At 70.7% G+C, this 56,556-nt stretch carries 53 protein-coding genes and 7 tRNA genes (2 of these 60 running past the window's edge); 42 read left to right on the top strand and 18 right to left on the bottom strand.

All coding sequences use genetic code 11. The features are described from left to right. Positions 1–135, top strand: the final stretch of a protein-coding gene (locus tag ACGFNN_RS31540; RefSeq protein WP_365091826.1) for an OFA family MFS transporter. 1,215 nt of this gene lie to the left of the window's left edge; the window shows 135 of its 1,350 coding nt (coding positions 1,216–1,350); its start codon lies off the left edge, out of view; its stop codon occupies positions 133–135. 150 nt (positions 136–285) lie between these two features. Here ACGFNN_RS31540 and ACGFNN_RS31535 read toward each other — a convergent pair. The 5 genes from ACGFNN_RS31535 to ACGFNN_RS31515 form a co-directional block, all read right to left on the bottom strand. Beyond that, positions 286–360, bottom strand: a tRNA-Val gene (locus ACGFNN_RS31535). A 23-nt stretch (positions 361–383) separates the two neighbouring features. Continuing rightward, positions 384–455: transfer RNA gene (locus tag ACGFNN_RS31530), tRNA-Val, on the bottom strand. Positions 456–474: 19 nt separating this feature from the next. After that, positions 475–546: transfer RNA gene (locus tag ACGFNN_RS31525), tRNA-Val, on the bottom strand. A 1-nt stretch (position 547) separates the two neighbouring features. After that, a tRNA-Cys gene (locus ACGFNN_RS31520) sits at positions 548–621 on the bottom strand. 37 nt (positions 622–658) lie between these two features. After that, positions 659–731: transfer RNA gene (locus ACGFNN_RS31515), tRNA-Gly, on the bottom strand. A gap of 144 nt (positions 732–875) precedes the next feature. Here ACGFNN_RS31515 and ACGFNN_RS31510 point away from each other — a divergent pair. The 3 genes from ACGFNN_RS31510 to ACGFNN_RS31500 all read left to right on the top strand — a co-directional run bounded on the left by ACGFNN_RS31510 (position 876) and on the right by ACGFNN_RS31500 (position 3,658). Next, on the top strand, positions 876–1,931 hold the full coding sequence (locus ACGFNN_RS31510) for a chorismate-binding protein (RefSeq protein WP_393561052.1): 1,056 nt from the start codon (positions 876–878) through the stop codon (positions 1,929–1,931). Beyond that, a complete protein-coding gene (locus ACGFNN_RS31505) occupies positions 1,928–2,749 on the top strand; it encodes an aminotransferase class IV (RefSeq protein WP_393561050.1) in 822 nt (273 codons plus the stop codon). The genes ACGFNN_RS31510 and ACGFNN_RS31505 overlap by 4 nt, the downstream gene beginning before the upstream one ends. A 72-nt stretch (positions 2,750–2,821) precedes the next feature. Next, positions 2,822–3,658 (top strand): GNAT family N-acetyltransferase, encoded by an 837-nt coding sequence (locus tag ACGFNN_RS31500; protein ID WP_393561048.1) that lies wholly within the window; start codon positions 2,822–2,824, stop codon positions 3,656–3,658. Between the two features lie 47 nt (positions 3,659–3,705). Here ACGFNN_RS31500 and ACGFNN_RS31495 read toward each other — a convergent pair whose 3' ends face one another. Next, positions 3,706–4,221 (bottom strand): DsbA family protein, encoded by a 516-nt coding sequence (locus tag ACGFNN_RS31495; protein ID WP_393561046.1) that lies wholly within the window; start codon positions 4,219–4,221, stop codon positions 3,706–3,708. A 156-nt stretch (positions 4,222–4,377) separates the two neighbouring features. On the opposite strand from ACGFNN_RS31495, the gene ACGFNN_RS31490 reads away from it, so the two are divergent. The 3 genes from ACGFNN_RS31490 to ACGFNN_RS31480 all read left to right on the top strand — a co-directional run bounded on the left by ACGFNN_RS31490 (position 4,378) and on the right by ACGFNN_RS31480 (position 6,462). Next, positions 4,378–4,836 carry a hypothetical protein gene (locus tag ACGFNN_RS31490; RefSeq protein ID WP_393561044.1) on the top strand — a complete coding sequence of 153 codons (459 nt, stop codon included), beginning with the start codon at positions 4,378–4,380 and terminating at the stop codon, positions 4,834–4,836. A 301-nt stretch (positions 4,837–5,137) separates the two neighbouring features. Further along, positions 5,138–6,157 (top strand): LacI family DNA-binding transcriptional regulator, encoded by a 1,020-nt coding sequence (locus tag ACGFNN_RS31485; RefSeq protein ID WP_393561042.1) that lies wholly within the window; start codon positions 5,138–5,140, stop codon positions 6,155–6,157. Positions 6,158–6,306: 149 nt separating this feature from the next. Beyond that, positions 6,307–6,462: a hypothetical protein gene (locus ACGFNN_RS31480; protein ID WP_362554222.1), complete on the top strand. Its 156-nt coding sequence runs from the start codon at positions 6,307–6,309 to the stop codon at positions 6,460–6,462. Positions 6,463–6,532: 70 nt separating this feature from the next. Here the strand turns inward: ACGFNN_RS31480 and ACGFNN_RS31475 are convergent, their stop codons facing one another. Continuing rightward, positions 6,533–7,090, bottom strand: coding sequence for a CGNR zinc finger domain-containing protein (locus ACGFNN_RS31475; protein WP_362554219.1), 558 nt, complete (start codon positions 7,088–7,090; stop codon positions 6,533–6,535). A 317-nt stretch (positions 7,091–7,407) separates the two neighbouring features. After that, positions 7,408–7,821 carry an SsgA family sporulation/cell division regulator gene (locus ACGFNN_RS31470; protein ID WP_003959770.1) on the bottom strand — a complete coding sequence of 138 codons (414 nt, stop codon included), beginning with the start codon at positions 7,819–7,821 and terminating at the stop codon, positions 7,408–7,410. A gap of 190 nt (positions 7,822–8,011) precedes the next feature. On the opposite strand from ACGFNN_RS31470, the gene ACGFNN_RS31465 reads away from it, so the two are divergent. The 7 genes from ACGFNN_RS31465 (at position 8,012) to ACGFNN_RS31435 (ending at position 15,370) form a co-directional block, all read left to right on the top strand. Beyond that, positions 8,012–8,467, top strand: coding sequence for a TIGR02611 family protein (locus ACGFNN_RS31465; protein WP_393561039.1), 456 nt, complete (start codon positions 8,012–8,014; stop codon positions 8,465–8,467). 69 nt (positions 8,468–8,536) lie between these two features. After that, positions 8,537–8,608 (top strand) — tRNA-Val (locus ACGFNN_RS31460). 200 nt (positions 8,609–8,808) lie between these two features. Continuing rightward, entirely contained in the window at positions 8,809–10,095 is a 1,287-nt protein-coding gene (locus ACGFNN_RS31455) for an ABC transporter substrate-binding protein (protein WP_393561037.1), read from the top strand. A 10-nt stretch (positions 10,096–10,105) separates the two neighbouring features. Next, positions 10,106–11,098: a sugar ABC transporter permease gene (locus ACGFNN_RS31450; protein ID WP_362554059.1), complete on the top strand. Its 993-nt coding sequence runs from the start codon at positions 10,106–10,108 to the stop codon at positions 11,096–11,098. Then, positions 11,095–11,955 carry a carbohydrate ABC transporter permease gene (locus ACGFNN_RS31445; protein ID WP_393561035.1) on the top strand — a complete coding sequence of 287 codons (861 nt, stop codon included), beginning with the start codon at positions 11,095–11,097 and terminating at the stop codon, positions 11,953–11,955. Before ACGFNN_RS31450 ends, ACGFNN_RS31445 begins: the two co-directional genes overlap by 4 nt. Positions 11,956–11,961: 6 nt before the next feature. Then, positions 11,962–12,552, top strand: a complete 591-nt coding sequence (locus tag ACGFNN_RS31440; protein ID WP_393561034.1) for a hypothetical protein — start codon at positions 11,962–11,964, stop codon at positions 12,550–12,552. Between the two features lie 70 nt (positions 12,553–12,622). After that, positions 12,623–15,370, top strand: coding sequence for a Tat pathway signal sequence domain protein (locus ACGFNN_RS31435; RefSeq protein WP_393561032.1), 2,748 nt, complete (start codon positions 12,623–12,625; stop codon positions 15,368–15,370). A gap of 54 nt (positions 15,371–15,424) precedes the next feature. Here ACGFNN_RS31435 and ACGFNN_RS31430 read toward each other — a convergent pair whose 3' ends face one another. Beyond that, the gene (locus tag ACGFNN_RS31430) at positions 15,425–17,833 is read right to left on the bottom strand and encodes an SCO7613 C-terminal domain-containing membrane protein (RefSeq protein ID WP_393561030.1); all 2,409 of its coding nucleotides are present in this window, start codon (positions 17,831–17,833) and stop codon (positions 15,425–15,427) included. 114 nt (positions 17,834–17,947) lie between these two features. On the opposite strand from ACGFNN_RS31430, the gene ACGFNN_RS31425 reads away from it, so the two are divergent. Next, positions 17,948–18,019: transfer RNA gene (locus ACGFNN_RS31425), tRNA-Val, on the top strand. Positions 18,020–18,080: 61 nt separating this feature from the next. On the opposite strand, the gene ACGFNN_RS31420 is transcribed toward ACGFNN_RS31425, so the two are convergent. Further along, positions 18,081–18,806: a 3'-5' exonuclease gene (locus ACGFNN_RS31420; protein WP_362554044.1), complete on the bottom strand. Its 726-nt coding sequence runs from the start codon at positions 18,804–18,806 to the stop codon at positions 18,081–18,083. 194 nt (positions 18,807–19,000) lie between these two features. Between ACGFNN_RS31420 and ACGFNN_RS31415 the strand changes: the two genes are divergently transcribed. The 3 genes from ACGFNN_RS31415 to thrS all read left to right on the top strand — a co-directional run bounded on the left by ACGFNN_RS31415 (position 19,001) and on the right by thrS (position 22,919). Then, positions 19,001–19,600, top strand: coding sequence for a DUF4365 domain-containing protein (locus ACGFNN_RS31415; RefSeq protein WP_362554041.1), 600 nt, complete (start codon positions 19,001–19,003; stop codon positions 19,598–19,600). Beyond that, positions 19,600–20,844: a hypothetical protein gene (locus tag ACGFNN_RS31410; protein WP_393561028.1), complete on the top strand. Its 1,245-nt coding sequence runs from the start codon at positions 19,600–19,602 to the stop codon at positions 20,842–20,844. The genes ACGFNN_RS31415 and ACGFNN_RS31410 overlap by 1 nt, the downstream gene beginning before the upstream one ends. Positions 20,845–20,942: 98 nt before the next feature. After that, positions 20,943–22,919: a threonine--tRNA ligase gene (gene thrS / locus ACGFNN_RS31405; protein WP_393561026.1), complete on the top strand. Its 1,977-nt coding sequence runs from the start codon at positions 20,943–20,945 to the stop codon at positions 22,917–22,919. A gap of 31 nt (positions 22,920–22,950) precedes the next feature. Here the strand turns inward: thrS and ACGFNN_RS31400 are convergent, their stop codons facing one another. Continuing rightward, the gene (locus tag ACGFNN_RS31400; protein WP_393561024.1) at positions 22,951–23,625 is read right to left on the bottom strand and encodes a potassium channel family protein; all 675 of its coding nucleotides are present in this window, start codon (positions 23,623–23,625) and stop codon (positions 22,951–22,953) included. 66 nt (positions 23,626–23,691) lie between these two features. On the opposite strand from ACGFNN_RS31400, the gene ACGFNN_RS31395 reads away from it, so the two are divergent. Continuing rightward, entirely contained in the window at positions 23,692–24,252 is a 561-nt protein-coding gene (locus tag ACGFNN_RS31395) for an HIT family protein (protein WP_393561022.1), read from the top strand. Positions 24,253–24,312: 60 nt separating this feature from the next. Here the strand turns inward: ACGFNN_RS31395 and ACGFNN_RS31390 are convergent, their stop codons facing one another. Together ACGFNN_RS31390 and ACGFNN_RS31385 are read right to left on the bottom strand one after the other, a co-directional pair. Continuing rightward, positions 24,313–25,983 (bottom strand): hypothetical protein, encoded by a 1,671-nt coding sequence (locus tag ACGFNN_RS31390; RefSeq protein WP_393561020.1) that lies wholly within the window; start codon positions 25,981–25,983, stop codon positions 24,313–24,315. A gap of 178 nt (positions 25,984–26,161) precedes the next feature. Continuing rightward, positions 26,162–28,363: an elongation factor G-like protein EF-G2 gene (locus tag ACGFNN_RS31385; protein WP_393561018.1), complete on the bottom strand. Its 2,202-nt coding sequence runs from the start codon at positions 28,361–28,363 to the stop codon at positions 26,162–26,164. 274 nt (positions 28,364–28,637) lie between these two features. Between ACGFNN_RS31385 and pgsA the strand changes: the two genes are divergently transcribed. From pgsA to ACGFNN_RS31310, 15 genes are all read left to right on the top strand, one after another. Further along, positions 28,638–29,318, top strand: coding sequence for a phosphatidylinositol phosphate synthase (gene pgsA / locus ACGFNN_RS31380; protein ID WP_362554074.1), 681 nt, complete (start codon positions 28,638–28,640; stop codon positions 29,316–29,318). Next, positions 29,315–30,238 carry a phosphatidylinositol mannoside acyltransferase gene (locus tag ACGFNN_RS31375; protein ID WP_393561016.1) on the top strand — a complete coding sequence of 308 codons (924 nt, stop codon included), beginning with the start codon at positions 29,315–29,317 and terminating at the stop codon, positions 30,236–30,238. Before pgsA ends, ACGFNN_RS31375 begins: the two co-directional genes overlap by 4 nt. Then, positions 30,235–31,395, top strand: a complete 1,161-nt coding sequence (locus ACGFNN_RS31370; protein WP_393561015.1) for a glycosyltransferase family 4 protein — start codon at positions 30,235–30,237, stop codon at positions 31,393–31,395. Before ACGFNN_RS31375 ends, ACGFNN_RS31370 begins: the two co-directional genes overlap by 4 nt. 60 nt (positions 31,396–31,455) lie before the next feature. Continuing rightward, complete coding sequence (locus tag ACGFNN_RS31365; RefSeq protein ID WP_362554016.1) at positions 31,456–32,001, top strand: hypothetical protein; 546 nt, start codon at positions 31,456–31,458, stop codon at positions 31,999–32,001. Positions 32,002–32,127: 126 nt separating this feature from the next. Then, entirely contained in the window at positions 32,128–33,048 is a 921-nt protein-coding gene (gene pdxS, locus ACGFNN_RS31360) for a pyridoxal 5'-phosphate synthase lyase subunit PdxS (RefSeq protein WP_362554013.1), read from the top strand. 6 nt (positions 33,049–33,054) lie between these two features. After that, entirely contained in the window at positions 33,055–33,648 is a 594-nt protein-coding gene (gene pdxT / locus ACGFNN_RS31355; protein ID WP_393561013.1) for a pyridoxal 5'-phosphate synthase glutaminase subunit PdxT, read from the top strand. A gap of 61 nt (positions 33,649–33,709) precedes the next feature. Then, on the top strand, positions 33,710–34,462 hold the full coding sequence (locus ACGFNN_RS31350; protein WP_362554007.1) for a YebC/PmpR family DNA-binding transcriptional regulator: 753 nt from the start codon (positions 33,710–33,712) through the stop codon (positions 34,460–34,462). A gap of 111 nt (positions 34,463–34,573) precedes the next feature. Continuing rightward, the gene (gene ruvC / locus ACGFNN_RS31345; protein WP_393561100.1) at positions 34,574–35,107 is read left to right on the top strand and encodes a crossover junction endodeoxyribonuclease RuvC; all 534 of its coding nucleotides are present in this window, start codon (positions 34,574–34,576) and stop codon (positions 35,105–35,107) included. Then, on the top strand, positions 35,104–35,730 hold the full coding sequence (gene ruvA, locus ACGFNN_RS31340) for a Holliday junction branch migration protein RuvA (RefSeq protein ID WP_362668221.1): 627 nt from the start codon (positions 35,104–35,106) through the stop codon (positions 35,728–35,730). The genes ruvC and ruvA overlap by 4 nt, the downstream gene beginning before the upstream one ends. Before the next feature lie 54 nt (positions 35,731–35,784). Then, the gene (gene ruvB, locus ACGFNN_RS31335) at positions 35,785–36,870 is read left to right on the top strand and encodes a Holliday junction branch migration DNA helicase RuvB (protein ID WP_362554001.1); all 1,086 of its coding nucleotides are present in this window, start codon (positions 35,785–35,787) and stop codon (positions 36,868–36,870) included. Positions 36,871–37,037: 167 nt separating this feature from the next. Then, positions 37,038–37,469, top strand: a complete 432-nt coding sequence (gene yajC / locus ACGFNN_RS31330) for a preprotein translocase subunit YajC (protein WP_365091779.1) — start codon at positions 37,038–37,040, stop codon at positions 37,467–37,469. A 148-nt stretch (positions 37,470–37,617) separates the two neighbouring features. Continuing rightward, complete coding sequence (secD, locus tag ACGFNN_RS31325) at positions 37,618–39,369, top strand: protein translocase subunit SecD (RefSeq protein ID WP_393561011.1); 1,752 nt, start codon at positions 37,618–37,620, stop codon at positions 39,367–39,369. A 1-nt stretch (position 39,370) separates the two neighbouring features. Further along, on the top strand, positions 39,371–40,489 hold the full coding sequence (gene secF, locus ACGFNN_RS31320) for a protein translocase subunit SecF (protein ID WP_393561009.1): 1,119 nt from the start codon (positions 39,371–39,373) through the stop codon (positions 40,487–40,489). Beyond that, a complete protein-coding gene (locus ACGFNN_RS31315) occupies positions 40,486–41,043 on the top strand; it encodes an adenine phosphoribosyltransferase (protein WP_393561007.1) in 558 nt (185 codons plus the stop codon). Before secF ends, ACGFNN_RS31315 begins: the two co-directional genes overlap by 4 nt. Positions 41,044–41,211: 168 nt before the next feature. Then, positions 41,212–43,845 (top strand): RelA/SpoT family protein, encoded by a 2,634-nt coding sequence (locus ACGFNN_RS31310; protein WP_393561005.1) that lies wholly within the window; start codon positions 41,212–41,214, stop codon positions 43,843–43,845. Positions 43,846–43,909: 64 nt separating this feature from the next. Here the strand turns inward: ACGFNN_RS31310 and ACGFNN_RS31305 are convergent, their stop codons facing one another. The 3 genes from ACGFNN_RS31305 to ACGFNN_RS31295 form a co-directional block, all read right to left on the bottom strand. Beyond that, a complete protein-coding gene (locus ACGFNN_RS31305) occupies positions 43,910–44,515 on the bottom strand; it encodes an ALF repeat-containing protein (protein WP_393561003.1) in 606 nt (201 codons plus the stop codon). A gap of 206 nt (positions 44,516–44,721) precedes the next feature. Continuing rightward, on the bottom strand, positions 44,722–45,951 hold the full coding sequence (locus ACGFNN_RS31300) for a DUF349 domain-containing protein (protein ID WP_362553980.1): 1,230 nt from the start codon (positions 45,949–45,951) through the stop codon (positions 44,722–44,724). A 188-nt stretch (positions 45,952–46,139) separates the two neighbouring features. Continuing rightward, positions 46,140–46,928, bottom strand: coding sequence for a peptidylprolyl isomerase (locus ACGFNN_RS31295; protein ID WP_393561001.1), 789 nt, complete (start codon positions 46,926–46,928; stop codon positions 46,140–46,142). Positions 46,929–47,076: 148 nt separating this feature from the next. Between ACGFNN_RS31295 and ACGFNN_RS31290 the strand changes: the two genes are divergently transcribed. The 4 genes from ACGFNN_RS31290 (at position 47,077) to ACGFNN_RS31275 (ending at position 51,565) form a co-directional block, all read left to right on the top strand. Continuing rightward, positions 47,077–47,763 carry an MBL fold metallo-hydrolase gene (locus ACGFNN_RS31290; protein WP_393560999.1) on the top strand — a complete coding sequence of 229 codons (687 nt, stop codon included), beginning with the start codon at positions 47,077–47,079 and terminating at the stop codon, positions 47,761–47,763. A gap of 16 nt (positions 47,764–47,779) precedes the next feature. Then, positions 47,780–49,042 (top strand): histidine--tRNA ligase, encoded by a 1,263-nt coding sequence (gene hisS / locus ACGFNN_RS31285; protein WP_362553971.1) that lies wholly within the window; start codon positions 47,780–47,782, stop codon positions 49,040–49,042. 451 nt (positions 49,043–49,493) lie between these two features. Continuing rightward, entirely contained in the window at positions 49,494–50,129 is a 636-nt protein-coding gene (locus ACGFNN_RS31280; protein ID WP_362553968.1) for a vitamin K epoxide reductase family protein, read from the top strand. A 62-nt stretch (positions 50,130–50,191) separates the two neighbouring features. After that, positions 50,192–51,565, top strand: a complete 1,374-nt coding sequence (locus ACGFNN_RS31275; protein ID WP_393560997.1) for a replication-associated recombination protein A — start codon at positions 50,192–50,194, stop codon at positions 51,563–51,565. Positions 51,566–51,575: 10 nt separating this feature from the next. Here the strand turns inward: ACGFNN_RS31275 and ACGFNN_RS31270 are convergent, their stop codons facing one another. Then, entirely contained in the window at positions 51,576–52,277 is a 702-nt protein-coding gene (locus ACGFNN_RS31270; protein ID WP_393560995.1) for a DUF2470 domain-containing protein, read from the bottom strand. A 188-nt stretch (positions 52,278–52,465) separates the two neighbouring features. Here ACGFNN_RS31270 and rpsD point away from each other — a divergent pair, with 188 nt between their 5' ends. Next, on the top strand, positions 52,466–53,080 hold the full coding sequence (gene rpsD / locus ACGFNN_RS31265) for a 30S ribosomal protein S4 (RefSeq protein WP_069173264.1): 615 nt from the start codon (positions 52,466–52,468) through the stop codon (positions 53,078–53,080). A gap of 14 nt (positions 53,081–53,094) precedes the next feature. Here rpsD and ACGFNN_RS31260 read toward each other — a convergent pair whose 3' ends face one another. Beyond that, on the bottom strand, positions 53,095–55,323 hold the full coding sequence (locus ACGFNN_RS31260; RefSeq protein ID WP_393560992.1) for an ATP-binding protein: 2,229 nt from the start codon (positions 55,321–55,323) through the stop codon (positions 53,095–53,097). Between the two features lie 237 nt (positions 55,324–55,560). Here ACGFNN_RS31260 and ACGFNN_RS31255 point away from each other — a divergent pair, with 237 nt between their 5' ends. The 3 genes in view from ACGFNN_RS31255 to alaS are tightly spaced (at most 7 nt apart) and all read left to right on the top strand, a layout consistent with a single transcriptional unit that may run on beyond the window. Then, positions 55,561–56,010: a DUF948 domain-containing protein gene (locus tag ACGFNN_RS31255; protein ID WP_393561098.1), complete on the top strand. Its 450-nt coding sequence runs from the start codon at positions 55,561–55,563 to the stop codon at positions 56,008–56,010. 7 nt (positions 56,011–56,017) lie between these two features. Next, a complete protein-coding gene (locus tag ACGFNN_RS31250) occupies positions 56,018–56,314 on the top strand; it encodes a hypothetical protein (RefSeq protein WP_362553955.1) in 297 nt (98 codons plus the stop codon). Further along, positions 56,314–56,556: the beginning of an alanine--tRNA ligase gene (gene alaS, locus ACGFNN_RS31245; protein WP_393560990.1), read on the top strand. 2,427 nt of this gene lie beyond the right edge of the window; the window shows 243 of its 2,670 coding nt (coding positions 1–243); its start codon is at positions 56,314–56,316; its stop codon lies off the right edge, out of view. Before ACGFNN_RS31250 ends, alaS begins: the two co-directional genes overlap by 1 nt.

The following is a 56,556-nucleotide window of genomic DNA, read 5'->3' as shown; positions in this document are numbered from 1 at the left end:
CTCTACACGACCTCCCTGACGATCATGATCGGGCTGCTGGTCGTCGGCTTCGTCGCCAACGAATGCATCCGCCCGGTCCACGCCCGCTTCCACGAGACCCCGGAGGAGAGCCCCCGTGTCCACCAGCAGTCGTAAACCGCTCATGGTGTTCGTCTGGCTGTGGGTCGCCGTGCCCTTCGCCTACGGACTGTACGAGCTCGCCCGCAAGGCGACCCAGCTCTTCACCGGCTGAATCCGCCCCCGACGACGAAACCCCCGGTCGTGTGGACGACCGGGGGTTTCGACTGGTGCGCGATACTGGGATTGAACCAGTGACCTCTTCCGTGTCAGGGAAGCGCTCTCCCGCTGAGCTAATCGCGCAGGGTGAACCTGCGTGTACTGCGTGCGCGATACTGGGATTGAACCAGTGACCTCTTCCGTGTCAGGGAAGCGCTCTCCCGCTGAGCTAATCGCGCGGGGATCCTTGCGGATCGGTGGACGATACTGGGATTGAACCAGTGACCCCTTCCGTGTCAGGGAAGTGCTCTCCCGCTGAGCTAATCGTCCTTGGAGGTGGAGACGGGATTTGAACCCGTGTAGACGGCTTTGCAGGCCGTTGCCTCGCCTCTCGGCCACTCCACCAGGGGTGGGGGTTCGGGAAGATCCCCCACCTTCTGCGAGCGGACGACCAGGTTCGAACTGGCGACCTCAACCTTGGCAAGGTTGCGCTCTACCAACTGAGCTACGTCCGCTTGTCTTTCCCGGTCCGCTTGCGCGTCCCGGCGACGTGTTGAACTCTAGCGGATTCCCGGGCCAGCACAAAAACGCGTTTGCGCAGCGTGCTGCGTCACCGTTGCCCGCCGCAGGTCACCACGGGCCGTCCTAGACTCGGTCGCGTGCGCCACCTCACCCCCCTCGCCCGCTTCGGTGGCCTCGTCGCCACCGGTCTGCGGGACGTCACCAGCGACCCCGCAGCCCTTGAATCAGCAGGATTCTGGGCCGTCTGCGCCGATTTCGAAGGCGGCGGTCCGGTCTGCGCCCGCTTCGACTCCGTCAGGCGGGAAGAGGTCCCGCTCCCCGTGCCCGGGGCCTGGCGGGGGCCGGCCCCGGCGGACTGGACGTCCTCGCTCGACAAGGACGCCTACACGGCCGGTGTCCGGCGGATCCGTGAACACATCGCGGCCGGAGAGGTCTACCAGGCCAACCTCTGCCGCGTTCTCTCCGCGCCGCTGCCCGGCCCCGACGCGGACGTGGACGCCCTCACCGCCCTCCTCGCCCGCGGCAACCCGGCTCCGTACGCCGGCACCATCAGGCTGCCCGGCCACGGTGTGGAGATCGCCACCGCCTCGCCGGAACTCTTCCTCTCCCGCGACGGAGGCACCGTGGAGTCCGGACCGATCAAGGGCACCGGGCGCACCGAGGACGACCTCCTGGAGAAGGACCACGCGGAGAACGTCATGATCGTGGACCTCGTCCGCAACGACCTCGGCCGCGTGTGCGAGCCCGGGAGCGTGAGCGTCCCCGATCTCTGCGCCGTGGAGAAGCACCCCGGGCTCGTCCACCTCGTCTCCACCGTCCGGGGGCGGCTCGCCGCCGGCGAGGGATGGCCCGGGCTCCTCGACGCGGCCTTCCCGCCCGGTTCGGTGACCGGTGCGCCCAAGTCGAGTGCGATGACGATCATCGAAGCGCTGGAGACGGCTCCGCGCGGGCCCTACTGCGGGGCCGTCGGCTGGGTGGACGCCGATCGGGGCACCGCCGAACTGGCCGTCGGCATACGCACCTTCTGGATCGACCGCACCGGCCCCGTCCCCCTCCTGCGCTTCGGGACGGGCGCCGGGATCACCTGGGGGTCCGACCCCGAGCGTGAATGGGCGGAGACCGAGCTCAAGGCGTCACGGCTGCTCGCGGTAGCGTCGGGCGCACACGAGGAACGAGGAAGGACCGCGTCATGAGGATCTGGGTCAACGGCGCGCTGCGTGACGCGGACGACGCCCGGCTGTCGGTGCTGGACCACGGGATCACCGTGGGCGACGGCGTCTTCGAGACCGTCCGGGTCGCGGTGGGACGACCGTTCGCTCTCACCCGGCACCTCGACCGGCTGACGCGTTCGGCCAGGGGGCTCGGCCTGAGCGACCCCGACCACGACGAGGTCCGCCGCGCGGTCGCCGCCGTAGTCGAGGCCGAGCCCATGGAACTCGGCCGGCTGCGGATCACCTTCACCGCCGGCCTCTCCCCGCTCGGCTCGGACCGCGGCGACTCCGGGCCCAGCCTCGTCGTCGCTCTTGGAGAGACGACCCGTCGCCCCGACACCACCGCGGTGGTCACCGTGCCCTGGACGCGCAACGAGCGCGGCGCGGTGACCGGGCTCAAGACCACCTCCTACGCCGAGAACGTGGTCGCTCTGGCCCGCGCCCACGAGCAGGGCGCGTCCGAGGCGATCTTCCCCAACACGGTGGGCCGGCTCTGCGAAGGAACGGGCTCGAACATCTTCGTCGTGCTGGACGGCCGTATCCACACCCCTCCGGTGAGCTCGGGGTGTCTCGCGGGTATCACCCGGGCGCTGGCCGTCGAGTGGACCGGGGCCCAGGAGACGGATCTCCCGCTGGAGGTGCTGGAGCAGGCCGACGAGATCTTCCTGACGTCGACCCTGCGCGACATCCAGGCCGTGCACCGGGTCGACGGGAGGACGCTCGGAGACACTCCCGGCCCCGTAACGGCGAAGGCCATGCGGATCTTCGACGAGCGCTCGGGGGACGATCTCGACCCGTAGAAGCCGGGGCGGGCGGTCCGCGATCCCCGAAAGGGGATGACGGCCCCGCCCTCCAGGGGATACAAATCCCTGATGACCACCACGATCCGGCCGACCGGTCCGGTCCAGCAGAGCACCGACGGATCCCGCTCCCGCACGTACGACGTCTGCGACAACGGGCGGCCCGTGGGGTCGGTCGCCGTCTCCACCGACCCGGCCTTCGGCCCTTCCGCGGGAGTGCTGCGCTCACTCACCGTCGAGGAGGACCGCCGCAGGCGAGGCCGGGGCACCATCGCGGCGCTGGCGGCCGAGGAGGTCCTGCGCGGCTGGGGCTGCAACCGGGTCCGCCTGGTGGTCCCGGCGGACAACGCCGCCGCACGGTCGCTCGCCGCCGTCCTCGGCTACACCGAATACAGCCGGAACATGGTGAAGACCCTCCGCCGCACCGCGCCCGCGCTGCCGGAGGGGATCACCGGGCGCCCCATGACGGAGACGGAGTACGCCGAGTGGGCAGCCACCGCGGTCGAGTCGTACGCACGGAGCTGGGTGGAGCGCGGCGTCCCGGAGGAGCAGGCCCGGCACAAGTCGGAGACCGACCACGCCGCGAACCTCCCCGAGGGCCTGGACACCCCGGGCATGTACTTCCACGTCCTCGCCCGTGAGGGGGAGGTAGTGGGCCACGTATGGGTGGCACGGCGCCGGACACCCGACGGCGCCGACCTCGGCCATGTCTTCGACGTCGAGGTGCGCGAGGAGCACCGGGGGAGCGGTCACGGCCGCGCCCTGATGCACCTCGCGGAGGACATCACCCTCGACGCGGGCCTCGGCGTCCTCGGCCTGCACGTGTTCACCAGCAACACGCCGGCCCTCCGGCTGTACGAGTCGCTCGGCTACGAGGTCACGCAGTACAACCTCGCAAAAACGCTGTAGCCGCCGGAACCGTGCGGGACCCCCGATGGCTCCGGCGGGCGGTCCCGTCAGCCCAGCCCGGCGAGCAGGCGGTCCGCGATCTCCTCGATCCGCTCGCGAAGCCCTTCCTGGCTCTTCCCGCCGTCCAGTCGTTCCTCGCCGATCACGTACGTGGGAGTCCCGGTGACGCCGATGGCCTTGCCCTCCGCCTGGTCGGCGTCCACGATCAGCAGATGCCGGCCGTCGATGAGTGCCGTGTCGAACTCTTCGGCGTCCAGGCCCAGTTCGCCGGCCACTTCCAGCAGCACCGGCTCGCCGCCGCGAGCGAGGTCCGCGGTGCGGGCCAGCAGGGCCTCGGCGTAGGGCCACGCCCGGCCCTGTTCGGCGGCCTCCTCGGCGGCCTGTGCCGCGGCGTAGGCGTGCCGGTTCTTCTCCAGCGGGAAGTGGCGCAGCCGGATCTCCAGCCGGTCGCCGTAGCGTGCGCGCAGCGCGCGGACGTCGGTGAGGGCCTGGTGGCAGTCGGGGCACTGGAGGTCGCACCAGAGGTCGAGGACGACCGGCGCGGGGGAGGAGGAGTTGCTCATGGCGGTCAGTCTTCCAGGCGGGACCCGCTCGCCCCAATCGGGACCTGGGGAGGACCCGGGCCCTGAGATGTCCCTGATGTGCTCCCGTACCGTGGCCCCTTCCCGCGTGTCCGGTGCAGGATGGAAGGGACATCGTTCCGATCCCTGGAGGCTCCGATGCTTGCCGAGACCATCTGTTCCGCGGTGTCGGCGGCGGGGCTGGGGATCGCCGCGATCACCGCGTACCGCAAGCGGTTCCTCACGGCGACGCGGATCGCCGCCTACTCGCTCGTGCCGGTCGGCCTGGTGATGACCGGTGTCGTCGAGTGGGTCTCGGACATCGTCTTCAAGCCGAGCGTCTGGATCGGCTTCGGGCTGCTCGGGGCGGCCTGGCTGCTGTTCATGATCACGCGCACGGTCGAACGCCGCCGGGGAACCACCCGCAAGGAGCGGAAGGCCGCGACGGCGGCCGGACAGGGCGGCGCGGTCGCCCCGTCCGCCTCGTCCCCGTCGCTGACCACGGGCGCCGCGGACCCGCGGACCGGTGAGCGTACGGGGAAGAAGCCGCAGCAGGCGGCCGCGCCGGGCGACGACTTCAGTGACATCGAGGCGATCCTGAAGAAGCACGGGATCTGACGGGCTGAAGCGGCTCACGGCCGGAGAAGCACGGGGCCCGTCCGCCACTGGCATGAATCGATTCATGCAGTCAGGGGGGCGTGGTCCGCGAGTGGCTCGGTATATTCGGCGGCCTCATCACCTTCGTCTTGACGCTGCTGTGTTCGTCCGGTTAGCGTCCGACCCGATTGAATCATTTCAAAACGGATGGAACGGTGATCGATCCGGTCGTGGGGACCTCGACGCTACGGTCCCGTGTTCCGTCCGAGGGCCAGGACCCGGCGTCGACGCGCGGCGCCGCAGCATCAGTGGGGCAGGGCAAGTGGGGCGTGTGGCAGGCATCAAGGACGTGGCCCGCCGGGCCGGAGTCTCCGTGGGAACGGTCTCCAACGTGATCAACCGTCCCGAGGCGGTGCTGCCCGACACCCGGGCCCGCGTGCTGGCGGCGATCGACGAGCTCGGCTACGTACGCAGCGAGTCCGCCCGGCAGCTCAGGGCGGGCCGCAGCCGCATCATGGCGCTGCTCGTGCTCGACATGGGCAACCCCTTCTTCGTCGACATCGCCAGGGGCGCCGAGCGCGCGGCCCGGGAAGCCGGGCTGGGCGTGATGGTCTGCAACAGCGGCCAGAGCCAGGAGGAGGAGGCCGAGTACCTGGGACTCTTCGCCGAGCAGCGGGTCTGCGGCGTGCTGGTCACCCCGGCGGACGCCACCGGCGGAAACCTCGAGGCCTTCGCCCGCCACCGGATCCCCTACGTGCTGGTCGACCGGGTCGCCCCGTCCACCGACACCTGCGCGGTCTCGGTGGACGACGTACGCGGCGGGATGCTCGCGGTCGGCCATCTGGTCTCGGCCGGTCATCGCTCGGTCGCCTATGTGAGCGGCCCCGGTGATCTCCACCAGATCAGGGACCGGCGGGAGGGGGCCCACGCGGCCCTCGCCGAGGCGGGGCTCGGCCCCGAGGCGCTCGTCGAGATCCCCTCCGAACGCCTGGACGTGGCCGCGGGCCGTGACGCCGGTGCCAGGCTGCTCGGCCTGGTTCCCAGGCCGACGGCCGTCTTCTGCGCCAACGACCTGCTGGCGCTCGGTGTCCTGCAGTCCCTGTACGCGGCGGGGGTGCGCGTGCCGCAGGACGTCGCCATCGTCGGCTACGACGACATCGAGTTCGCCGCGGCTGCCGCCGTGCCGCTCACGTCGGTGCGTCAGCCCGCCGTGACCATGGGCAGGATGGCGGCCGAACTCCTGCTGGAGGAGGCGGACGACGAGAAGGGAAGCCACCGGCACCGGAGCGCGGTGCTCCAGCCGGAACTCGTCGTGCGTGCCTCCAGCGCCGCACCGCGCTGAGCCCCGGCCGCCGGGGCGGCCCGGCGGCGAACGTGTGCCGGGCGCTCGGACGCGGGAGCGATTCGGGCCCTCCGGTGTGGGTGAACCAGCCCTGCAAAAAGCTCAGTTGATCGCCCGCAGGGGCCTCGCTGCGTCATGATCGCTACGAGATGGTGGACACATCACGGGGCGAGGCCCCCGCATCCCCTGCCGAGGAGCCGCGTGGCTGCCTCTTCGCGCTGTCCCAGCCACCGCTGATGATCTTCTTGACGGTGGTCGGAAGCCTGTTGCTGATGGCGGCACTGCACGATCTCTTCCTGCTGTGACCGGCGTTCGCCGCCCGTCGGCCACCGGGCCCCCGGGCCGCCCGCCTCCACGGACCGGAGCGGTGCGCCGTCAGCGCGCGGCGTCCCGGCGCCTGGCCCGGTACGCGGCGACATGGAGCCGGTTCCCGCAGGTGCGGCTCGAGCAGTACCGGCGGGAGCGATTGCGTGACAGGTCGACGAAGGCGTCCCGGCAGTCCGGGGCCTCGCAGCGGCGAAGCCGTTCCTGTTCGCCCGCCACCACGATGAAGGCCAGCGCCATGCCGCAGTCCGCAGCCAGGTGGTCCGCGAGGGACGCGTCCGGTGCGAAGTAGTGGACGTGCCAGTCGTAACCGTCGTGGTCGGTGAGCTGGGGGGTGGTGCCGGCGTCGGCCACCAGGCTGTTGACGAGACCCGCCGCGGTACGGGCGTCCGGGGCCGCGAATATCTCGGCGAACCGGCTCCGGACGTCGTGCACGGCCCGTAGGTCCTTGTCGCCGAGGGCTCCGACACCGCTGATGTGATGGCGCTCGGCGAAGGCGTACAGCGCGGAGAGATCCGCCAGCCCGTCGCCTCCGGCGCTCTCCGGCGCGGTGTTCACCAGATCGACCACCGTTTCGAGGGCGATCCGGGTGTCGTGTGGGATCAGCACGCTTCGCTCCCTGGCCTCCGGCGGACGGGCTCCGCCGATGCGGGCAGACTCTACTGGCTCGCCGAGGGCGCTCAGGGCCGGGGCGCGGGCTCGCGAGGGGCCTCAGGGCCCTGTGGGGCGCCCGCCGCGCCCCGCGGTGGGGCTCCGACGCTCCACGGGCGCGTCAAGGGCGTCAGGGGGGTCTGCCGGGAACGGGACACCCCGGCGCCGCCGCCGCGGTGGGTTCCGCGGCGACGGCGCCGGTGCCTGCCCTATGAGGTTGTCCGCGCGACGCCGTCTCCCCGAGTCGGACGGCGTCCCGCAGCTCTCTGCCTGGCTCAGCTCTCGGCCAGGATGTGTGAGAGCTCCGTATCGAGGTCGAAGTGACGATGCTCGGTGCCGGGCGGGACCGCGGCGTCGGTCCTCTTCAGGAACGACTCCAGGGCCCGCGCCGGCGCTTCCAGCAGGGCTTCTCCCTCCGGGGAGCTCAGTGCGATGCAGACGACGCCTTGGCCGTGACTCCGGGATGGCCAGACGCGGACGTCTCCGGTGCCGGTGGGCCTGTGCAGCCCTTCGGCGAGGAGGTCACGGGCGAAAACCCATTCGACCGTCTCCTCCGCTCCGGTGTGGAAGGTGGCGTGCACGGCATAGGGATCGGCCGTGTCATACCGCAGGCCCGCGGGTACAGGCAGTGAGGACTCGCTCGACACAACGAGGCGCAGGTGCAGCTCGCAGCTGACCGTGGTGTTCATAAGCGCCAGGGCCTTTCGCTCAGTGTGCGCTCGGGGATTCGCACGTCGGCGAAATCGACATGCCACCTACGGTGGCGTTGTAAACCCCTCTGACCTATTTGTGATGCTTCAGGTCCCTCGTACAGCGGTGTGTAACTTTGGGTCATGCGTCCATTCCGGTGACGATCGCGACTCCGGTAGGTTGGGATGCATGAACGCGGAGAGTGACGAGCGGAAGGAGGTCGCCGTGACGGTGGCTTCCGGGTCCGCCGCGGGGGACGAGGGCAGGACGGAACGCGAGCTCGGTTCGCGGGCTCCGGGATTCATCCGGGGGTCGAGGGTCCTGCATCTGAGCTGGCAGGTCGGGATCTTCGTCGTCGGCCTCGCCGTGGTCGGGGCGGGCATCGTGATGCTTCCGCTCCCCGGCCCGGGGTGGCTGGTGATCTTCGGGGGCATGGCGATCTGGGCGACCGAGTTCGTCTGGGCGCAGCTCGTGCTGCGCTGGACCCGGCGCAAGGTCACCGAGGCGGCCCAGCGGGCGCTCGACCCCAAGGTCCGCCGGCGCAACATCATCCTCACCACGGTGGGCCTGGTGATCATCGCCGTGCTGGTGGGGATCTACGTCTGGAAGTTCGGCGTCGTGATGCCGTGGAAGATCGATCAGTGACCCGGCGGCGGTCCGGCGGCATGTGGTCCGGAGGCACCCCTGACATGGGGTAATGTATGCCGTGCGCCGGGGCGATTAGCTCAGTGGGAGAGCGCTTCGTTCACACCGAAGAGGTCACTGGTTCGAACCCAGTATCGCCCACCCCGGACCGATGGCCCGGAAGCTTCACAGAAGCTTCCGGGCCATCGGCGTTTCCGTCTCGTGACCGCCGCTCCGCCTGTTCGGCCCGTCGTCACACCGCCGAAATTTCGCCCTAACCGTTGACGTGCCCCGTGTGGCTCCCTACTTTGACCCAGCAAGCGCTTTCTAAAACGATTCAATGAGAACGGTGGGGGCGAGCTATGTCTCGGAACAACGGCATGGACAGGCGGCAGCTGCTGAAGCTGGCCGGGCTCTCGGCGGCCGGTCTCGGGCTGACCGCGGCGGGCTGCGGCTCCGGTGGCAGCGGCTCCGGAGGTCCGGTCACGATCCGGCACTCGTGGTGGGGCGCGGACGACCGGGCCAAGAAGGTCCAGCAGTGCGTCGACCTCTTCGAGAAGAAGCACCCGAAGATCAAGGTGAAGACGGACTTCCAGCAGTACGCCGACTTCTGGAAGAAGTTCAACACCCAGGCAGCCGGCGGCAACCCCCCGGACGTCATCCAGAACGCCGTGACCTTCCTGCGCAAGTACGAGGCGAAGAACGTCCTCCTCGACCTCAAGCCCCAGGCGGACAAGGGCAACCTCGACCTCAGCGGCTTCCGCGCCGGACTGGAGAAGTTCGCCGAGATCGACGGCAGGACCCTCGGTGTGCCGGTCGGCAGCAACTCCATGGCCCTGGTCATCGACGAGAAGGTCTGGGACAAGGCCGGTATCACCCCCGAGCTCGGCTGGACCTGGGACGACTGGTACGCCGGACTGCAGAAGATCCAGAAGGGCCAGGGCATCGCCGGCGACGCCGGGCCGCACGGGGTCATGTACCTGTACGACCTGATACTCCGGCAGAACGGCAAGGCCTTCTTCACCGAGGACGGCATGGGATTCGGCGAGGCCGAGCTGCTGCCCTACTGGACCGAGGCGCTCGCCCGGGTCAAGTCCGGCGTCTACGCCGACCAGAAGAAGGTCGAGCAGATCAAGCCGGCGTCGGCCACCGCCAAGGGCCTCTCCGCCGGCGAGTTCACCTGGGACAACTTCTCGGTCCGCTACAGCGCGGAGGGCAGGAGCAGCTACGGACTCGCCCCCATCCCCAGCACCGACGGCAAGAAGACCGGACAGTACCTGGGGTCGCTGATGCTCAGCGGCACGGCCCGTACCAAGCACCCCGCCGAGGTGGCGACCTTCATCAGCTTCATGACCCACGACCCCGAGGTCGGCCGGATCATGGGCTACGACCGCGGGGTGCCCGCCACCACCGCCCAGTTCGAGGCCTACGAGCCCACCGACGCCCCCAGCAAGGCCATCGGGGCGTACGAGACCGAGATCGCCGAGGCGGGCGTGCTGGAGACCATCACCCCGCACCCGGCGGGAGCCGATGTCATCGAGGCGGCGTTCCTGCGCATCGGTGGCGATCTGTCCCTGGGCAAGACCTCGCCGAAGGACGCCGTCAAGCAGTTCTTCTCCGAGGCGAAGACCGCCCTCGCCGCGAACTGAGAGGACCGTGGTGACTCACATCCAGACCTCCCCGGGTGCCCTCGCCACCGGGGACGACCGCTCCGTCACCAAGCGGAACGGTCCCGGAGGAAACGCGCCCCCCGCCGCCGGGAAGCGGCGGGACCGGCGGGAGAACCTCTCCGGCTATCTGTTCATGTCGCCCTGGATCGCGGGCTTCCTGTTCCTGATCGCCGGACCGATGGTCTTCTCGCTGTACCTGTCGTTCACCGAGTACAACCTGTTCGAGGCACCCCGCTGGATCGGCCTGCAGAACTTCACCGACATGTTCGCCGACCCCCGCTGGCGCCAGTCGGTCAAGGTCACCTCCTGGTACGTGCTGATCGGCACCCCGATCAAGCTCGCCGCGGCACTCGCCGTCGCCATGCTGCTCGCCCAGAAGCGGTGGGGGCAGTCCTTCTACCGGGCGGCCTTCTACGCACCCTCCCTGATCGGCGCGAGCGTCTCGGCCGCCATCGTCTGGCGCGCGCTCTTCTCGGACGACGCGCTGGTCGACCGCACCCAGAAGGTCTTCGGGATCGAGGTCGGCGGCTGGATCGGCGACCCCGGCATGATCATCTACGCGCTGATCGCCCTCACCGTCTGGCAGTTCGGCGCTCCGATGGTCATCTTCCTCGCGGGCCTGAAGCAGGTTCCGCGGGAGCTGTACGAGGCGGCCGAGGTGGACGGGGCCGGGGCCTGGCGCCGGTTCTTCCACATCACCCTGCCGATGATCTCTCCGGTGCTGTTCTTCAACGTCCTGCTGGAGACCATCCACTCGTTCCAGATCTTCGGCTCCGCCTACATCGTCTCCAACGGCAGCTGCGGCCCGGCGGACGCGACGCTCGTCTACACCTGTTACCTGTACGAACAAGGCTTCGTGAACAGCCGCATGGGCTTCGCGTCCGCCATGGGGTGGCTGCTGCTGCTCGCCGTGGGCCTGGTCACCGCCGTGCTGTTCTGGTCCCAGAAGCGCTGGGTGCACTACGAGGAGGGCGGCCGATGAGTCTCCTGACAACAGGCCTGCGGCGCCGCGGCGCCGGCGCGATCGCCTGGCACATCGGCGCGCTCGCCATCCTCGCGGTGGTCCTGTACCCGGTGGTGTGGACGATCGGGGCCTCCTTCAAGCCCAGTGCCGACATCATCGGGGCCCTGGACCTGTTCCCGGCCGATCCGATCGGGGACAACTACGCCCGGCTCACCGAGGGCATCGCCGACATCCCGATCTCGACGTTCTTCCTGAACTCGACCTACATAGCCGTGGGTTCGGTGATCGGCGTGGTGCTGTCCTGCTCGCTCACCGCCTACGCCTTCGCGAAGGTCCGCTTCGCCGGACGCAACATCATGTTCGCCATCATGATCGGCACCCTGCTGCTGCCGTACCACGTGCTCATCATTCCGCAGTACGTGCTGTTCCAGAAGCTGGAGCTGATCAACACCTTCACCCCGCTGCTCATCGGCAAGTACCTCGCCACAGACGCCTTCTTCGTCTTCCTGATGGTCCAGTTCATGCGCGGACTGCCGAAGGAACTCGACGAGGCCGCGAGGCTGGACGGCTGCGGGCACCTGCGGACCTACTGGTCCATCGTCATGCCGCTCTGCCGGCCCGCGCTCGTCACCAGCGCCATCTTCACCTTCATCAACGCCTGGAACGACTTCATGGGCCCGCTGCTCTACCTCAACGAGCCGGGCAAGTACACGGTCTCCATGGGGCTGAAGATGTTCATCGACCAGGACGCGGTGGCGGACTACGGCGGCATGATCGCCATGTCGCTGGTCGCCCTGCTCCCGGTGCTGGCCTTCTTCGTGGCCTTCCAGCGCTACCTGATCGACGGCATGGCCACCTCAGGGCTGAAGGGCTGACGCGCGATGGTGACGAAGTCCCGTACCACGGCCAGGCGTTCGCGCGTGATGGACCGCTTCGCCCTGTTCTCCGAATGCCTGCTCGTCGGCGTCTGGATCACCGCCGCCTCCCTGCCCCTGCTCACCTTCCCCGCGGCCTTCGCCGCCGGGACCCGCCACCTGCACCGCTACCTCGCCGGGGAGCGCGGAGGCCTGCGCGAGTTCGCGGCCGACGCCCGGGAGGCGGCACGCGGCGGGTGGCTGGCCGGCGCGGCCGTCTGGGCCGCGGCCGCACTGCTCGTGCTCGACCTGGCGGCCGTCCGGGCGGGGCTGCCCGGAGGCCCGCTGGTGGGCGCGGTCGGCATCGTCGCGATGATCGGCCTCCTGGTCGCCGTCGTACGCGCGGCCTCGTGCTGGGCGCCCGGTGCCCGCTGGCGTGCCCTGCTGGCCGAGTCCGGCCGCACCACGGTCCGCGACCCGGCGGGATCCCTGCTCCTCGTCTGCGGGATGGCCGTCGTCGTGATGTCCGGCGCCCTGGTACTGCCGCTGGCCGCTCCCGTTCTCGGGGCCGTCGCCGCCGCGGCCACGGCGGTGAGGCAGCGCGATATCTCGCGCTGACCCCGTCCCCCGGCGACCCCGTTCCTGTTCGTCCCCCTGTTCCGCAATCAGCACGGAGGAAGGCACACCCATGTCCAGGATGCCCCGCAGGACGCTCCTGAAGGCCGCCGCGGCGGCCGGCGCGGCAACACAGCTCAGCTGGTCCCTCGGTACCACGTCCGCCTCGGCGGCCCAGAGCGAGAAGGGCGCCGCCGAACCGTTCGCCCTCACCTGGCTCGAGTCCGGCGGCCTCGGTGCCGCGCCCGGCTCCACGGTCGGCGTGCCCTGGCCCAAGGGGCAGTATCCGAAGGACCAGACGTTCGCGCTCTCCACGGAGGACGGCAAGGACGTCCCCGTGCAGTCGTGGACGACCGCCACCTGGCCGGACGGTTCCGCCAAGTGGACCGCGCACGCGGTGGGCCCCGAGGCAGCGGGCGCCAAGAAGTTCGCCCTCACCGCCGGCACTCCCGCGGCCCCCGCCCACAAGGTCACGGTCAAGAACAGCGGCGGGACCATCAGTGTCTCCACCGGCGTCATCACCGCGAAGATAGGGAAGACCGGGTCCTCCCTGATCACCTCGATCACCCGCGGCTCCACCGAGATCGCCAAGGACGGCCGGCTGGTCCTGATCCGCCAGGGGGAGATCGAGGACGGGGACCAGGGGCGCGAGTCCTACGAGCGGTTCGAGAGCGCCGTCACCACCGCCGAGGTGGAGCAGAGCGGCCCCGTCCGGGCCGTCGTCCGGATCGAGGGCAAGCACCGCCGGGGCAACAAGGCGTGGCTGCCCTTCTCCGTGCGGCTCTACTTCTACGCCGGCGGCGAGTCGTTCCGCATGGTCCACACGATCACCTTCGATGGCAAGCAGGAGCCCGGCAAGGCGAGCGGCGACTTCATCCGCGGTCTCGGCGTCCGCTTCACCGTCCCCATGCGTGACGAGGCCTACGACCGCCACATCCGCATCGGCGGCGAGGGCACCGGCATGCTCCGGGAGGCGGTCAAGGGCATCACCGGGCTGCGCCGCGACCCCGGAGCCGCCGTCCAGGCCGCCCAGTTCGAGGGCACGAAGCTGCCGGACCCCGCCACCTGGGACCAGCGCGTCACCAGCCGTCTCCACCTCATCCCCACCTGGGGCGACTACACCCTCAGCCAGCTCTCCGCCGACGGCTTCTCCCTGCGCAAGCGCACCAAGAAGGGCCACGGCTGGATCGCGGCCGGCGGAGGCCGCAGGGCCTCGGGCTTCGGATACGTCGGAGGCGCGAGCGGCGGACTCGCCTTCGGACTCCGCGACTTCTGGGAGAAGTTCCCCGCCCAGCTCGACATCCGCGACGCCCACACCGACGCCGCCGAGGTCACCATCTGGCTCTGGTCGCCCGAGGCCGAACCGATGGACCTGCGCTTCTACCACGACGGCCTCGGACAGGACACCTTCGCCGAGCAGCTAGAAGGTCTCAACATCACCTACGAGGACTACGAGCCCGGCTTCGGCACCCCCTACGGCATCGCCCGCACCAGCGAACTCCTCTTCTGGGCCCACGACTCCACCCCCGGCGCCACCGCGCTCGCCCAGCAGACCCAGGCCGTCCGCACCCTCCCGCAGCTCGCCGCGCCGCCGTCCCAGCTGATGGCCGCGAAGGTCTTCGGCGGCCTGTTCTCCGCCGTCGACCGCTCGACCCCCGCCAAGGCGAAGATCGAGGACCACCTCGACTTCCTCTTCACGTACTACAAGGACCAGGTCGAGATGCGGCGCTGGTACGGGTTCTGGGACTACGGCGACATCATGCACTCCTACGACCCCGCCCGCCACCAGTGGCGCTACGACGTGGGCGGCTACGCCTGGGACAACTCCGAGCTCTCGCCCGACCTCTGGCTCTGGTACGCCTATCTGCGGTCCGGACGCGCCGACATCTTCAGGTTCGCCGAGGCCATGACCCGGCACACCGGCGAGGTCGACGTCTACCACCTCGGCGAGTGGGCCGGACTCGGCACCCGCCACGGCATCCAGCACTACGCCGACAGCGCCAAGCAGCAGCGCATCGCCAACACCACCTACCGGCGCTTCTACTACTTCCTCACCGCCGACGAACGCGTCGGGGACCTGATGCGCGCCAACGTCGACTCCGACGAGACGTTCCTCGCCCTCGACCCGCTCCGCAAGGTCCGGACCGACGTCTACACACCCGACAGGAACGCCCTGTCCGTCGGCTTCGGCACCGACTGGAGCGGACTGGTCTCCGCGTGGCTCACCGAATGGGAGCGCGGCGGGCCACAGGCCGCCAAGGCCAAGGCCCGGGTCATCGGCACCATGGAGACGATCGCGGCCCAGCCCAACGGCTTCGTCCAGGGAAGCGGCCTGTACGACCTGGACACCGGGAAGTTCGCCGTAGCCGCCGAACCCGTCGTCAGCGTCTCCCACCTCTCGGCCGTGTTCGGTCTCAACGAGCTGTGCGCCGAACTCATCGACCTCGTCGACGTACCGAAGTTCAAGGAGGCCTACCTCGACTACTGCCGGTACTTCAACGCGACCAAGGCCGAGCAGAAGGAGCGCTACGGCTCCGACTTCGGAAGCCTCATCCTCTTCCAGGGACACTCACGGCTCGACGCGTACGCCGCCGTCCAGACGGGCGACGAGAAGCTCGCGGCCCGCGCCTGGGAGAAGTTCTACAACAGCGACGGCTACAAGGAGTCCTCGCCCTGGAAGACCGAGGAGGTGACCGGCCCGGTGACCACCGTCCCCGGCAGCGAGGCGAACTGGGTCTACACGAACGACACGGCCCTCTACGGCCTCGCCGCCATCGAGAACCTCGCGCTCCTCGGTGACAGGATGCCGGCCGGCGCCTGAGAAGCGGGCGGGCCCCGGCTCCGTACGGAGCCGGGGCCCGCCAGGACCGCCGCGTCACCGCATGCGGCCGAAGCTCTCCCGCACCCGCCGCGCGTCGCGCAGCCGCTGCTCGTACGTCGCGCCGACGGCGAGCAGCAGCAGCCCGGCGAGCGCCGGGGGCGCCCAGCGGGGAAGAGCGTCGAAGACCTGGACCACGTGCGGGGCCAGCTCGTGCAGACCGTCGAGCGCCAGCACCGAACCGCCCAGTACCAGGGGAGCCTGGAGCCGTAGCCGGGCGCCCGCCAGCGTGATCACCAGCGTGCTCAGACCCAGGAGCAGAGGCCGCAGCCAGTGCGGGTCGCCCCACGCGACGAGGAGACTCGGCACCAGCGTCATCGACAGAGCGGGGCCGTAGGCCACCCACGAGGACACCGCCGGGTCACTGCGGCGGCGCAGGTGCCCCACCACGAACGCCGCGAGCGACACCGGCAGGGTGTACGCCTCCGGGTCCGTCACCCCGGAGGCCGCGAGCCGCACCCACGTCGCGGCGACGAACAGACCGGCGGCCGTCCACCCGGCGACCCGACGGCGCTCGGGCCGCAGTGCCGAGGCCGTGGCCAGCACGCCGGAGACGCCCAGCACCAGCGCCAGGAACGGTGCGTCCGTCAGCGACAGGCAGACCGCGACCAGAGCGGCGAACGCCCCGGCGCACTCCACCGGGACCGAGACCGCCGGCACCCGAGAGCGTGCCCCGAACAGCACCGTCGCCGCCGTGACCGCCAGTACCAGGGGAGCCGCGTGCGGGGCGCTCCACCCCAGTGACGCCCCGGTGGCACAGGCGGCGGCGACCGCCCACAGCACACAGGCGCACGCGAGCACCGACCGAACCACGGGCACCCGCGAACGGGCAGCCCCCGCACCGAACATCACCACCAGCGTCGCGCACACCACGTGCGTGGCCGGTTCGGCGGCCAGCCCGAGCAGACCCGCGCTCGCCGCTCCGGCCATGGCACTCACCAGCCAGGTCACCGCGAGGGCATCCGCCCCGCGGCGCACCGCCAACGCCAGCAGTGCCGCGACCAGCAGCAGTTCCGCGCCCAGCGCGACCGGGAAGGGCACGTCCGCGACGACGAGCAGGGCCAGGGCGGCGCACCAGCCCAGGACCGACGCGGCGGCCCCCGCGGCCGCCCGCCCGCCCTTCTCCCGCAGCGCCTGAGGCCACCGGACGTGCAGCGCGGCGGCCAGGCCCGCCGCCAGGGCCAGCACCACGGGGGAGGAGTACGACCACGGGACCGAGAGTCCCAGAGCGGCCCGGATCCCCTCCGGAGCCCCCGCCCACACATCGACCGTGAGGGACGAAGGCCCCAGCAGGACGGCGGCGGGCACCGGCGACGCCCGGAGCGTCGCGGCCGCCACGACCGCCACCGACGCGCCCATCACACCCCACACGACGGGACGCGGCACCGGGAGCCGCAGCACCGCGGCGAGAGCCGCACCGCACACCAGGTACGCCACGACCGCCCACTGCCACGGCAGCCCCGCACCCAGCACCCCGCCCACGGCGGCCACGGCCGCCGAACCCGCCACGAAGCCGCCGGGCACCGCCAGTTCGCGCGGGGCGCGCCACACCCCGAACAGAGCCACGCCCGCCCCGCCCAGCAGCAGCACCGCGGGAGCGGCGGCGGCGAGGGGGCCGCCCGCCGACACGGACAGGCCCAGGCCGAGGGCCATCGAGATCAGCCCCGTCAGCCATGCGGCCACGCACGCCGTGACCCGCACGCCGGGGCCACGGCCCCATCGGGCGGCCAGGACGTCCGCCGCCGCGGTCACCAGGAGCGCCCAGCCGAAGCCGGTCGCGGAAGCTCCCGCCGCCCAGGCGGTGAACACCAGCGGCAGCTGCCCCGCCACCACCGCCGCCGGCAACGGGGTCCGCAGCCGGCCGAGCACCAGCCCGTACAGCACCCACAGCACGGTCAGCACGGCGGACGCGACCGCCGTGAACACGAGACCGTCCGTGCCGGGAGCCGCCACCTCATGGAGGGCGATCGCGTCCAGCACCGTCAGCACCAGGGCCAGCACGGCCACCGCCTCCGCCGTGGAGGGCAGCCCGCGGGCCAGCAGCACGGCGGGCGCCGCCATCGCGCACGCCGTCACCGCCGCCAGCACCGCCGAACGCCCGGCGATGCCCATCTCCCCCCAGCTGAACAGGGTGAACGCGATGGCCGCGACGGCCAGCAGCAGACCACCCAGGACCAGCAGAACGTTCTGCGTGCCGTGTGCGGGAGCGGCCGGGCGGGCCGGAGGCCCGAATGCCTGACGGGCCGGAGCCGCGGGCACGGGGAAGGGCTGCGGGGCGGCCGGCGCGTGCAGCACGCTCAGCAGCCAGGAGCGCCGGTTCAGCAGCTGCGCCCGGCGGGCGTCCAGCTGGGCCAGTTCTCGGTCGAGGAGGGCCAATTCCTCGGCGGGCGGCGGCACATGTCTCATGAGGGCGAGTGTGGCGGCCGCCACAGCGCCCGGCATGCGCGCTGATACTCAGACCCCGGGTGAGTAGCGGTTTGAACCCGGGGCGCCGGGCCCTGTATGGTTCAACCCGTTCCCGGGCGATTAGCTCAGTGGGAGAGCGCTTCGTTCACACCGAAGAGGTCACTGGTTCGAACCCAGTATCGCCCACCCGGGAAGAGCCGGTCCGTCAGAACCATCGACGGACCGGCTCTCGCGTACCCGGGGGACGTCAGGCTGCCGCGGGCAGCGCGGGGCGGAGCGGCCACGCGGTGTCCACCGCCTCCGGTGTGCCGTTCTTCTCGAACCAGGCCTGCAGCCCACGCGCCTGAGCCGCGTGCCACACCGCCTGGAGCGAGTGCACCTCGGCGGGCGACAGCCGCTCCAGCCGTGCCGAGAACCGCCGTCCCACCGCCCGCACCAACTCCAGCGACGCCGCCGCGTCCGCCGCCGCGTCGTGCGCGCCGTCCAGGGGCACCCCGTACAGCTCGCAGAGATCCGTCAGGGTGCGGCGGCCCTTGCGGTAGCGGTCCAGGTGCTTGTCCAGTACGCGCGGATCCAGCACGCACAGCGGCTTGTTCCGCAGGTAGCCGGCCAGTGAAGACGCCCGGTGGCGCCTCAGCTCACGGTCCAGCAGGGTCAGGTCGAAGGGCGCGTTCATCACGACCAGCGGCCGCCCCGTGGCGCACTGCTCCGCCAGCGCCCGGGCTATCTCCTCGACGACCGGTGAGGGCCACCGGCCGTTGCGCTGCAGATGGTCGTCCGTCAGGCCGTGGATCTCGGTGGCGCCGGGCGGCACCGGGATGCCCGGATTGACCAGCCAGCGGGTGACGCGGAGGCGTCCGCCCGCCGCGTCCTGGACGACCAGGGCGGCCGATACGATCCGGTCCTCCTCGACGTCCACGCCTGTCGTCTCGGTGTCAAAAGCCGCCAGCGGCCCCTCGAACCAATGCATCATCCCCGAACTCCTCGCGCCTGGAGGGCAGATGACGGGATTCCTCCGCCCGGTTCGGTGATACCCGCACCCTATGCCTGATACGCCGTTTACGGACGGGCTCCTGCGGTGACAACAGAAGGGACGGGCACGGAAGTTGACCAGCCCGCCAGCGGAGACCGGGCAACCGGTCGGCACAGCCCGGAAGGCACGGAGCCATGGCGCTCGCGCAGCCGAACCCAGGGAGTCCCGCCCGCACCGAGGACCACGGGGGAACGCCGCCGCAGCAGCGGAACGCACCACCGCTGCGCGGCACACTCGCCACCACCGCCTGCATGGAGACCCTCCAGGTGGGCTACCTCCACGCGGTAGCAGCCGCGGCGGGCTGCTCGCTCTCGCAGCCCTTTCCCGACAACGGCATCGACTGGCACGTCAGCCACGGTGCCCCCGGACACGTCGTCGACGACGAGGTGACCATCAAGGTGCAGCTCAAGTGCACCTATCAGATCCCGCCGCACCCGCCCGGTCCCGCCTTCTCCTTCACCCTCGACAACGCCCACCTGGTGAAGCTCGCGCGCACCCCGGTATCGGTGCACAAGATCCTCGTCGTGATGCTCGTGCCCCGAAGCCAGGACGACTGGCTCCGGGCCGGGCACGAGGGCCTGGACCTGCGCCACTGCTGCTACTGGACGAATCTCGCCGGCCACCCCGTGACGGGCCGGTACCGGACCACCGTGAAAGTCCCGACCTCGCGGATCTTCGACGACCGCGCACTCTGCGACATCATGGCCCGGGTCGGGGCGGGAGGGAGACCCTGATGCACCGGTCGATGGATGAGCCCACCGGGGGAACGGTCCCGGCGGGCAGCCGCGCCCACCCCTGCGCCGACGGCCCGGAGGCCGGCCGGACGCCCGACCCGGCACGCGTCGACCCCGCCGTCCTCGTGGCCCTGCTGCTCCGGCACGGCTGGCACCGCAGCGGGGGAGCGCGGGGGCGGTACAGCCGCTGGACCCCACCCGGGCCCGCCCAGGCCGGTACCAGCCTGCTGGTACCGGACACCGCCGCGTTCCCGGACAGCGAGGAACTCCTCGAAGAGGCCCTCACCGCCCTCGCCCGCGGTTCCATCCCTTCCGCCCGGGACATCCTGGTGGCCCTCACCGTCCCCAGCGACGAGATCCGCTGGTGGCGCGAGGTCCCCGAGGAGGCCGCCGGCGCCGCCGAATGGACCGGCGCCGACCAGCTGCGCACCGCCGCCCGGCAGATCCTCCTCGCCGGCGCCCTCGCCGTACGCGGCCGGGCGGGCTACCACGGCTCCCGCCACCGGAGGAAGGCCAGGAGCGCGCTGGACGGCACCCTCGTCGGGCCCGCGGGGGACGGCCGCGGCCTCACCGCCTTCCTCCCCGTCACCTCGGGGCGGCCCGTCGCCGTACAGCTCTACGCGGCGCTGCACGCGACCCGGGAAGCGGTCGACTACCAGCGTGCGACCGGGGGCATGGAGGCCTTCGACGCCGCGGTCGCCGCCGGGGTGTGCCGGGAGCTCACGGAGGCGGTCGTCGACCTCGTCCGGGGTGCCGAGTCCACCAGGATCAGCCTGGCCTGGGCGCCCGCCGCGGGGACTCCCGAGGGATGCCCGGCCCGCCCCGGCCCCGTCGAGTTCTCACCGGGCGACCTGCCCGCCCTCCGTCTCGCCGGAGCGCGCTATCTGCGCGACGAGCCCGCCGTGCCCGTCCGGATCACCGGGGCCGTCGTACGGCTGCGCCGCTCCGGGCCGCGCGGCCCGGGCGTCGTACGGCTGCGGGTGCTGGCCGGGGCCGAGGTCGCGCACGTGCGGATCGAGCTGGACGAGGAGGCGTACCGGATCGCCGGGCACGCCCACCTGGTCGGCCTTCCGCTGCGGGTGGAGGGCAGGCTGGAGAGGCGGGGCGGGTTCCGGCGGCTCACCGGCGCCTCGCAGGTGGCGCCGGTCCAGGTGGACGAGGCGGAGCGCGACCGGCTCATGAAGTCGCTCCACGAGAACGTCGACTTCTTCGAGGAGGCCTGCGGCGCGGGGGAGGAACGGTAGCCGCGGGTATCCCTTTCGCGTCGAGGGCCCCCGGCTCGGTACGATTCCTCTCGCGCGCTAGAGGAAAGCGACGCACCCCCCTGAGTCAGGAGAGACCGGTGTCAGACGTCCGTGTGATCATCCAACGCGATTCCGAGCGGGAAGAGCACGTGGTGACGACGGGCACGACGGCCGCCGAGCTCTTCCCCGGGCAGCGCACCGTCGTGGCCGCGCGGATCGCCGGGGAGCTGAAGGACCTCGCGTACGAGCTGGAGGACGGGGAAGTCGTCGAACCCGTCGAGATCTCGTCCGAGGACGGCCTGAACATCCTGCGCCACTCCACCGCCCATGTGATGGCGCAGGCGGTGCAGGAACTCTTCCCCGAGGCCAAGCTGGGCATCGGCCCGCCGGTCAAGGACGGCTTCTACTACGACTTCGACGTCGAGAAGCCGTTCACGCCCGAGGACCTCAAGGCCATCGAGAAGAAGATGCAGGAGATCCAGAAGCGGGGCCAGCGCTTCTCACGCAGGGTCGTCACCGACGAGGCCGCCCGCGAGGAGCTCGCCGACGAGCCGTACAAGCTCGAGCTCATCGGCATCAAGGGCTCCGCCTCCACGGACGACGGCGCGGATGTCGAGGTGGGCGGCGGCGAGCTGACCATCTACGACAACCTCGACGCCAAGACCGGCGACCTGTGCTGGAAGGACCTCTGCCGAGGCCCGCACCTGCCCACCACCCGCTTCATCCCGGCCTTCAAGCTGATGCGGAACGCGGCGGCGTACTGGCGCGGCAGCGAGAAGAACCCGATGCTCCAGCGCATCTACGGCACCGCCTGGCCCACCAAGGACGAGCTCAAGGCGCACCTGGAGTTCCTGGAGGAGGCCGCCAAGCGCGACCACCGCCGCCTCGGCAACGAGCTGGACCTGTTCTCCTTCCCCGACGAGATCGGCCCCGGTCTCGCGGTCTTCCACCCCAAGGGCGGCGTCATCCGCCGGGCGATGGAGGACTACTCGCGGCGCCGCCACGAGGAGGAGGGCTACGAGTTCGTCTACAGCCCCCACGCCACCAAGGGCAAGCTCTTCGAGAAGTCCGGGCACCTGGACTGGTACGCCGACGGCATGTACCCCCCCATGCAGCTCGACGACGGGGTGGACTACTACCTCAAGCCGATGAACTGCCCGATGCACAACCTGATCTTCGACGCGCGCGGCCGTTCGTACCGTGAACTCCCCCTGCGCCTGTTCGAGTTCGGCACGGTCTACCGCTACGAGAAGTCCGGTGTCGTCCACGGCCTGACCCGCTCGCGCGGCTTCACCCAGGACGACGCCCACATCTACTGCACCAAGGAGCAGATGGCGGAGGAACTCGACCGGACGCTCACCTTCGTCCTCAACCTCCTGCGTGACTACGGCCTGACCGACTTCTACCTGGAGCTCTCCACCAAGGACCCGGAGAAGTACGTCGGCTCCGACGACACCTGGGAGGAGGCGACCGAGACGCTGCGCCAGGTCGCCGAGAAGCAGGGCCTCCCGCTGGTTCCGGACCCGGGCGGCGCCGCCTTCTACGGTCCGAAGATCTCCGTGCAGTGCAAGGACGCCATCGGCCGGACCTGGCAGATGTCGACCGTGCAGCTCGACTTCAACCTGCCGGAGCGCTTCGACCTGGAGTACACCGGCCCGGACGGCTCCAAGCAGCGGCCGGTCATGATCCACCGCGCGCTGTTCGGGTCCATCGAGCGCTTCTTCGCCGTGCTGCTGGAGCACTACGCGGGCGCGTTCCCGGTGTGGCTGGCCCCGGTCCAGGCGGTCGGCATCCCGATCGGCGACACCCACATCCCCTACCTCCAGGAGTTCGCCGCCGAGGCCCGGAAGAAGGGGCTGCGGATCGAGGTCGACGCCTCCTCGGACCGGATGCAGAAGAAGATCAGGAACCACCAGAAGGCAAAGGTCCCGTTCATGATCATCGTCGGTGACGACGACATGAACGCCGGCACGGTCTCCTTCCGCTACCGCGACGGTTCGCAGGAGAACGGCATCGCCCGTGACGAGGCCATCGCCAAGCTCGTCGACGTGGTGGAGCGCCGCGTGCAGGTCTGACGGTGACACGGGAGGCCCCCGGGGAACGGCGCTACGCGCTCCCCGGGGGCCTCTTCTCGTCCTCCCGCCGGAACAGCTCCACCAGCCACGACGAGAACGAACCCGTCACCGCGCCCAGCAGCGCCAGCCCGCAGGCCATCAGAAAGGCCGCGATCGTCCGGCCGCCCGGTGTCACCGGAACCGCGTCGCCGTAGCCCACCGTGGTGAGCGTCGCACACGCCCACCACACCGCGTCGCCGAACGTACGGATCGTGGAGCCGGGCGCGCCCTGCTCCTGGTGGTACACCGCGAGTGCGGCGGAGAACCCCAGGAGGCCGGAGGTGAGGCTCGCGTACAGCATCACCCGGGCGTAGAGACTCAGCTTGGGCTTGTCCGTACGCCGCTGCACCGCCGTGTACACCTTGACCATGCGCAGCGGACGCAGCAGCGGCAGGATCACGACCGCGGTGTCCAGCCAGTGGGTGTGGACGAAGCGCGCTCCCAGGCCGCTCAGCCGGAGCCGGACGACGTAGTCCACCACGAAGAGCAGCCACGTCGCCGCGACGAGCGCGAGCGCGATGTCCCGCCAGGGCTGCGAACCGAGCGGGGCCAGGACACGGACCGCGTAGCCGGTGAGGAAGACCAGTGCCGCGGCGAAGAGCGGTACCTCGGTGCGGTCCTCCCATTCCTTGAGCCGGCCGGTGTCGGGGGCGCTGCGGTCACTCATGGCGTCAGCATCGCGGTGCGCCGGCGGCCCCGGCCCCGGCGACACGCGCGGCGGGAGTGACGCAATATGCTGACCGGCATGACGAGTGAGCCGGAACAGCAGATCGGAGTGGGGACGCCCGACGCGTTCCAGCGTCTGTGGACGCCCCACCGGATGGCCTACATCCAGGGTGAGAGCAAGCCGAGCGGCCCGGGGGCGGGGGACGGCTGTCCGTTCTGCGAGATCCCGTCGAAGTCGGACGAGGACGGGCTGATCGTCGCGCGGGGCGAGAAGGTGTACGCCGTGCTCAACCTGTACCCGTACAACGGCGGGCACCTCATGGTGGTGCCGTACCGGCACGCGGCCGACTACACCGAGCTGGACGGCCCGGAGACCGCGGAGCTGGCCGACTTCACCAAGCGGGCCATGGTCGCGCTGCGGGCGGCGTCCGGGGCGCACGGCTTCAACATCGGCATGAACCAGGGTGCGGAGGCGGGCGCCGGCATCGCCGCGCACCTCCACCAGCACGTCGTGCCCCGCTGGGGCGGGGACACCAACTTCATGCCCGTCGTCGGGCACACCAAGGTGCTTCCGCAGCTGCTGGGGGACACCCGGTCGATGCTCGCCGCGGTGTGGCCGGCCGCTTGATGTCTGCAGGCCTCCCGGGCGCGGCGGTCGTACGCCGAACCCGGGAGTGCGGGCCGCGCCTCAGGCGTCGTAGAGGTCGGCCTTCCTGGGGGAGGCGTCCTGCACCAGGCCGCTGAGGATCGACGAACGGGTGTCGAAGCGCTCGGTGTCGACGCCGTGCTCCTTGAGCACCTGCTTGGCGGCGGAGTGCACCACGCGCAGTACGGGGGTGGCCGTGCGCATGGCGTCGTCGGCCATGAAGCGGTGTCCCCACGGCTGGGCGGCCCATGCGTGGCGCAGGCCGAACGGCTCCGGCAGGACGATCTTGCCGCCGAGGTAGTCCAGCAGCGGCGGATACCAGGTGAGGGGGGCCCTGAGGGACAGCCGGACCACCTCGCTCGCTTCGATGAGCGGGAGCGCGACCTTGCGGGTCTCCCAGAACCTGACGGTCTTCTTGACCGTCTTGGTGGGCGCCTCCGGCTTGCTCAGGAAGAGCGAGTGAACGGGCCCCAGGGCATGCCCGGTGACCTCGATCCGCAGGGTCTCGTGCAGCACCGTGACGGTGATCAGCATCGTGACCACCAACTGGCCGTCCCAGAGGGTGAACTGGACTCCGAGATAGTGGCGGTCGCCGCTGCCGAACTGCTGGTGGTTGCAGATGCGCTGGATCTCGTGCGGCTTGACCTGGAAGGTGGCCACGTCCTCGCCCTCGGGGCGTGAGACCGAGTCCGCGTTCTCGCCGATGGGCGAGACGATCCAGTGCTTGACGGACGGCGTCGGGAAACCGCCGGTGTTCAGCGGGCCGCGCTCCAGCAGTTTCAGCTGGTCGTGGATGGCGCGCACGACGTCCCAGCTGCGGAACTGGTGGATCTCCTTGGCGGGGTCGGCGGGAACGAGTTCTTCGGCGAGATGCCAGCCTCCCCATCGGGTGCCCATGCCGAGGATGCCCTTGGGGCCCGCGTAGAAGACGGAGTTCGACTGCTGCTCGGCGGCGAGCTTCTCCAGACTCTGGCGCAGCGCCTCGCGGGCGGTCTCGTTCGGATTCTTCGGTGCGGCCTCGGGGATCTTCGCGATCACGCCGGTGCCGGACAACAACCCCTCCCACCGCGCCCGCAGGTCGCGCACCGAGGTCTCCGCGATCCGCTTGGCCAGCAGCCAGCCGATGAGAGGGGCGATCGCGGCGGCGCGCAGGTACAGCGCCGGAAGACCGGTCAGCGGCATCGCGATGAGGAAGACCGCCGCTAGTCCGCCGAGCACGACCAGCAGCATGCCGCCGAGAGCCTGGAAGAACTTGTCCGTCGACTTGTTCAGGGAGTCCCGCAGCCGGAAGGCGAGGACCCAGAACAGCAGGCCGGGCAGGAAGAGGACACCGAGAACGGCGGTGACCAGGGTCAGCTTGGTGTCTCGGGCCTTGCGCAGCCCGGTCGCCGACAGACAGTGCTCGACCACGGTCTGGGGGTCGGTGCCGAAGGACTGGATCAGCGCCTTGCGGTCCCCGCCGAGCATGCGTTCCTGGACGGCACGGGAGTACGCCTCGCCCAGATTCGGCTTGAAGTAGTCGGACTTGAACAGCTTGGAATCACCGGGTTTGACCTCGGACTTGTGCCATTCGCTGTTGGCCTTGAGGATCTCCGTCACATCGCTGTCGCGGTACGCGGCCGACGCGAGGGCGTTGGTCGCCACCGCCTGCGCACCCGCACCCTGGAGCGGGATCTGCGCTCCGGGAGAGAAATCGAATCCGTCACTGGCCACTGTCGCCCCCACTCGCCCGCACGGCCTGCTCCTGCGGCTGTTCCCAACTACCGTACGTCGCACACCTTCTGAGCTGGGACCACAGAATATCGCCCGGGGGCCCCGGGGCGCTCCGGGTTCACGTACGGGGCGGCTGCACGAGGACATTACCGGTCAGGGGCGGCCGGTAGACGCGTTCTCACCCTTCGCGCAGGCGTTCGGCGAGTTGTGGGGGCATCGGCTCATGCCGGGCGTACGCCCGCTCGAACCGGCCGGTGCCGTGCGTCAGGGAGCGCAGGGTGACGGTGTACGTCCCGATCTCCGCCTCCGGCACCTCCGCCCGCACCAGCGTGCGCTCCCCGGTGTCCTGCTCCGTTCCGACGACCCTCCCGCGCCGTCCCGCGAGGTCGCTCATGACGGCGCCCACGAAGGAGTCCGGGACGAGGACACCGACCTCGGCCACCGGTTCGAGGAGCTGGACCCGGGTGCCGGCCGCCGCCTCGCGCAGGGCGAGCGCCCCCGCGGTCTGGAAGGCCGCGTCCGAGGAATCCACCGAGTGGGACTTCCCGTCGAGCAGGGTCACCCGTACGTCCACGAGGGGATGCCCCGCGGCGACACCGCGCGCGGCCTGGGCGCGTACGCCCTTCTCCACCGAGCTGATGAACTGCCGCGGCACCGAGCCGCCGACCACCTCGTCGACGAATTCGACGCCCGTCCCGGGTGCCAGCGGTTCCACCTCGATCTCGCAGACCGCGTACTGGCCGTGGCCCCCCGACTGCTTGACGTGCTTGCCGAGGCCGACGGTCCTGGAGGCGAACGTCTCGCGCAGGGGTACCCGATGGGGCTCGGTGTCCACCCGTACCCCGTACCGGGTGCGCAGGTGCTCCAGAGCGACCTCGGAGTGGGCCTCGCCCATGCACCACAGGACGGTCTGACCGGTGTCCTGGTTCTGCTCCACGCGCAGGGCGGGGTCCTCCGCGACGAGGCGGGACAGGACCGGCGAGAGCTTGTCCTCGTCCGCCTTCCCGTGGGCGCGGACGCCCACCGGCAGCAGCGGGTCCGGCAGGGGCCACGGCTCCATCAGGAGCGGATCGCCGTCGCCGGACAGGGTGTCGCCGGTCTCCGCGCCGCCCAGCTTGGCGACGCAGGCCAGGTCTCCGGCGACGCACGCGTCGAGGGGGCGCTGCTGCCGGCCGAAGGGTGAGGAGAGGGCGCCGATCCTCACATCGGCCTCGTGGCGGGGGCTCTCCGCGTCCCGGGGGTGGGTGAGCCCATGACCGCACACGTGCACGGTGTCGTCCGGGCGGAGAGTTCCGGAGAAGACGCGTAGCAGGGAGACCTGACCGACGTAGGGGTCGGACGAGGTCTTCACCACCTCGGCCAGCAGGGGTGCCTCCGCATCGCACGCGGGCGCGGGACGCGGGGTGCCGTCCGGGGTGGTGACACCGGGCACGGCCCGTTCCTCCGGGGACGGGAAACCACGGGTGACGAGATCGAGGAGCTCCACCGTGCCGACGCCCTGCCGGCCGCCGCCGGAGGCCGGCGCCGCGGCGAGTACGGGGTGGAAGGAGCTGCGCGCCACGGCGCGCTCCAGATCGTCCATCAGCGTCGCGGTGTCCAGTTCGTCACCGCGGAGATAGCGGTCCATGAGGGTCTCGTCCTCGCTCTCGGCGATGATGCCCTCGACGAGCCGACCGCGGGCCGCACGGTAGGACTCCAGCCGGCCCCCGGAGGGAGGCGCCTCGACCCGCTCCCCGGAGGAGTGGTCGGAGACCCGGCCGGTCAGCAGCCCGGTGAGTCCCGTCAGCGGAGCGTGCCCGTCCGGACCTTCGGGACCCCGTACCGGCAGGTACAGCGGCAGAACCGCGTCCGGATCGCCCCGCCCGAAGATCCGGCCGCAGATCCGGACCACCTCGTCGAACGACGTGCGCGCGGTGTCGAGGTGGGTGACCACGACGGCCCGCGGCATCCCGACCGCCGCGCACTCCTCCCACACCGCGCGGCAGGCACCGGCGACCGCGTCCGCCTCCTGGGCCGCAGAAACCACGAAGAGGGCGGCGTCCGCCGCCCGCAGACCGGCCCTGAGCTCTCCGACGAAGTCCGGGTGGCCGGGTGTGTCCAGCAGGTTGACCTTGTGGTCGTCCCAGGCGACCGGGACCACCGAGAGCTGTACCGAGCGCCCCCGCCGCTGTTCGATCTCCTCGTGGTCGGAGAGGGTGGCGCCGTCCTCGACCCGGCCCGCCCTGTTCACCGTGCCGGCGGCCAGCGCCAGGGCCTCCACCAGCGTGGTCTTGCCCGAACCGCTGTGGCCGACCAGCACCACGTTCCGCACGGAGGCGGGCGGGCCGGCCTTCGGCGCCCCTCCCGCGGCCCCGGTGCCTGTGTGCGTCCTGTCTCGCATGACGTGTGCCTCCCGGTCGCTTGCGCGTGCGCTCGGCCCGCGAGGAGCGGGCAGCGGATGCACGGGCGGGAGGGAGCCGGCGCGGCGGCTTCTGCGACGCCCGCGGTCATTCGAGCTTTTCACCCGCGCGCGGGGCCGTCCATCCGACGCGAGCCCCCGGGCTTCCGGGACACCCGCGGGACGGGGTACCCACCTCTGCCCGGTGCCGCGCGTGACTACGATGGGCCAGCCGACGGCCGAAGGGGCCGCTCGGCACCGAACCCTCGGGAAGGCCATGCTGAACAAGTACGCGCGTGCATTCTTCACGCGTGTCCTCACACCGTTCGCCGCTCTGCTGCTCCGTCTCGGCGTCAGCCCGGACGCGGTCACCCTCGTCGGCACGGCCGGGGTGATGGCAGGTGCGCTGGTCTTCTTCCCGATGGGGGAGTTCTTCTGGGGCACGATCGTCATCACCCTCTTCGTCTTCTCCGACCTGGTCGACGGCAACATGGCCCGCCAGGCGGGGATCTCCAGCCGGTGGGGCGCGTTCCTCGACTCGACCCTCGACCGGGTGGCGGACGGCGCGATCTTCGCAGGGTTCGCGCTCTGGTACGCGGGCAGTGGCGACGACGACGTGCTGTGCGCCGTCGCGATCTTCTGCCTGGCCAGTGGTCAGGTCGTCTCGTACACCAAGGCGCGCGGCGAGTCGATCGGCCTGCCCGTCGCGGTGAACGGTCTCGTCGAGCGCGCCGAGCGCCTCGTGATCTCCCTGGTGGCCGCCGGACTCGCCGGACTGCACGGCTTCGGCGTGCCCGGGATCCAGATCCTGCTGCCGATCGCGTTGTGGATCGTCGCCGCGGGCAGCCTGGTGACCCTCGTCCAGCGCGTGGTGACCGTACGCAGGGAGTCGGCGGAGGCCGACGCGGCGGCCGCCCGAGGCGGGAGCGCGGGGCAGGAGAGCGAGGCCACCCCGTGAGCTCCACCGGATCGGACCTGCGGGGACGGCTGACCGACGGGCTCTACGGTCTGGGCTGGGGCGCGGTCAAGAAGCTGCCGGAGCCGGCCGCGGCCGCGCTCTTCCGCACCCTGGCCGACCAGGTGTGGAAGCGGCGGGGCAAGTCCGTGCTGCGCCTGGAGTCCAACCTTGCCCGGGTCGTCCCGGACGCGGACGCTGCCCGGCTGGCCGAGCTGTCGAAGGCCGGCATGCGCTCGTACATGCGCTACTGGATGGAGTCCTTCCGGCTGCCGGCCTGGAGCCCGGAACGCATCAAGGCGTCCATAGAGGTCGCCGACGCGCACCGGCTCACCGAGGGCCTGGACGCCGGGCATGGCGTCGTCCTCGCGCTGCCGCACCTGGGGAACTGGGACCTGGCGGGCGCCTGGGTGACCACGGACCTGAAGGTCCCGTTCACCACGGTCGCCGAGCGGCTGAAGCCCGAGACGCTCTACGACCGCTTCGTGGCCTACCGCCAGGGCCTCGGCATGGAGGTCCTCCCGCACAACGGAGGCGCCGCCTTCGGGACCCTGGCCCGCCGGCTCCGCTCGGGCGGCCTGGTCTGCCTGGTCGCCGACCGAGACCTGTCCGCCTCCGGCGTCGAGGTGGACTTCTTCGGCGACACCGCGCGCATGCCCGCCGGCCCCGCCCTGCTCGCCCAGCAGACCGGTGCCCTGCTGCTGCCGGTCACCCTCCGGTACGACGGCACACCCGTGATGAAGGCCCGGGTCCATCCACCGGTCCCCGTACCCGGGTCGGGCACCCGCGCGGAGAAGACCTCCTCCATGACCCAGGCGCTGGCCGACGCCTTCGCCACCGGGATCGCCGAGAGCCCGCAGGACTGGCACATGCTGCAGCGGCTCTGGCTCTCCGACCTGGAACCGCAGGGAGAAACTCCGTGAAGATCGGCATCGTCTGCCCGTACTCCTGGGACGTTCCGGGCGGGGTGCAGTTCCACATCCGCGACCTGGCCGAGCATCTGATCCGTCTCGGCCACGACGTCTCGGTGCTCGCGCCCGCGGACGACGGGACGCCCCTCCCGCCGTACGTGGTCTCCGCGGGACGGGCGGTCCCCGTCCGGTACAACGGCTCGGTCGCCCGGCTGAACTTCGGGTTCCTGTCCGCGGCGCGGGTCAGGCGCTGGCTCGCCGACGGCACGTTCGACGTCATCCACATCCACGAACCCACCTCGCCCTCGCTCGGCCTGCTCACCTGCTGGGCCGCCCAGGGGCCTATCGTGGCGACGTTCCACACCTCCAACCCCCGCTCCCGGGCCATGATCGCGGCCTACCCGATCCTCCAGCCCGCTCTCGAGAAGATCAGCGCCCGGATCGCCGTCAGCGAGTACGCCCGGCGGACCCTGGTCGAGCACCTCGGAGGGGACGCCGTGGTCATCCCCAACGGCGTCGACGTCGACTTCTTCGCCCGCGCCGAGCCCAAGGCCGAGTGGCAGGGCGGGACCATCGGCTTCATAGGGCGCATCGACGAGCCGCGCAAGGGGCTGCCGGTCCTGATGAAGGCGCTCCCCGCGATCCTGGAAGCCCGTCCGGAGGCCAGGCTGCTGGTGGCGGGGCGCGGCGACGAGGAGGAGGCGGTCGCCACGCTCCCCGCCCGGATGCGAGAGCGCGTCGAGTTCCTCGGCATGGTCAGCGACGAGGACAAGGCGCGCCTGCTGCGCAGCGTCGACGTGTACGTCGCGCCGAACACCGGTGGCGAGAGCTTCGGCATCATCCTGGTCGAGGCGCTGTCGGCGGGTGCGCCCGTCCTCGCCAGCGACCTGGACGCCTTCGCCCAGGTCCTCGACCAGGGCGCGGCGGGCGACCTCTTCGCCAACGAGGACGCCGACGCGCTCGCGAAGGCGGCGATCCGGCTGCTGGGCGACCCGGAACGCCGCGCCGGACTGCGCGAGCGGGGGACCGCCCACGTGCGCCGCTTCGACTGGGCCACGGTCGGGGCGGACATCCTGGCGGTGTACGAGACGGTCACCGACGGGGCCGCCGCCGTGGACACCGACGAGCGCACGGGCCTCCGTGCGCGCTTCGGTCTCGCCCGGGACTGACCGAGGCCCTTTCGTACCGGGGGAACCTGGCCGGCTCCGGCGACGGTAGCCTTGCCGCCCGTGATCGAAATCCTCATCTGGACGGTCGTCGCGCTCTTCGCGATCGGCCTGTACCTCAGCTGGACCGCCGGGCGGCTGGACCGTCTCCACGCCCGTATCGACGCGGCCCGCGCGGCGCTGGACGCCCAGCTGCTGCGCCGGGCCTCGGTCACCCAGGAGATCGCCACGTCCGGGGTCCTGGACCCCGCCGCGTCGATCGTGCTCTACGAGGCGGCCCACGCGGCGCGGCAGGCCGAGGAGGAGCAGCGAGAGGTCGCCGAGAGCGAGCTGAGCACCGCCCTGAGGGCCGTCTTCGGCGAGACCGCGCAGGTGGAGGCGGTGAAGGAGTTCCCCGGCGGTGAGGACGCGGCCAGGGAGCTCGCCGCCGCCGTCCGCCGCGTACCGATGGCGCGCCGCTTCCACAACGACGCGGTGCGCGCCGCCCGCGCTCTGCGCAGGCACCGGACCGTCCGGCTGCTCCGCCTGGCCGGACACGCCCCGTTCCCGCTGGCGTTCGAGATGGACGACGCTCCGCCGGTCGCGCTGGCGGACCGCCCCGGCACCTGAGGACCGGGCGGCACCGGGGACAGAACGATCCACCGGGTACTCATTGGCCCTTGCTGTGGACTGCTCACGCGGCGTTTGCTCAGCACTGCAGCATCCCGCTCTTTCCACCCCCAGTGAGGTCGATCCGTGTCCACGCTTCCCACCACCACGCAGTCCACCGAGGCCCCGGCCACCGGCACCGCCCGCGTCAAGCGCGGCATGGCCGAGCAGCTCAAGGGCGGCGTGATCATGGACGTCGTCAACGCCGAGCAGGCGAAGATCGCCGAGGACGCGGGCGCCGTCGCCGTCATGGCCCTGGAGCGGGTCCCCGCCGACATCCGCAAGGACGGCGGAGTGGCGCGGATGTCCGACCCGAACATGATCGAGGAGATCATCGAGGCCGTCTCCATCCCCGTCATGGCCAAGTCCCGGATCGGCCACTTCGTCGAGGCGCAGGTCCTCCAGTCGCTCGGTGTCGACTACATCGACGAGTCCGAGGTGCTCACCCCGGCCGACGAGGTCAACCACAGCGACAAGTTCGCCTTCACCACCCCGTTCGTCTGCGGCGCCACCAACCTGGGCGAGGCCCTCCGCCGTATCGCCGAGGGTGCCGCGATGATCCGCTCGAAGGGCGAGGCCGGTACGGGCAACGTCGTCGAGGCCGTGCGTCACCTGCGTCAGATCAAGAACGAGATCGCCCGGCTGCGCGGCTTCGACAACAACGAGCTGTACGCCGCGGCCAAGGACCTGCGCGCCCCGTACGAGCTGGTCAAGGAGGTCTCCGAGCTCGGCCGGCTGCCCGTCGTGCTGTTCTCGGCCGGTGGCGTCGCCACCCCCGCGGACGCGGCCCTGATGCGTCAGCTGGGAGCCGAGGGCGTCTTCGTCGGATCCGGCATCTTCAAGTCCGGCGACCCGGCCAAGCGCGCCGCCGCCATCGTGAAGGCCACCACCTTCTACGACGACCCGAAGATCATCGCGGACGCCTCGCGCAACCTCGGTGAGGCGATGGTCGGCATCAACTGCGACACGCTGCCCGAGACCGAGCGCTACGCCAACCGCGGCTGGTAAGCCCCGATGACCGACACCCCTGTCATCGGAGTCCTGGCTCTCCAGGGCGACGTACGGGAGCACCTGATCGCCCTGGCCTCGGCGGACGCCGTGGCCAGGCCGGTCCGGCGGCCCGAGGAGCTCGCCGAGGTGGACGGCCTCGTCCTGCCTGGCGGCGAGTCCACCACCATGTCCAAGCTGGCCGTCCTGTTCGGCATGCTCGAACCGCTGCGCGAGCGGGTCGCCGCCGGGATGCCGGTCTACGGCACGTGCGCGGGCATGATCCTGCTCGCCGACAAGATCCTCGACCCCCGCTCCGGCCAGGAGACGGTCGGCGGCATCGACATGATCGTGCGCCGCAACGCCTTCGGGCGGCAGAACGAGTCCTTCGAGGCGGCCGTCGAGATCGACGGCATACCCGGGGGTCCCGTCGACGGAGTCTTCATCCGGGCGCCCTGGGTGGAGTCGGTCGGAGCGAGCGCGGAGGTCATCGCGGTGCACGGCGGCCATATCGTGGGCGTACGCCAGGGAAACGCCCTGGCGACGTCGTTCCACCCCGAGCTGACCGGTGACCACCGGGTGCACGCGCTCTTCACCGACATGGTGCGCGCCGCGGGCTGATCCGATCCCGGTAGGATCTCTCGGGTTCGGATCGATTTTGGTGACGCGAAGGAGAAGGCAGATGTCCGGCCACTCTAAATGGGCTACGACGAAGCACAAGAAGGCCGTGATCGACGCCAAGCGCGGCAAGCTCTTCGCGAAGATGATCAAGAACATCGAGGTCGCCGCCCGTACGGGCGGTGCCGACGTGTCCGGCAACCCGACCCTCTTCGACGCCATCCAGAAGGCGAAGAAGAGCTCGGTCCCGAACAAGAACATCGACTCTGCGGTCAAGCGCGGGGCCGGTCTCGAGGCCGGCGGCGCCGACTACGAGACGATCATGTACGAGGGCTACGGTCCCAACGGTGTCGCGGTGCTCATCGAGTGCCTCACCGACAACCGCAACCGCGCCGCCTCCGACGTGCGTGTCGCCATGACCCGTAACGGCGGCTCGATGGCCGACCCGGGCTCGGTCTCGTACCTGTTCAACCGCAAGGGCGTCGTGATCGTCCCCAAGGGCGAACTGACCGAGGACGACGTGCTCGGAGCGGTGCTCGACGCCGGTGCCGAGGAGGTCAACGACCTCGGTGACACCTTCGAGGTGCTCAGCGAGGCCACCGACATGGTCGCGGTGCGCACCGCGCTCCAGGAGGCCGGCATCGACTACGACTCGGCCGAGGCCAACTTCGTCCCGACCATGCAGGTCGAGCTCGACGAAGAGGGAGCACGCAAGATCTTCAAGCTGGTCGACGCGCTCGAGGACAGCGACGACGTGCAGAACGTCTTCGCCAACTACGACGTCTCCGACGAGGTCATGGAGAAGGTCGACGCCTGAGACGGCGCACGGGCGACGGGCCGACGGGACACACCCCGTCGGCCCGTCGCATTGTCGGTGGGAGCCGATAGCCTGCGGGAACAGATGACCGAGAGCCGGAGGGGGCCATTCATGCGGGTGCTGGGCGTGGACCCGGGTCTGACCCGTTGCGGTGTGGGAGTCGTCGAAGGCGTCGCGGGTCGGCCCCTCACGATGATCGGCGTCGGCGTCGTACGCACCCCGCCCGACGCGGAGCTCGGCCACCGGCTCGTCGCCGTCGAACAGGGCATCGAGCGATGGCTCGACGAGCACCGACCCGAGTTCGTCGCGGTGGAGCGGGTCTTCAGCCAGCACAACGTGCGCACGGTGATGGGTACCGCACAGGCCAGCGCCGTCGCCATGCTGTGCGCGGCCCGCCGCGGAATCCCCGTCGCCCTGCACACCCCCAGCGAGGTCAAGGCCGCCGTCACCGGATCCGGCCGGGCCGACAAGGCGCAGGTCGGGGCCATGGTCACCCGGCTGCTCCGGCTCGACGCCCCACCCAGGCCCGCGGACGCCGCGGACGCCCTCGCCCTCGCCATCTGCCACATCTGGCGCGCACCCGCGCAGAACCGACTGCAGCGGGCCGTCGCCGCCCACCGCACGCTGAAAGGCCGCACCGCATGATCGCCTTCGTCTCCGGCCCGGTGGCCGCCCTCGCGCCGGCCACGGCCGTGATCGAGGTCGGCGGCATCGGCATGGCAGTCCAGTGCACCCCGGACACCCTCGCCGGCCTGCGTATCGGACAGGAGGCCAGGCTCGCCACCTCCCTCGTCGTCCGTGAGGATTCGCTCACGCTCTACGGTTTCGCGGACGACGACGAGCGCCAGGTCTTCGAGCTGCTCCAGACGGCCAGCGGCGTGGGCCCCAGACTCGCTCAGGCGATGCTCGCCACCCACAGCCCGGACGCCCTGCGCGCCGCCGTGGCCACCGGCGACGAGAAGGCGCTCACCGCGGTGTCCGGCATCGGCAAGAAGGGGGCCCAGAAGCTGCTCCTCGAGCTGAAGGACCGGCTCGGCGAACCGGTCGGCGCCCACATCGGCAGGCAGGGCATCGGCACCGCCGTCAGCACCTCCTGGCGGGACCAGCTGCAGGCCGCCCTGATCGGCCTCGGCTACGCCACCCGCGAGGCCGACGAGGCGGTGCACGCCGTCACCCCGCAGGCCGAGGCCGCGATCGCCGACGGCGGACAGGCCCCCGTACCGCAGCTGCTGCGAGCGGCCCTGCAGACCCTCAACCGCGCACGCTGACCCGCCGGACACCGCACCCACCGGCACCGAAACACCCGAGGCGGGACTGACGAGATGAACTGGGACGAGACCGGGCCCGACACCGGCGACCTCACGGAAGAGCGGTTCGACGACCGGCTGGTCGACGCGGACGCCGACGGCGAGGACACCGCGGTCGAGGCCGCCCTGCGCCCGAAGGACCTCCACGAATTCGTCGGCCAGGAGAAGGTGCGCGAACAACTCGACCTGGTCCTCAAGGCCGCCCGCGCCCGGGGTGCCACCGCCGACCACGTGCTCCTCTCCGGCGCCCCGGGTCTCGGCAAGACCACCCTCTCCATGATCATCGCGGCCGAGATGGGCGCCCCCATCCGGATCACCTCGGGTCCCGCGATCCAGCACGCCGGGGACCTCGCGGCGATCCTCTCCTCGCTCCAGGAGGGCGAGGTCCTCTTCCTCGACGAGATCCACCGCATGTCGCGGCCCGCCGAGGAGATGCTCTACATGGCCATGGAGGACTTCCGCGTCGACGTCATCGTCGGCAAGGGCCCGGGAGCCACGGCCATCCCGCTGGAACTGCCGCCCTTCACCCTCGTCGGCGCCACCACCCGGGCCGGGCTGCTGCCGCCGCCGTTGCGGGACCGCTTCGGCTTCACCGGTCACATGGAGTTCTACGCCCCCACGGAGCTGGAGCGGGTCATCCACCGCTCCGCGGGCCTGCTCGACGTGGCCATAGACACAGCCGGCGCGGCCGAGATCGCCGGACGTTCCCGTGGCACCCCCCGCATCGCCAACCGGCTGCTGCGCCGCGTCCGCGACTACGCCCAGGTCAAGGCCGAGGGGAGGATCGACCGGGACATCGCGTCAGCCGCGCTCAACGTGTACGAGGTCGACGCCCGCGGACTGGACCGGCTGGACCGCGCGGTCCTCGGAGCCCTGCTGAAGCTCTTCGGCGGTGGTCCCGTCGGTCTCTCCACCCTCGCCGTGGCCGTGGGGGAGGAGCGCGAGACGGTCGAGGAGGTCGCCGAGCCCTTCCTCGTACGGGAGGGACTGCTCGCGAGGACGCCGCGGGGCAGGGTAGCCACCCCCGCGGCCTGGGCCCACCTCGGCCTCGTCCCACCTCAGCACGGCGTAAAGGGACAACAGGGCCTGTTCGGGGCGTGAGACAGGACGGGTTGGCCACCAGGGGAACTCCGGTGCCATGCTGGACGTTGTTCCAACGATGCGGACTCGCTTAGACTCCGCCGATGCCGCCCGTACAGGTCGGTGTACCCACCCCCGTAGACCAGGCCGCGTGAATCCGCGTGGTCGTGCGAAGGAAGTTCCGTCCCGTGAGTCTCGTGACCCTCCTCCCCTTCATCGTGCTCATCGGGGCCATGTTCCTGATGACCCGGTCCGCCAAGAAGAAGCAGCAGGCCGCTGCGCAGATGCGCAACGACATGCAGCCCGGCACCGGCGTCCGGACGATCGGAGGCATGTACGCCACCGTCAAGGAGATCCAGGACGACACGGTCCTCCTCGAGGTGGCGCCCGGCGTCCACGCCGTCTACGCGAAGAACGCCATCGGTGCCGTCCTGGAGGACGCGGAGTACAACCGCATCGTCCACGGCGACGACGCGTCGGAGAGCGAGGGCACCGTCGTGCCCGACGACGCCTCCTCGCTCACCGAGGGCGAGCCCGCCGACGAGGACGTGGCCAAGATCGACCTGGGCAAGAAGCCCGAGGGCGACGCCAAGGCCGACGGCGAGGGCGACTCGAAGTAGTTCCACGACCTGGAGACGCCGGACACCCACAGGTGTCCGGCGTCTCACGGGCCGTGCGGTCTTCTGCGGGGGGCGGGTCCCCACAACACTTCGTGGCCGCTCGGGCGCGTACCCGGCGCGGAGCGGTTGGACAGGGAGAAACGAAAAGGTGGCAGCACCGAAGAAAGGCCGGGGCTCATCCGGTGGACAGGGCAGGCCGGGCCGTGCCCTGGCACTGATCCTGATCGCCATGGTCGCCCTGACCGGCGGGATGTTCCTGTCAGGTCACACCACGCCTCGGCTCGGCATCGACCTGGCAGGCGGCACCTCGATCACGCTCAAGGCGAAGAGCCAGCCCGGCAAGCCTGACGCGATCAACGAGACCAACATGAACACCGCGGTCAGCATCATCGAACGCCGTGTCAACGGTCTCGGTGTCTCCGAGGCCGAGGTCCAGACGCAGGGCGCGTCGAACATCATCGTCAACATCCCCAAGGGGACGAATTCGAAGCAGGCCCGGGAGCAGGTCGGCACCACCGCCCAGCTGTACTTCCGGCCCGTGCTCACGGTCGCGGGGGGCACACCGACCCCCGAGGGCTCCGCGAGCCCTTCCGCGAGCGGCACCGGGAAGCCGAGCGCCACGCCCAGTGCGAAGGCGAGCGACCCGGAGACCGCGTCGAACTCGAAGACGACGCCGTCGGCCAGCGCCACCACCCAGGGGCGCGCGGTCACCGACGCCCTGAAGAAGGACGCGACGCCGACCCCGTCCGGAAGCGCCAAGGCCTCGGAGTCGGCCGCCGCCACCCAGACGCCCGACCCCGCCACCGCCGCGCTGGAGAAGAAGTTCACCGCGCTGGACTGCACCGACAAGGCCGCCCGCGCCAAGGCCGGCGACGGTGTCAAGCCCGAGGACCCCACGGTCGCGTGCAGCTCCGAGGGTGACGCCAAGTACCTCCTCGGCCCCGCCGAGGTCTCCGGTACGGACGTCGACGACGCGAAGGCGCAGTTCGACCAGCAGCGCGGCATCTGGCTCGTCTCGATGGACTTCACGGACAAGGGCTCCAAGAAGTTCCAGACGATCACCAAGAAGCTCTCGACCCAGCAGTCCCCGCAGAACCAGTTCGCGATCTCCCTCGACGGCGAGGTCGTCTCCGCGCCCCAGGTCAACGAGACCCTCAGCGGCAGCGCCGAGATCTCCGGCAGCTTCACCCAGCAGTCCGCGGAAGACCTGGCCAACGTCCTGTCCTACGGCGCGCTCCCGCTGTCCTTCAGCGAGGACACCGTGACCACCGTCACCGCGGCGCTGGGCGGCGAGCAGCTGGAGGCCGGTCTCATCGCCGGTGCCATCGGACTCGCCCTGGTAGTGATCTACCTGGTGGCCTACTACCGAGGGCTCGCGTTGATCGCGCTCCTCAGCCTCATGGCCTCCGGCATCCTGACCTACACGATCATGGCCCTGCTCGGCCCGGCCATCGGCTTCGCGCTGAACCTCCCGGCCGTCTGCGGTGCCATCGTGGCGATCGGTATCACGGCGGACTCGTTCATCGTCTACTTCGAACGCATCCGGGACGAGATCCGTGAGGGCCGGACCCTCCGCCCGGCCGTCGAGCGCGCCTGGCCCCGTGCCCGTCGCACCATCCTCGTCTCCGACTTCGTGTCGTTCCTCGCCGCGGCGGTCCTCTTCCTCGTCACCGTCGGCAAGGTCCAGGGCTTCGCGTTCACGCTGGGTCTCACGACCCTGCTCGACGTGGTCGTGGTCTTCCTCTTCACGAAGCCCGTCATGACGCTGATGGCCCGCACGAAGTTCTTCGCCAGCGGTCACCCCTGGTCCGGTCTGGACCCGAAGCGGCTCGGCGCGAAGCCCCCGCTGCGCCGATCCCGCCGCGTCAACGCACGCACCGACCACCCGAAGGAGGCGTGAGATGTCGCGACTCGGCAATCTCGGCGCCCGGCTCTACCGAGGCGAGGTCGGCTACGACTTCATCGGCAAGCGCAAGATCTGGTACGGCGTCTCGATCCTGATCACCATCACGGCCATCGTCGGCCTGGCGGTCAGCGGCCTGAACATGGGCATCGAGTTCAAGGGCGGTGCCGTCTTCACGACGGACACCAAGGCCAAGGTGTCCGTCTCCCAGGCCCATGACGACGCGGTCGCGGCCTCCGGCCACGAGGCGATCGTCCAGGAGCTCGGCAACGGCGGCCTCCGGATCCAGATCACCGAGGTCGACACCCAGAAGGCCGACGAGATCAAGGCCCAGCTCTCCGAGGACCTCGGCATCCCCGAGTCGAAGATCAACGCGGACCTGGTCGGCCCCAGCTGGGGTGAGCAGATCGCCAACAAGGCCTGGACCGGCCTCGGCATCTTCATGATCCTCGTGGTGGTCTACCTGGCCATCGCCTTCGAATGGCGCATGGCCGTCGCCGCGCTGGTCGCGCTGATCCACGACATCACCATCACCGTCGGTGTCTACGCCCTCGTCGGCTTCGAGGTCACCCCCGGCACCGTGATCGGTCTGCTGACCATCCTCGGTTACTCCCTCTACGACACGGTCGTCGTCTTCGACAGCCTCAAGGAGGGCACGAAGGGGATCACCAAGCAGACCCGCTGGACATACAGCGAGATCGCCAACCGCTCGATCAACGGCACGCTGGTGCGTTCCATCAACACCACCGTGGTCGCGCTCCTGCCGGTCGCCGGTCTGCTGTTCATCGGTGGCGGTGTCCTCGGCGCGGGCATGCTCAACGACATCTCGCTCTCGCTGTTCGTCGGCCTCGCCGCCGGTGCGTACTCCTCGATCTTCATCGCCACTCCGCTGGTCGCCGACCTCAAGGAGCGCGAGCCGCAGATAAAGGCACTGAAGAAGCGGATCCTCGCCAAGCGCGCCTCCGCGGCGGCCAAGGGCGAGTCCGTCGAGGACGGTCAGCGCGACGAGACCGTCCTCGACGTCGAGGACGACGCGGAGACAGCCGGCGCGGGCGCCGTGATCGGTCAGCGCCGTCAGCCCGGCGGCCACGGCAGGACCCCCAGGAACCGGCGATGAGCAGCACGGACATCGACGTGGCCACCCGGGAACTCCTGCTCAGCCGGATCCGTGACGTACCGGACTACCCGAAGCCGGGGGTGCTGTTCAAGGACATCACCCCGCTGCTCGCGGACCCGGTCGCCTTCACGGCGCTCACCGACTGGTTCGCGGAACTGTGCGTACGCCACGGGGCCACGAAGGTCGTCGGCCTCGAGGCACGCGGATTCATCCTCGCCGCGCCGGTCTCGGTCCGGGCAGGGCTCGGGTTCGTCCCCGTTCGCAAGGCCGGAAAGCTGCCCGGGGCGACCCTCGGGCAGGCCTACGACCTGGAGTACGGAACCGCTGAGATCGAGATCCACGCCGAGGACCTGTCCGCCGACGACCGCGTCATGGTCATCGACGACGTCCTCGCCACCGGGGGCACGGCGGAGGCCTCGCTGGACCTGATCCGGCGGACCGGCGCCGAGGTCGCCGGGGTTTCCGTCCTCATGGAGCTCGGTTTCCTCGCCGGCCGGGGACGGCTGGAAGCCGGACTGCGCGAAGCCCCGCTGGAGGCTCTGATCACCCTCTGACCTGCACCGCGCCCCCGAGGCGCGGGTAGCGAAGTCCAGGACGGGTACCCGGGAACATCCGGGTACCCGTCCTGTGTCGTGAGGGGTTCCACACTCCCCGGGCGATGAGCTGCCCGAGGCTCGATACCATGGGCTTTCCGGTAGCCCGGATCCGCACGAGGAGCGCTCTTGCCAGACGAGGCCCAGCCCGCCGCCGCCCCGCAGCCCGAAAGGCCCGAGGCGGCCTCCGCCACGCCCGGGAAGGCGCGGCCGGACGGCGGGCCCGCGACCGAGGGCGGGAACACCCCGGGGCCTGCCCAGGCTCCGGCCTCCCAGGCGGCCGCACAGGCCAAGCCCGCGCCGCCCCCCGGCACGAAGGCCGTGCCGGCATCCGGGACCAAGGCCGCGACCGCCGCGAAGTCCACGCAGCCTCCAGCGGCACCCAAGCCCCCGGCCCCCGCTCCGGCGGCGAAGCCCTCGGTAAGGCCCGCCGCCACCCCGCCCGCCGCCCCCGTACGGTCGGGCGGCTCCTCCAGCCGCGTCCGGGCCCGGCTCGCCCGACTGGGCGTACAGCGCTCCAGCCCGTACAACCCGGTCCTCGAACCCCTGCTGCGCACGGTCCGCGGAAACGATCCCAAGATCGAGTCCGCCACACTGCGCCAGATCGAGAAGGCCTACCAGGTCGCCGAGCGCTGGCACCGGGGCCAGAAGCGCAAGAGCGGCGACCCCTACATCACGCACCCGCTCGCCGTCACGACGATCCTCGCCGAGCTCGGCATGGATCCGGCGACGCTCATGGCGGGGCTGCTCCACGACACGGTCGAGGACACCGAGTACGGCCTGGACACCCTGCGCAAGGACTTCGGCGACCAGGTCGCCCTCCTCGTCGACGGTGTCACCAAACTGGACAAGGTCAAGTTCGGTGAGGCCGCCCAGGCGGAGACCGTCCGCAAGATGGTCGTCGCGATGGCGAAGGACCCCCGGGTCCTCGTCATCAAGCTCGCCGACCGGCTGCACAACATGCGCACCATGCGCTATCTCAAGCGGGAGAAGCAGGAGAAGAAGGCCCGCGAGACCCTCGAGATCTACGCGCCCCTGGCTCACCGCCTGGGCATGAACACCATCAAGTGGGAGCTGGAGGACCTCGCCTTCGCGATCCTCTATCCCAAGATGTACGACGAGATCGTCCGCCTCGTCGCCGAACGCGCGCCCAAGCGTGACGAGTACCTCGCCATAGTGACTGACGAGGTCCAGGCCGATCTTCGCGCCGCGCGGATCAAGGCGACCGTCACCGGACGCCCGAAGCACTACTACAGCGTCTACCAGAAGATGATCGTGCGAGGCAGGGACTTCGCAGAGATCTACGACCTGGTGGGCATCCGCGTCCTCGTCGACACCGTCCGCGACTGCTACGCGGCGCTCGGCACCGTCCACGCCCGGTGGAATCCGGTGCCGGGGCGGTTCAAGGACTACATCGCGATGCCCAAGTTCAACATGTACCAGTCGCTGCACACCACGGTGATCGGTCCCAGCGGCAAGCCCGTCGAACTCCAGATCCGCACCTTCGACATGCACCGCCGTGCCGAGTACGGCATCGCCGCGCACTGGAAGTACAAGCAGGAGGCCGTCGCCGGTGCCTCCAAGGTCCGCACCGACGTTCCACGGAACACGGGCGGTCGCGGCCAGGACACCGTGAACGACATGGCGTGGCTGCGTCAGCTCCTGGACTGGCAGAAGGAGACCGAGGACCCCAGCGAGTTCCTGGAGTCGCTGCGCTTCGACCTGTCGCGCAACGAGGTCTTCGTCTTCACGCCGAAGGGCGACGTGATAGCGCTGCCCGCCGGTGCGACGCCGGTCGACTTCGCGTACGCCGTCCACACGGAGGTCGGCCACCGGACGATAGGAGCACGGGTCAACGGGCGGCTCGTCCCGCTGGAGTCGACCCTCGACAACGGCGACCTGGTGGAGGTCTTCACCTCCAAGGCCGCCGGCGCCGGGCCCTCCCGCGACTGGCTGCAGTTCGTCAAGTCGCCCAGGGCGCGCAACAAGATCCGCGCCTGGTTCTCCAAGGAGCGGCGCGACGAGGCGATCGAACAGGGCAAGGACGCCATCGCGCGGGCCATGCGCAAGCAGAACCTGCCGATCCAGCGCATCCTGACGGGCGACTCCCTGGTCACCCTGGCGCACGAGATGCGCTATCCGGACATCTCGTCGCTGTACGCGGCGATCGGCGAAGGCCATGTCGCCGCCGCCGGCGTCGTCCAGAAACTCGTCCAGGCGCTCGGCGGCGAGGACGCGGCCAACGAGGACCTCGCGGAGAGCTCGCCGCCCTCGCACGGCCGGTCCAAGCGCCGGGCCAAGGCGGACCCGGGTGTGGTGGTCAAGGGCGTCGAGGACGTCTGGGTCAAGCTGGCCCGCTGCTGCACCCCGGTCCCCGGCGACCCGATCATCGGGTTCGTCACCCGGGGCAGCGGGGTCTCCGTACACCGCGCGGACTGCGTCAACGTCGACTCGCTCTCGCAGCAGCCTGAGCGGATCCTCGACGTCGAGTGGGCACCCACCCAGTCGTCGGTCTTCCTCGTCGCGATCCAGGTCGAGGCACTGGACCGGTCGAGGCTGCTCTCCGACGTCACACGCGTCCTGTCCGACCAGCACGTCAACATCCTGTCGGCGGCCGTGCAGACCTCCCGCGACCGGGTGGCCACCTCACGTTTCACCTTCGAGATGGGCGACCCGAAGCACCTGGGCCACGTCCTGAAGGCCGTACGGGGCGTGGAGGGCGTCTACGACGTCTACCGCGTGACCTCGGCGCGGCGGCCGTAGGCGCGCCCGGGACGGTGGCCGACGGCGGGGCTTCGGGCCCCTGCGCCGGCCACCGGCCGCCCCGTTACGCGTCGACCTCGTACTGCCCGTACTCCAGGAAGTAGCGCATCTCCTCAGGAGTGCCGTCGATGGCGTCCTGGATCGCGGCACGCATCGCCTCGCTGAGGTCCGGCCGGTTCAGCATCCGGACGATGGCGACGCGGTCATCCTCGGCCTGGGCGAGGCGGTAGCCGGTCTCGAGCCAGGCGCGGATCTCGGCAGGGTCGTTGTTGTCGAGCAGCGCGTTGATCTCGGCCTTGACGCGGCGTCCGGAGTCGGGGTCGGCGAGGATTGTGACGATGGCGACGCGGTCGTCCTCGGCCTGGGCGAGGGGGTAGCCGGTCTCGAGCCAGGCGCGCATCTCGGCGGGGTCGTTGTCGTCGAGGAGTGCGTTGACCTCCTTGACGACTCTGCGGCCGGAGTCGGGGTCGGCGAGTATCCGGGCCAGAGCGACGCGGACGTCGTCGTCGGACATGTCCTCCACCGGCCCGTCCAGGACGACGACCGCCGGAGACACGGCCACGGGGCCGGGCGAGGACGCGGATCCGGCGGCGAAGGCCGGACCGGAGAGAAGCAGCGCCGGGGCGAGGGCCGCAGCGGCGACAGCCAGGGCGGCGCGGGTGGGCGTCATGAATGAACCTGCCTCAAGGTCGAGTTGATCCCGGTGCCGGCACAACTGCCCGTGCCGACGCGGAGATCGTCGCACGCAGGTCTGACAGGATCACCGGAGCTTCCCGGCAGTGAGGCGCCGTGCCTCGTTGCCGTCGACATACGTGTGGGGCTCCCGTACGCCAGGCGTACGGGAGCCCCACACGTGGATCAGGACCGGTGTCCGGCTCAGCCGCCGAACTCCTCCAGGCCCTTGAGCGCCTGGTCGAGCAGCGCCTGACGGCCCTCGAGCTCGCGGGCGAGCTTGTCGGCCCTGGCGTTGTTACCCGACGCGCGGGCCGCGTCGATCTGCGTGCGGAGCTTGTCGACGGCCGCCTGCAGCTGACCGGTCAGGCCCGCGGCGCGGGCCCGCGCCTCCGGGTTCGTCCGGCGCCACTCGGCCTCCTCGGCCTCCTGGAGCGCCCGCTCCACGGCGTGCACCCGGCCCTCGACCTTCGGACGGGCGTCACGCGGGACATGGCCGATGGCCTCCCAGCGCTCGTTGATGGAACGGAACGCGGCCCTGGCCGCCTTCAGATCCGTCACCGGCACCAGCTTCTCGGCCTCGGCGGCGAGCTCCTCCTTGAGCTTGAGGTTCTCGCCCTGCTCCGCGTCCCGCTCGGCGAACACACCGCTGCGAGCGGCGAAGAAGACGTCCTGCGCACCGCGGAAGCGGTTCCACAGCTCGTCCTCCGCCTCGCGCTGGGCGCGGCCCGCGGCCTTCCACTCCGTCATCAGGTCGCGGTAACGCGCCGCCGTCGCACCCCAGTCGGTCGAGCCGGAGAGCGACTCGGCCTCCGCGACCAGCCTCTCCTTGACCTTCCGGGCATCCTCGCGCTGGGCGTCCAGCGCGGCGAAGTGCGCCTTGCGGCGCTTGGAGAAGGCGGAACGGGCATGCGAGAACCGGTGCCACAGCTCGTCGTCGGACTTGCGGTCCAGACGAGGCAGCCCCTTCCAGGTGTCGACGAGCGCCCTCAGACGCTCACCCGCCGACCGCCACTGCTCGCTCTGCGCCAGCTCCTCGGCCTCCTTGACGAGCGCCTCCTTGGCCTCACGGGCCTCGTCGGCCTGCTTCGCCTTCTGGACCTTGCGCTCCTCGCGGCGCGAGTCGACCGTCGCGACGAGCGCGTCCAGCCGCTTGCCGAGCGCGGCCAGATCACCGACGGCGTGGTGCTCGTCGACCTGCTGACGCAGGTGATCGATCGCCGTCGTGGCGTCCTTCGCCGAGAGGTCGGTGGTCTTCACCCGCCGCTCGAGAAGGCCGATCTCGACCACCAGGCCCTCGTACTTGCGCTCGAAATAGGCCAGTGCCTCCTCGGGGGAACCGGCCTGCCACGATCCGACGACCTGCTCGCCCTCGGCCGTACGCACGTACACGGTGCCCGTCTCGTCGACACGGCCCCACGGGTCGCTGCTCACAGCGCCTCCTCCACCTGATGCATCGAGGGGGTTCGCCCCCCGTGCATCGTCCACAGTTTCCTGGGGCGGGCAGCGCCCGCCCTGCACAACGCCAATCTAGGCGACCGGCCACCCGGCTGTCCGCACTCAGCGCGGCTGAAATTCTCCGATGAGCTCCGCGAACCGCGCCGGGAGGCCACGCGCGGACATCAGGCCTTGTCGACCGTCACCTTCTCGACCGTGACGGCCTTCTTCGGAGCGCCGTCCCCCGCCCCACCGGTCACACCGCCCTTCGCGACCTTCTCGACCGCCTTCAGGCCGGCGTCGTCCATGGTGCCGAACGGCGTGTAGCTGGGCGGCAGTTTGGTGTCCTTGTAGACGAGGAAGAACTGGCTTCCGCCCGTCCCCGGCTGGCCGGTGTTCGCCATCGCGACGGTGCCCGCCGGGTACGTCACCGCACCGTCGTCGCCCGCCTTGCCCAGCGCGGTCAGGTTCTCGTCGGGGATCGTGTAGCCGGGTCCGCCCGTGCCGTCGCCCTTGGGGTCACCGCACTGCAGGACGAAGATGCCCTCCGTGGTCAGGCGGTGACACTTCGTGTCGTCGAAGTACCCCTTGTCCGCGAGGGCCTTGAACGAGTTCGTGGTGTGCGGAGTCTTCGCCGCGTCCATCGCGATCTTGATGTCGCCCTGGCTCGTGGCCAGCGACATCGAGTACTTCGCCTTCTTGTCGATCGTCATCTCCGGCTCCGGAGCCTTGCTCTCGCTCGCCGAGGGGGTCGCCGACGGGCTGGTCTCCGCCGCCGCGTCGGCGGAGCTCTTCGAGTCGTCCCCGTCGAACCCGACGTACGCGCCCACGCCGATGACCGCCACGACGGCCACCGAGGAGGCGATGATCACCGTGAGGCGCCTGGTCCTCCGGCGCGCTTCCTCCCGGCGCTGCTGCTGCCGCTCGAACTTCTCCCGGGCGAGCTGCCGCCGCCGCTGATCGCTGCTGACCACCGGATGGTCTCCTTGTACGTCGTGTGATCGGACCTGGAATGCCCGTACGGTATATGGGTTAGCTGTGGAATGAGGAGCGCCGGTAGTCTCTGGTCTGCCGCAATCCCCTTCCGCGGCCCTCCTCGTCGGACGAACACTAAGGACGATCGTGCTCATTGCCGGGTTCCCCGCCGGGGCCTGGGGGACCAACTGCTACCTGGTCGCCCCCGCCGCAGGCGAGGAGTGCGTGATCATCGACCCGGGTCACCAGGCCACCCAGGGCGTCGAGGAAACGCTGAAGAAGCATCGGCTCAAGCCCGTCGCCGTCGTCCTCACCCACGGCCACATCGACCACGTCGCGTCGGTAGTCCCCGTGTGCGGTGCCCATGACGTTCCCGCCTGGATCCACCCCGAGGACCGCTACATGATGAGCGACCCGGAGAAGGCCCTCGGCCGTTCCATCGGAATGCCGCTCATGGGTGAGATGACCGTGGGGGAGCCCGACGACGTCCACGAGCTGGCCGACGGCGCCTCGCTGAACCTCGCGGGCATGGAGTTCGGCGTCGCGCACGCGCCCGGCCATACCAAGGGGTCGGTGACGTTCCGGATGCCCGAGGCCGCGGAAGTCCCGCAGGTCCTCTTCTCGGGCGACCTGCTCTTCGCCGGCTCCGTCGGACGCACCGACCTGCCCGGCGGCGACCACGCCGAGCTGCTCGAGTCGCTGGCCCGTGTGTGCCTGCCGCTCGACGACTCGACCGTGGTGCTGTCCGGCCACGGCCCCCAGACGACCATCGGCCGTGAGCGCGCCTCCAATCCGTACATGCACGGACTGGCCGCGCCCCGCCGAGGAATGTGACGAGAGAACAGAAGCTGTGAGCACCTTCCAGGCCCCCAAGGGCACGTACGACCTGATCCCGCCGGACTCCGCGAAGTTCCTGGCGGTCCGCGAGGCCATCTCCGCGCCTCTGCGCAACTCCGGTTACGGCTACATCGAGACCCCCGGTTTCGAGGACGTCGCCCTCTTCGCCCGGGGCGTCGGTGAGTCCACCGACATCGTCTCCAAGGAGATGTACGCCTTCGAGACCAAGGGCGGCGACAAGCTCGCGCTGCGCCCCGAGGGCACCGCCTCCGTGCTGCGCGCCGCGCTGGAGGCCAACCTGCACAAGGCGGGCAACCTCCCCGTCAAGCTCTGGTACTCCGGCTCGTACTACCGCTACGAGCGCCCTCAGAAGGGGCGTTACCGCCACTTCTCGCAGGTCGGTGCCGAGGCGATCGGTGCCGAGGACCCGGCGCTGGACGCCGAACTGATCATCCTGGCCGACCAGGCGTACCGGTCCCTCGGCCTCAGCGAGTTCCGCATCCTCCTGAACTCGCTCGGTGACAAGGAGTGCCGTCCGGTCTACCGCGAGGCGCTCCAGGGCTTCCTCCGCGACCTCGACCTCGACGAGGACACCCGTCGCCGCATCGAGATCAACCCGCTGCGGGTGCTCGACGACAAGCGCCCCGACGTCCAGAAGCAGCTCACCGGCGCCCCGATGCTGCGTGACTACCTCTGCGACGCCTGCAAGGCCTACCACGAGGAGGTCCGGGACCTGCTGACGGCGGCCGGTGTGGTGTTCGAGGACGACGAGAAGCTCGTCCGCGGCCTCGACTACTACACGCGCACCACCTTCGAGTTCGTCCACGACGGTCTGGGGTCCCAGTCCGCCGTGGGCGGCGGCGGGCGGTACGACGGTCTGTCCGAGATGATCGGCGGTCCCGCGCTGCCGTCCGTCGGGTGGGCGCTCGGTGTGGACCGCACGGTGCTCGCGCTGGAGGCGGAGGGAATCACGCTCGACATCCCCGCCTCGACCAGCGTCTACGCCGTGCCGCTCGGCGAGGAGGCGCGACGCGTGCTCTTCGGCCTGGTCACCGAGTTGCGCAAGGCCGGTGTCGCCACGGACTTCGCCTTCGGTGGCCGCGGTCTCAAGGGAGCCATGAAGAGCGCGAACCGCTCCGGAGCCCGCTACACGGTCGTGGCCGGGGAGCGGGACCTGGCCGAAGGGAACGTCCAGCTCAAGGACATGGAGTCCGGCGAGCAGACGCCGGTGGCCGTCGGCGACCTCGTCGGTGAGCTCCAGGCCCGGCTGGGCTGAGACGCAGAGAGTTCCTCCCGTGCCCGCCCGGTTCCCCCGGGCGGGCATGGCGCGTTCGGGGGCCGGACACGCACACGGAACGATCTCCCGGCGTCAACCCGGGTACGGCGGATTCATACGTGCGAGAGGTGTGATCCGGGAGGTGCCCTGGGGCTGACCGCGGCGCCGTCCCCGCCGGGACGGAACACCGGGGCCGCCGACGGCGTGCGCACCCGTGCTCCGTCGGGGAACGGGCCTCGGCTCCCTGCCGGGACGGAGCCGCAGGTCGGGCATGTGCGCTTCGTGGTGGTCCACCGAGGAATCCGCCGGCGCCGCTCCGCGGGGACGGTCCGGGGCGATGGGCGCCGCACCCGGAAACCCGCACATCTTTATCTCCGTCGAACGGATGGCCGTGGCGACGGTGCGGCACAATGACCATGCCCGGCTGGCTACTCAGTGATGGAACGGCGATATGACGATGGCAGCGGTAGACCACCCCTCCTCCCGGCAGGACGAGGAACACGGCGCGAAGACCTACGGCGGCAGCCGCGCGCTCGCGCTGCTGCTGGTCATCACCGGCGCCGCCGGACTGCTGGCCGCCTGGGTGATCACGATCGACAAGTTCAAGCTGCTGGAGGACCCGAGCTTCACCCCGGGCTGCAGCCTGAACCCGGTCGTCGCGTGCGGAAACATCATGAAGAGCGAGCAGGCCTCCGCCTTCGGGTTCCCCAACCCGATGCTCGGCATGGTCACCTACTCGGTGGTCATCGGGATCGGGATGGCCCTCCTGGCCGGCGCCCGCTTCCGTGCGTGGTACTGGCTCGGCCTCAACGCCGGCACCCTCTTCGGCGTCGGGTTCTGCACCTGGCTCCAGTACCAGTCGCTGTACAACATCAACTCGCTCTGCCTCTGGTGCTGCCTCGCCTGGGTCGCCACGATCTTCATGTTCTGCTACGTCACCACGCACAACATCAAGCACGGCATCCTGCCCGCGCCCGCCTGGCTCCGCAACACCCTCACCGAGTTCCACTGGGTACCGCCGGTGCTCTGGATCGGGATCATCGGCATGCTGATCCTGACCCGTTGGTGGGACTTCTGGACCAGCTGACCGCACCGGACCGCCCGACGCCGCAGGAGGGCCTGTCGGTGGGGTGACATAGGCTTCAGGACGTGGAGCCCGACCTCTTTACCGCAGCAGCCGAAGACCGCCAGGAGAAGGATCCGTCCAGCAGCCCGCTGGCCGTCCGGATGCGTCCGCGCACGCTCGACGAGGTCGTCGGCCAGCAGCACCTCCTGAAGCCCGGTTCGCCGCTGCGCCGCCTCGTCGGCGACGGCAGCGCGGGGCCCGCGGGACCGTCGTCGGTCATCCTCTGGGGGCCGCCCGGCACCGGCAAGACCACACTCGCGTACGTGGTCAGCAAGGCGACCAACAAGCGCTTCGTCGAGCTGTCCGCGATCACCGCCGGGGTCAAGGAGGTTCGCGCGGTCATCGAAGGCGCCCGTCGCGCCACGGGCGGTTTCGGCAAGGAGACCGTCCTCTTCCTCGACGAGATCCACCGCTTCTCCAAGGCCCAGCAGGACTCGCTGCTCCCCGCCGTCGAGAACCGCTGGGTCACCCTGATCGCGGCGACCACGGAGAACCCGTACTTCTCGATCATCTCCCCGCTGCTCTCACGCTCGCTGCTGCTCACCCTGGAGCCGCTCACCGACGACGACCTGCGCGCCCTGCTCCGCCGGGCGGTGGCCGACGAGCGGGGGCTGGGTGAAGCGGTGACCCTGCCCGAGGACGCGGAGGCGCATCTGCTGCGGATCGCCGGCGGCGACGCGCGGCGCGCGCTGACCGCGCTGGAGGCGGCCGCCGGAGCCGCGCTCTCCAAGCACGATCAGGAGATCACGCTGGAGACGCTCGAGGAGACCGTCGACCGGGCGGCGGTGAAGTACGACCGCGACGGCGACCAGCACTACGACGTGGCGAGCGCGCTGATCAAGTCGATCCGGGGTTCCGACGTGGACGCCGCACTGCACTACCTCGCCCGGATGATCGAGGCGGGGGAGGACCCGCGCTTCATCGCCAGGCGGCTGATGATCTCCGCCAGTGAGGACATCGGGCTCGCCGATCCCACGGCCCTGCCCACCGCGGTGGCGGCGGCCCAGGCGGTCGCCATGATCGGTTTCCCCGAGGCGGCGCTCACCCTCAGCCACGCCACGATCGCACTCGCGCTCGCGCCCAAGTCCAACGCGGCGACCCTGGCGATCTCCGCAGCCCAGGAGGACGTCCGCCGGGGCCTCGCAGGCCCGGTGCCGGCCCATCTGCGTGACGGCCACTACAAGGGCGCCGCCAAGCTGGGGCACGCCCAGGGCTATGTCTACCCCCACGACGTGCCGGGAGGCATCGCCGCCCAGGAGTACGCCCCGGACGCCGTCCGCGGAAGGCGCTACTACGAGCCGACCCGGTACGGCGCGGAGGCGCGCTACGCCGATGTGGCGGACCGGGTGCGGGAGCGTCTCGGCCGGAGCGAGCCGAACGGGCCGTCCTCCGGCTGACCTCGGCCGGTCAGCAGGACGCGGCCTCGAAGAGAATGTGCATCGCCCGGCGCAGCTCACCGATGTCGCGTACCGGATCGGGAAAGTCGAACCGGGCGTCGAAGCACGCGCGGGTGCCCTCGACGAACCGCACCCTGAGGCCGAAGCGGTCCAGTGCCACGGGCACCGCGTCGAGCCGGTGCTCCGCGCAGCCGCAGCCCGCCCGGTCCCCCAGCAGCGTGGACAGCGTGGCCATCCGCCCGGAGTGGACCGTGTGCAGATGCTGGAGCATCTCCGCCTCGTGCTCGGCCAGCGGATCGGCCACCGCGTCCCGGAAGGCCTCCGGGTCCACCTCCTCGCAGCCCCACAGATCGTCGACCGACGCCTCCCCGGTCTCCAGGCGGAGCATCATCCGGCCCGGCTGGGCCAGTCCCGGTACGGCTGTCAGCCAGCCTGCGATCCTGGCCCGGCCCCGGATACGGTGGGGCACGGAGACCGGAGCGACGTCGGTGATCTCCAGCACGGCGGTCAGCTCGTCGCCCTGGGCCCGCGTCGCGGCCCGTACGACGGGGGAGTCGACGGGGAAGCAGAGGAACAGATCCCCCTCCGGGCCGACGCTCCGGCCGGTGGGCATCAGCTGGTCCGGGTGGATCACCGAGAGCCCGGGTACGAGCAGTGCCGCGGAGCAGGTACTCTGTACGAGAGTTCGTGTGCGCTCGGCTGCTGACGGCATCCGAGTGATTTCAAGCCCGCTGGGACGCGGCTGACCACGATCAGATCGGCCTTCCGTCGTTGCAGCGCCTTTGTGTGCGCTGCCGCTGTCTGTGCTGTCCGTGATGTGTGTGGTGTTCCCAGGGCGAGACATGCGATCTCCTTGAGTAAGGTAAGCCTAACCTAACCTACAACGGAGGTCTGGAGAACGTGCCTAACCAGTCGCGTCCCAAGGTCAAGAAGTCGCGTGCCCTCGGCATCGCCCTGACGCCGAAGGCTGTCAAGTACTTCGAAGCCCGCCCCTACCCGCCGGGCGAGCACGGCCGTGGCCGCAAGCAGAACTCGGACTACAAGGTCCGTCTGCTCGAGAAGCAGCGTCTCCGCGCGCAGTACGACATCAGCGAGCGCCAGATGGCGCGCGCCTACGACCGTGCCCGTAAGGCCGAGGGCAAGACGGGCGAGGCGCTGGTCGTCGAGCTCGAGCGCCGCCTCGACGCCCTGGTCCTGCGTTCGGGCATCGCCCGCACCATCTACCAGGCCCGCCAGATGGTCGTCCACGGCCACATCGAGGTCAACGGCGGCAAGGTCGACAAGCCGTCCTTCCGCGTCCGCCCGGACGACATCGTCCAGGTCCGCGAGCGCAGCCGCTCCAAGGTCCCCTTCCAGGTGGCCCGCGAGGGTGGTTACGACACCGACGGTGAGACCCCGCGCTACCTCCAGGTGAACCTGAAGGCCCTGGCCTTCCGCCTGGACCGTGACCCGAACCGCAAGGAAATCCCGGTCATCTGCGACGAGCAGCTCGTCGTCGAGTACTACGCCCGCTGATCCGGACGTAGCTCTCAACCGAGCTCGGGCCCGCCCCTCCCCGGTGTACGGGAGGCGGCGGGCCTTCGCGTTTCCCCGGACGTGTCCGGCGGTGTGTCCTCGGCCCGGCCGGAACCGCCGTCCCCGAGGGGGCTCGGCTCCCCGCACACCGTGGTGGCCGTGCCGCGCAGTGCCCGAACCACCGCCTCCGCCGGTTCCAGCAGCCGGCCGGAGTGCCGCCCCGCCTCGTAGCGGACATCGCCGAGTTCCGCCCGCGCCCGCTTCTCGCACTCGGCCCGCGGCCTGCCGTAGTGGGCGGACCCGAACAAGGGCAGGCCCACCGACGGCCAGATCCGGTCCGCGGCGCCCTGCAGTACCGACGCCTCCGCCGCGTCACCCTCGACCGAGGTGATCAGCGCCAGGAGTTCCAGCGAGAGCACGGTGCCCAGCTGATCGTGGAAGGTGTGCGCGATGGACAGTGCCTCCCCGATCATCCGGCGCGCCCGTCCGCTGAACCCCGACTCCAGGGCCGCGTAGCCGAGGACGTACAGCGCGTAGGCCAGGGTCCACCGCTCCCCGTGGTCCTCGCAGATCTCCCGGACCTCGGCGCAGATCGTCGCCGCCGCGTCCAGGTCCCCCCGGAACGCCACGGCCATGCCCAGCTCGACCTGGGCCATCAGCACGTTGCTGTTGAGCTCGCCGATCTCCTGGTAGCGCGCGAGCGCGTCGCGCAGCAGTTCCTCGGCCCGGACAGGATCGTCCGTGACGAGCGACAGGCAGCCAGTCCGGTGCACCGCGTAGGCCGCGGCGGTGGCGTCCCCCGACCTTTCGCCCTCCTCGCGGCACTCCTGCAGGGCCGACACCGCGCCCACCCGGTCCCCCTGCAGCACGGCCACATAGCCGAGCACCCACAGCGCCTTCAGCCGGGAGTGGTCGTACGGAGTGTCCTCCTCCAGCACGTGGTCCAGCCAGTGGCGTCCTTCCGAGAGGCGGCCGCAGCCCGCCCAGTAGAACCAGAGCGTCCCCGCCAGGTACTGCGCGAGGTGCACCTCGTCCGGGCACTCCAGCGAGCACTCCATCGCCCGGCGCAGATTCGGGAGTTCGCTGTCGATCCGTGCCGCGACCTCCGCCTGCCGGGGGCTGAACCAGTCGAGTTCGCACCAGGTCGCGAGCCCCAGGTACCAGTCGCGGTGCCTGCGGCGCAGCCGCTCGGCGTCCCCGGTCGCCCGCAGCCACTGGGCGCCGTACTCGCGCACGGTGTCCAGGAGCCGGTACCGGCTGCCGGCCGGCGATTCCTCGCGCACCACGACGGACTGCGCGAGCAGTTCGTCCAGCACGTCCAGCACGGAGTCGGCCGGAAGGCCGGGCCCGCTGCAGATGTACTCGACGGCCTCCAGATCGAACTGCCCGGCGAACACCGAGAGCCGCGCCCACAGCAGCCGCTGTTCGGGGGCGCACAACTCGTGGCTCCAGCCGATGGCCGTGCGCAGCGTCCGATGGCGGGGGAGGGCGCTCGGGCTGCCGCCGGTCAGCAGCCGGAACCGGTCGTCCAGCCGGTGCAGCACCTGTTCCGTGGTCAGTGTCCTCAGCCGCCCGGCCGCGAGTTCCAGAGCCAGCGGGATCCCGTCGAGTCGTCGGCAGAGCTCGCGCGCGGTCTCCCGGCCGGCCTCCGTGAGCCGGAACCGGGGGCGTACCGCGGCGGCGCGCGTGGTGAAGAGCTCCAGCGCGTCCTCGTCGTTCAACGGATCGAGCGGGAAGGTGAGTTCGCCGTCCACCCGGAGCGGCCGGCGCCCCGCGGCCAGTACCTGGAGCCCCGGAGCCCGGCGCAGCAACTCCCGCACGAGAGGGGCGCAGGCGTCGACGAGATGCTCGAACCCGTCGATCACGAGGAGGAGCCGGCGCTCGGCGCAGTGCTCGACCAGGGTGACGCGCGGCGGCCTGTTCGTGTGGTCGGTGAGCCCCAGGGCATCCATCAGGGCGTGTTCCAGCAACTCGGTGTCGTGGACGGCTGACAGCTCCGCGAGCCAGACCCCGTCGCAGTACCGTTTCTCCGCCAGGGCCGCGACACGGGTCGCCACCCGTGTCTTGCCCACCCCCGCCACCCCGGCCACGGTCACGAGCCGAGAGCTCCCCAGGAGTGCGCCGATCTCGGCCAGTTCGTCCTCGCGTCCCACGAAGGCGTTCAGCTCGGCGGGGAGATTCCCGCGTACCGGGATGGGATCCGAGGCGCCGTCCGGGGGCGTGGGGCACTGAGGGTGTCGCATGAAACACGCAGAGTACTGGCACGTAAGCTCTCCGTACAATCGCCCTGGCCCCGGAGCCCCGCCGCCCCCGCACAATGCGGTACGGGGTGCGACGCCCGGCGCGATAGGCTCGGGGGACGACGATCGGCAGGGGTGGCAGGACACGCCGGCCGGGCGACGGCAGACAGAATCCGGCCGGGGGAGCCCCGGCCGACGAGGGCGACGAACAGGGAGCGGTGCACTGTGTCCGGTGGAGAGGTGGCCGGAATCCTGGTGGCCGTCTTCTGGGCGATCCTGGTCTCCTTCCTCGCCGTGGTACTGGTGAGGCTGGCCCAGACGCTCAGGGCGACCACCGCGCTGGTGGCGGACGTGACCGAGCAGGCTGTCCCGCTGCTCGCCGATGCCTCGGCCACCCTGCGCTCCGCGCAGACCCAGCTCGACAAGGTCGACGCCATCGCGAGCGATGTCCAGGAGGTCACCTCCAACGCCTCCGCGCTGTCGACCACCGTCGCGTCGACGTTCGGCGGACCGCTCGTGAAGGTCGCCGCGTTCGGCTACGGGGTGCGGCAGGCGATCGGCCGGCGTACCGCCGCCGATCCCGAACCTGACCGCCGTACCTCCCGCCGTACCGTGATCGTCGGCCGAACGGTGCCGTCCGCCCGTGGCAGGAAGCGGAACGGCCGAAGCTCCCGCGGACAGAAGGACTGATCCAGCGATGTTCCGCCGTACGTTCTGGTTCACCGCCGGCGCAGCCGCCGGTGTCTGGGCCACCACCAAGGTCAACCGCAAGATCCGGCAGCTGACCCCCGAGAGCCTCGCGGCGCAGGCCGCGGACAAGGCCGTCGAGGCGGGTCACAAGCTGAAGGACTTCGCCCTCGACGTCCGTGAGGGCATGGTCAGGCGCGAGGCCGAACTGGGCGGGGCACTCGGTATCGAGGCACCGGCCGACCCAGGGCTCGTCGCCCACCGCGCACTTCCCTACAACTCGAACAACCGGAATGAGGACCACTAATGGAGTCGGCTGAAATTCGCCGCCGCTGGCTGAGCTTCTTCGAGGAGCGCGGTCACACCGTCGTGCCTTCGGCGTCGCTCATCGCGGACGACCCGACTCTGCTGCTGGTCCCCGCGGGCATGGTTCCCTTCAAGCCGTACTTCCTCGGCGAGGTCAAGCCGCCCGCCCCGCGCGTCACCAGCGTGCAGAAGTGCGTGCGCACGCCGGACATCGAGGAGGTCGGCAAGACCACCCGCCACGGC

The sequence above is a fragment of the Streptomyces sp. NPDC048590 genome, assembly GCF_043199535.1.
Classification (GTDB): domain Bacteria; phylum Actinomycetota; class Actinomycetes; order Streptomycetales; family Streptomycetaceae; genus Streptomyces.
Note: the sequence above shows the minus strand (reverse complement) of the source record. Positions and strands in the feature narration are given on the sequence as shown.

Coding starts and splice junctions, on each gene's coding strand:
- ACGFNN_RS31505 (WP_393561050.1), top strand. CDS start 1,928: ATGAGGATCTGGGTCAACGGCGCGCTGCGTGACGCGGACGACGCCCGG.
- ACGFNN_RS31500 (WP_393561048.1), top strand. CDS start 2,822: ATGACCACCACGATCCGGCCGACCGGTCCGGTCCAGCAGAGCACCGAC.
- ACGFNN_RS31495 (WP_393561046.1), bottom strand. CDS start 4,221: ATGAGCAACTCCTCCTCCCCCGCGCCGGTCGTCCTCGACCTCTGGTGC.
- ACGFNN_RS31490 (WP_393561044.1), top strand. CDS start 4,378: ATGCTTGCCGAGACCATCTGTTCCGCGGTGTCGGCGGCGGGGCTGGGG.
- ACGFNN_RS31480 (WP_362554222.1), top strand. CDS start 6,307: ATGGTGGACACATCACGGGGCGAGGCCCCCGCATCCCCTGCCGAGGAG.
- ACGFNN_RS31470 (WP_003959770.1), bottom strand. CDS start 7,821: ATGAACACCACGGTCAGCTGCGAGCTGCACCTGCGCCTCGTTGTGTCG.
- ACGFNN_RS31465 (WP_393561039.1), top strand. CDS start 8,012: ATGAACGCGGAGAGTGACGAGCGGAAGGAGGTCGCCGTGACGGTGGCT.
- ACGFNN_RS31455 (WP_393561037.1), top strand. CDS start 8,809: ATGTCTCGGAACAACGGCATGGACAGGCGGCAGCTGCTGAAGCTGGCC.
- ACGFNN_RS31445 (WP_393561035.1), top strand. CDS start 11,095: ATGAGTCTCCTGACAACAGGCCTGCGGCGCCGCGGCGCCGGCGCGATC.
- ACGFNN_RS31440 (WP_393561034.1), top strand. CDS start 11,962: ATGGTGACGAAGTCCCGTACCACGGCCAGGCGTTCGCGCGTGATGGAC.
- ACGFNN_RS31435 (WP_393561032.1), top strand. CDS start 12,623: ATGTCCAGGATGCCCCGCAGGACGCTCCTGAAGGCCGCCGCGGCGGCC.
- ACGFNN_RS31430 (WP_393561030.1), bottom strand. CDS start 17,833: ATGAGACATGTGCCGCCGCCCGCCGAGGAATTGGCCCTCCTCGACCGA.
- ACGFNN_RS31420 (WP_362554044.1), bottom strand. CDS start 18,806: ATGATGCATTGGTTCGAGGGGCCGCTGGCGGCTTTTGACACCGAGACG.
- ACGFNN_RS31415 (WP_362554041.1), top strand. CDS start 19,001: ATGGCGCTCGCGCAGCCGAACCCAGGGAGTCCCGCCCGCACCGAGGAC.
- ACGFNN_RS31410 (WP_393561028.1), top strand. CDS start 19,600: ATGCACCGGTCGATGGATGAGCCCACCGGGGGAACGGTCCCGGCGGGC.
- ACGFNN_RS31400 (WP_393561024.1), bottom strand. CDS start 23,625: ATGAGTGACCGCAGCGCCCCCGACACCGGCCGGCTCAAGGAATGGGAG.
- ACGFNN_RS31395 (WP_393561022.1), top strand. CDS start 23,692: ATGCTGACCGGCATGACGAGTGAGCCGGAACAGCAGATCGGAGTGGGG.
- ACGFNN_RS31385 (WP_393561018.1), bottom strand. CDS start 28,363: ATGCGAGACAGGACGCACACAGGCACCGGGGCCGCGGGAGGGGCGCCG.
- pgsA (WP_362554074.1), top strand. CDS start 28,638: ATGCTGAACAAGTACGCGCGTGCATTCTTCACGCGTGTCCTCACACCG.
- pdxT (WP_393561013.1), top strand. CDS start 33,055: ATGACCGACACCCCTGTCATCGGAGTCCTGGCTCTCCAGGGCGACGTA.
- ACGFNN_RS31350 (WP_362554007.1), top strand. CDS start 33,710: ATGTCCGGCCACTCTAAATGGGCTACGACGAAGCACAAGAAGGCCGTG.
- ruvC (WP_393561100.1), top strand. CDS start 34,574: ATGCGGGTGCTGGGCGTGGACCCGGGTCTGACCCGTTGCGGTGTGGGA.
- ruvA (WP_362668221.1), top strand. CDS start 35,104: ATGATCGCCTTCGTCTCCGGCCCGGTGGCCGCCCTCGCGCCGGCCACG.
- ruvB (WP_362554001.1), top strand. CDS start 35,785: ATGAACTGGGACGAGACCGGGCCCGACACCGGCGACCTCACGGAAGAG.
- secF (WP_393561009.1), top strand. CDS start 39,371: ATGTCGCGACTCGGCAATCTCGGCGCCCGGCTCTACCGAGGCGAGGTC.
- ACGFNN_RS31315 (WP_393561007.1), top strand. CDS start 40,486: ATGAGCAGCACGGACATCGACGTGGCCACCCGGGAACTCCTGCTCAGC.
- ACGFNN_RS31305 (WP_393561003.1), bottom strand. CDS start 44,515: ATGACGCCCACCCGCGCCGCCCTGGCTGTCGCCGCTGCGGCCCTCGCC.
- ACGFNN_RS31280 (WP_362553968.1), top strand. CDS start 49,494: ATGACGATGGCAGCGGTAGACCACCCCTCCTCCCGGCAGGACGAGGAA.
- ACGFNN_RS31270 (WP_393560995.1), bottom strand. CDS start 52,277: ATGCCGTCAGCAGCCGAGCGCACACGAACTCTCGTACAGAGTACCTGC.
- ACGFNN_RS31260 (WP_393560992.1), bottom strand. CDS start 55,323: ATGCGACACCCTCAGTGCCCCACGCCCCCGGACGGCGCCTCGGATCCC.
- ACGFNN_RS31250 (WP_362553955.1), top strand. CDS start 56,018: ATGTTCCGCCGTACGTTCTGGTTCACCGCCGGCGCAGCCGCCGGTGTC.